Below are 55,817 nucleotides of genomic sequence, written 5' to 3'. Positions count from 1 at the left end.
GCAGCGTTTTCATGCCGCTGGCCCTGATGTTATCCGCCTGATCAGATCCCTATCACTTTAGCGCGCTCTGATGCGCAATACGGTGCCACGGGTTCTTCTGATTATGCGGTCCATTCCGCTATGTTTTGTCATCACGTCATAGTCACGCCGCCAAAGTTAGCTCCGTTACCGGAGATTCATCATCTGCTTGAGGTTATGCGGTTATTATATTGGTTGATGAGTTCGTTTTGATGTCGACTTCATAGTCCCGCTTATGGATGATAACGGCCCAGGCGATGCGGGCCATTTTATTTGCCAAAGCAACCGCAACGAGCCTGAATGGCTTCTTTGCCAGTAATTGCCTCGCCCATAGGGCAAGAGCGGACTGGCTGGTTCCCTTCCGGATACTGTAGAGCGCTGCAGTTGCCCCAACAACCAGAAGTTTTCGCAAGTGGCGGTTGCCCATTTTGGAGATGCGTCCCAGACGTGGCTTTCCGCCACTGGAATATTGTCTGGGCACAAGTCCGAGATAGGCGGCGAATTCGCGTCCGCAGGAGAACTGTTTGGCAAAAGCTGCAAGACTGGCTGTCATATAGGTTGCAGTCAGCACACCAATACCGGGGATAGTCGCTAGCCGGTTACTGGTTTCACTGTCACGGTGCATTTCCACAATTGCGCGGTCGAGTTTGGCAATCTGCCTGTCAGTCTCAATCAGCATCTCTGCCAGCGGTTGCAAGGCAGTGACAGCAATTTCTGGAACCTGCGCAGAGCTGTTCATCTTCTCCTCCCGGTGTTGCAAAAGCGCAAGCAGGCTGCGGACATTGCGTGCACCTTCAGCGACAACGATCCCCAACTCAGAAAAATGTGCGCGAATTGCGTTGATCAGGGCTGTACGCTGTGTGATCAGGAGTTCCCGTGCTGAATGGAGCATCAGGGTTGATTGCTGCTCAACGCTCTTTACCGGCGCAAAGCGCATAGTAGGACGAGAAACAGCTTCACAGATTGCAGCTGCATCCGCAGCATCATTCTTTTGACGCTTCACGTAAGGTTTTACGTAAGCGGGTGAGATAAGCCGAACGTCATGTCCCAGAGATTGCAGCGTTTGGGCCCAATAGTGTGCAGTCGCGCAGGCTTCTATGCCAATCAGGCAGGGAGACAGTGTCTTGAAAAACGTCAGCATCTGCGAGCGGCGAAGGCGTTTGCGCAACAAAACCTGTCCGTCTGCATCAACCCCATGAACCTGGAAGACATTCTTTGCAAGATCAAGTCCGATTGTCGTAATCTGTGTCATGATGGATGGCTCCTTTCTATGGTTTGTCCAATGAACCGATAATGGCACATCTGATGCACAAGCAGGGCGCCATCCATCACATCACTTTAACCTGAGCAAGTTCGTAATTTTGTCTATGGTGCTGAAATTATGCAGTTTTCATGCAAGCGATTTCACGCCACATATTTGTAGCGGTCTGACGCAGCTCGCGATGGTTTGCTGAGGTGAGAAGGTTGCGGGGAAAATGGTGCAGATTGTAAATTGGGTCGTGAATGGATGCGAAGCGTTGCACATGTCGCGCTGATTTAAAGCGCTTCATGACCCGCTCTCGTCGTCGGATTGGCTGGTGCGAATTCTCAGCGCGGTTGTTCAAGCCTTTGTGCTGACGATGCTCGCAAACGCTCATCCCCAGGTGTCGTTTGGCAGCACCATAAGATCTCAGCTTATCGCTGACCATTACACGAGCCGAACAGCCCTGGCCGCGTAGAAGTTTGCGCATAAAACGCTTGGCAGCCTTGGTATTACGGCGCTTCTGGACCAGAACATCGAGTACAAATCCATCCTGATCAACTGCGCGCCACAGAAAATGCTTCTCACCCTTGATTGTGATGACCATTTCATCCAAGTGCCATTTATCACCAAGGCGTGGTGTGCGACGACGGATCGTATTGGCGTATTCACGTCCAAACTTCTCCGCCCATTCGTGCACCGTCTTGTAGGTAACAATGATCCCACGGTAAGCCAGCATGTCTTCGACCATGCGAAAGCTGAGTGGAAAGCGATAATACAGCCATACCGCTTCGGCGATGATCTCAGCAGGGAAACGATGGCGGTGATAAAGAGAAGCGCGAGGTTCGATCATGCCGTATGTTCACAGCTCATGCTTACGTCAAATTTAAGGTAACGGTGCCCTGCCGTGAGCTCGAACGCGACGAGGGCGCGCCTTCCACGCCTCTGCTTCTTGCCATCACCTATCCGGATCAAACTGCGCTTGAGCGCGCTATGGCATGCGATGCACGTTTTCAGTCGCGCGAACAGACGCAGCATCTCCTCACCATGTTCGAGGGTAAGGTTTACCATCGTGTCACCTCCGCCGCTATCCACGAGTTAACAGCGTAGGAGTGAAAATGATGACGTTTCCGCTTTTCGATCTTACCGGTCTGCGAGGTCTCGTCACGGGTTCGTCGCAGGGGATCGGGCTATCGCTTGCGCGAGGACTCGCCGAACACGGCGCTGAAGTCGTGCTCAACGGCCGTGATCGTCGCAAGTTAGACCTGGCTGTCCGTAAACTGACTGACGCCGGCGCTCGGGTTTCGGCCAGTGATTTCGATGTGACGGACGCCGACGCGGTAACGCGCGGCGTCAATGCGATCGAAAGCGATGTTGGTCCGATCGATATCCTCATAAACAATGCAGGCATGCAGTTTCGCAGTCCACTCAAGGAGTTCCCGGTGGATCGCTGGGAGCAACTGTTGAAGACTAATGTTTCCAGCGCCTTTTACGTCGGTCAGGCGGTAGCCAGGCATATGATCAATCGCCGCCGCGGCAAGATTGTCAACATCGCCTCTGTACAGAGCGAACTCGCCCGTCCTGGGATAGCGCCTTATACTACGACCAAGGGCGCGGTGAAAAATCTGACTCGCGGCATGGCCACCGATTGGGCGAAATACGGGTTGCAGATTAACGCACTTGCACCCGGGTATTTTAAGACACCGCTCAATCAGGCTCTGGTTGACAATCCAGATTTCACGGACTGGTTGGAAAAGCGCACCCCTGCAGGTCGCTGGGGCGATGTCGAGGAACTGATCGGTGCGGCTGTCTTCCTGTCTTCCCGGGCCTCATCCTTTGTAAATGGACACACACTCTATGTCGATGGCGGTATCACAATCAGCCTCTAACCCCGCGGCAGGCATGGGGCCCGTCGTGGTCATGGGCGTCTCTGGCTGCGGCAAATCCACTGTGGGGTACGGCCTTGCCCGCCGTATCGGCGCCGATTTTATCGAAGGTGATAGCCTTCATCCCGCGATCAATGTCGAAAAGATGCGGGTAGGCACCCCTTTGACCGACAAAGATCGATGGCCATGGCTTGATGCACTTGGCCAAGCACTTGGTGGCGACACGAATATCGTAATCTCCTGCTCAGCGTTGAAGCGGACATATCGAGATCGGCTTAGAGCGCTGGCTGGTAGGCCTGTTGTCTTCGTCTATCTGGAAGGTGATCGCGGCGTTCTGGCCGCACGGATGGCAGCGCGTAGTCACGACTACATGCCATTAGTGCTTCTCGACAGCCAACTCGCGACGCTCGAGTCTCCTTATGCGGAGGAATGGGTAGTTACGATAAACATTGATCAATCGCTGGAAGCGATCCTCGAGTCGGCGCTCGAATATTTAGTATCATTAAACGGTCCTTAGACCGTGTTAAAAACGAGTGGAGGAAACTATGAGAAAGCCGAACATCCTAATGCTCGGACCCTATCCCGAATGGGATATGGTGGAGTTGGAGGCTCAGTTTGAGGTACACAAGCTTTACCAAGCGGACGACCGCGAGGCTTTTTTGGCGCTATATGGTGCCGATATCCGCGGCATTGCCACGCGTGGCGAATTGGGTGCCTCCGCGGAACTGATTAGCCAGCTGCCGAAGCTAGAAGTTATATCGATTTACGGCGTCGGTTACGATGCTGTCAATCTCGATGCGGCCCGGGCCCGCGGTATCCGCGTGACTAATACCCCGGATGTCCTGACCAACGACGTTGCCGATCTAGGCATCGGCATGATGCTTGTCCAGTCGCGCGGAATGATCAGCGCCGAAGCATGGGTCAGAGACGGAAGCTGGGCAGAAAAAGGCCTTTATCCATTAAAACGTCGTGTTTGGGGCCGCAAGGCCGGTGTTCTCGGTTTAGGCCGTATCGGCTTCGAAGTCGCTAAGCGCCTGAAGGGTTTCGATATGGACATCGCCTATAGCGATGTCTCGCCCCGTGACTTTGCTAAGGACATGACCTTCATCGCGGATCCAGCTGAACTAGCAAGACATTCCGACTTTCTGTTTGTGACGCTCGCCGCATCGGCTGTAACGCGCCACATTGTATCGAAGCCGGTAATCGAGGCACTCGGCGCGGATGGCATGCTGATCAACATTTCGAGGGCGTCTAATATCGACGAAGATGCACTTCTCGACGCGTTGGAAAGCAGGAGGCTCGGCTCGGCGGCACTAGACGTGTTCGAGGGCGAACCATTGCTCAATCCGCGTTTCCTGACGCTCGACAATGTTTTGGTTCAGCCACACCACGCGTCCGGTACGGTCGAAACGAGAAAGGCAATGGGCAAACTCGTGCGCGACAATCTGGCTGCGCATTTTGCCGGTTCAGCCCTGCTTACCCCAGTTGTTTGAGGAAAACCCATGAAAGCTATTGTCATTCACGCCGCAAAAGATTTGCGTATTGAAGAACGGGAGCCTGAAACTATGGGAACCGGACAAGTGGAAGTGAAGATTGAAGCGGGCGGCATTTGCGGCTCCGATCTTCACTATTATAACCATGGTGGGTTCGGTGCGGTTCGCGTGCGCGAACCGATGATCCTGGGACACGAAGTCGCCGGAACGATCGTTGCTCTTGGAAGTGGTGTATCCGGTCTTGCCATCGGTGATCGGGTTGCCGTCTCGCCAAGCCGGCCATGTGGTGATTGTGAATATTGCCAGAAAGGCATGCAGAACCACTGTTTCAATATGCGCTTTTATGGCAGTGCAATGCCTATGCCGCATATTCAGGGCGCATTCCGACAGCGGTTGGTGGCTGAACAGGCGCAATGCTTCAAGGTTGCGGAAGACATTTCTATCAATGAAGCAGCAATGGCTGAGCCATTTGCCGTGACCTTGCATGCGGTTGCGCGCGCTGGCAGCCTGCTGGACAAGCGCGTTCTAGTGAGTGGTTGCGGACCGATCGGTGCGCTGGCTATGGCACCGTTACCTTAAATTTGACGTAAGCATGAGCTGTGAACATACGGCATGATCGAACCTCGCGCTTCTCTTTATCACCGCCATCGTTTCCCTGCTGAGATCATCGCCGAAGCGGTATGGCTGTATTATCGCTTTCCACTCAGCTTTCGCATGGTCGAAGACATGCTGGCTTACCGTGGGATCATTGTTACCTACAAGACGGTGCACGAATGGGCGGAGAAGTTTGGACGTGAATACGCCAATACGATCCGTCGTCGCACACCACGCCTTGGTGATAAATGGCACTTGGATGAAATGGTCATCACAATCAAGGGTGAGAAGCATTTTCTGTGGCGCGCCGTTGATCAGGATGGCTTTGTACTCGATGTTCTGGTCCAGAAGCGCCGTAACACCAAGGCTGCCAAGCGTTTCATGCGTAAACTTCTACGCGGCCAGGGCTGTTCAGCCCGCGTCATGGTCCGCGATAAGCTGAGATCTTATGGTGCTGTCAAACGAGAACTGGAGATGAGCGTTTGCGAGCATCGTCAGCACAAAGGCTTGAACAACCGCGCTGAGAATTCGCACCAGCCAATCCGACGACGAGAGCGGGTCATGAAGCGCTTTAAATCAGCGCGACATGTGCAACGCTTCGCATCCATTCACGACCCAATTTACAATCTGCACCATTTTCCCCGCAACCTTCTCACCTCAGCAAACCATCGCGAGCTGCGTCAGACCGCTACAAATATGTGGCGTGAAATCGCTTGCATGAAAACTGCATAATTTCAGCACCATAGACAAAATTACGAACTTGCTCAGGTTAAAGTGATGTGATGGATGGCGCCCTGCTTGTGCATCAGATGTGCCATTATCGGTTCATTGGACAAACCATAGAAAGGAGCCATCCATCATGACACAGATTACGACAATCGGACTTGATCTTGCAAAGAATGTCTTCCAGGTTCATGGGGTTGATGCAGACGGACAGGTTTTGTTGCGCAAACGCCTTCGCCGCTCGCAGATGCTGACGTTTTTCAAGACACTTGACCTGAGACCCGACTTCCCTCCAGTTTTCGGGAGAGTCTTGAGTTTTTAATCTGGCCTTATGCGGCCTGTTTTTCCATAGCCATTTTCATTGCGAATTCGCTGGGGGTGATATTGCCCAGTGACGAGTGCGGTCTGTTCCTGTTGTAATCCTCCTTCCATGCGGTGATTGCGGCGCGGGCTTGAGCGAGCGACGAGAACAGCGTATCGTTGAGGCACTCGTCGCGGAAGCTGCCGTTGAAGCTTTCGACGAAGTCGTTTTGCATCGGCTTGCCGGGGGCGATGTAGTGCCATTCGACCTTGGTCTCCTGGCACCATTTGAGGATGGCCATGCTGGTCATCTCCGTCCCGTTATCCGAGACAATCGTCCTCGGCTTTCCCCGCCTGGCGATGAGACTATTCAGTTCCCGAGCCATCCTTGCGCCAGACAGCGATGTATCTGCCACAAGGCACAGGCATTCGCGGGTGAAGTCGTCGATGACCGCCAGCACCCGGAGCCGCCGGCCATCTGTGAAGGCGTCGCTGACGAAGTCCAGGCTCCAACGCTCGTTTGGTCGTGACGGCAAAGCCAGAGGGCGTCTCGTTCCCAAGGCCCGCTTTCTGCCACCACGCTTGCGCACTGTCAGCTTCTCCTCCCGATAGAGACGTCGAAGCTTCTTCAGGTTCATGACGATCCCCTGACGATCGAGCATCACGTGGATACGGCGATAGCCGAAGCGGCGACGCTCAGACGCCACCTTCTTCATAGCCTCCCGAATGGCCGCATCGTCAGGCCGCACACTGCGGTATCGCATGCTCGACCGATCCACCGATAGAACCTCGCACGCCCGACGCTGGCTCACACCGTGCTGCGAACAGACGTGAACCACCGCATCCCGCTTCACATCGGGCGTCACCATTTTTTTGAAGCGACATCCTTCAGGATCGCATTGTCCAGTATGGCCTCAGCCAAAAGCTTCTTCAACTTGGCGTTCTCGTCCTCAAGCGCCTTCAGCTTGCGGGCATCGGACACGTCCATCCCGCCATACTTCGCCTTGTATTTATAGAAGGTTGCATCCGAGATGCCGTGCTTGCGGCAGACATCGGCCGTCTTCGCGCCCGCCTCCTGCTCCTTCAATATCCCGATGATCTGTTCTTCCGTGAACCGTGAACGCTTCATTCGTCCGTCTCCTCATTGTGACGGACTCTACCAAAATTTGGAGGAAGTTCAGGGTCTCAGGTCACACTGTCTCCCTGCCTGATTGGCATAGAAGCCTGCGCGACTGCACACTATTGGGCCCAAACGCTGCAATCTCTAGGACATGACGTTCGGCTTATCTCACCCGCTTACGTAAAACCTTACGTGAAGCGTCAAAAGAATGATGCTGCGGATGCAGCTGCAATCTGTGAAGCTGTTTCTCGTCCTACTATGCGCTTTGCGCCGGTAAAGAGCGTTGAGCAGCAATCAACCCTGATGCTCCATTCAGCACGGGAACTCCTGATCACACAGCGTACAGCCCTGATCAACGCAATTCGCGCACATTTTTCTGAGTTGGGGATCGTTGTCGCTGAAGGTGCACGCAATGTCCGCAGCCTGCTTGCGCTTTTGCAACACCGGGAGGAGAAGATGAACAGCTCTGCGCAGGTTCCAGAAATTGCTGTCACTGCCTTGCAACCGCTGGCAGAGATGCTGATTGAGACTGACAGGCAGATTGCCAAACTCGACCGCGCAATTGTGGAAATGCACCGTGACAGTGAAACCAGTAACCGGCTAGCGACTATCCCCGGTATTGGTGTGCTGACTGCAACCTATATGACAGCCAGTCTTGCAGCTTTTGCCAAACAGTTCTCCTGCGGACGCGAATTCGCCGCCTATCTCGGACTTGTGCCCAGACAATATTCCAGTGGCGGAAAGCCACGTCTGGGACGCATCTCCAAAATGGGCAACCGCCACTTGCGAAAACTTCTGGTTGTTGGGGCAACTGCAGCGCTCTACAGTATCCGGAAGGGAACCAGCCAGTCCGCTCTTGCCCTATGGGCGAGGCAATTACTGGCAAAGAAGCCATTCAGGCTCGTTGCGGTTGCTTTGGCAAATAAAATGGCCCGCATCGCCTGGGCCGTTATCATCCATAAGCGGGACTATGAAGTCGACATCAAAACGAACTCATCAACCAATATAATAACCGCATAACCTCAAGCAGATGATGAATCTCCGGTAACGGAGCTAACTTTGGCGGCGTGACTATGACGTGATGACAAAACAGAAGTGGCTCGGTTTGTCTAAACAGTTTCGGGCGTTTTGTTAAGTGGATTTCCGCCTCGCTTATGCCGCCACCATCATTGGTGTCAGCGCGTTGAAGTAGACCTGATCCGGTGTCTGCCGGTCAAGCGATGAATGTGGGCGTCGGCTATTGTAGAAATTTAGATATCTGCCGATGGCATTGCGGGCCTCGGACACGGTCTTGTAGGCGTGAAGATAAACCTCTTCGTATTTGATTGACCGCCAGAGCCTTTCGACGAAGACATTGTCCCGCCATGCGCCCTTTCCATCCATTGAGATGGCAATCTCTGCCTTTTTCAGCACATTAGTGAAGTCGATGGACGTGAACTGTGATCCCTGGTCCGTATTGAAGATGTCAGGCTTTCCATAGCGGACCAGAGCTTCCTCAACCGCTTCGATGCAGAAGTCCGCCTCCATCGTGATCGACAGTCGCCACGACAGAACCTTGCGGCTGAACCAGTCGACGACGGCGCAGAGATAGACAAAGCCTCGCGCCATCGGAATATACGTCAGATCCATTGCCCACACCTGATTGGGTCTGGTGACCGCTAGCTTGCGCAGGAGATAGGGATAGATTTTATGCCCAGGCGTTGGCTTCGAGGTGTTTGGGCGACGGTAAATCGCCTCGATGCTCATCTTCTTCATCAGTGTTGAGACATGCAGCCGCCCAACCTCAAGCCCTTCTCCTTTCAAAAGCCCCTGCAACATCCGACTTCCCGCGAATGGATATTCCAAATGCAATTCATCGATCCGACGCATCAGTGCCAGATCGCCATCCGATACAGGGCGCGGTGAATAGTAGACACTGCTACGGCTGAACCCGAGGAGCTTTGCCTGTCGTGCGACCGAGAGCTTGTGAGCGCGGTCGATCATTTCTTTCCGCCCAGCAATCCCGCCTTGCCGAGCGCTCCTGCTAAAAAATCATTTTCTAGCGTAAGCTCCCCAATCTTGGCATGCAGCGTTTTAACGTCAACGGTTGGCTCTGCTGGTTCCGCCTTGGTCTCGTCGCCAAAAACACCTATAGCACCCTCAAGAAGCTGATCTTTCCATTGCTTTATCTGGTTCGCATGCACGTCAAACTGCTGGGATAATTCCACTAGCGTCTGCTCGCCTCTGATCGCAGCGAGCGCAACTTTTGCCTTGAAGGCTGGGCTATGGTTTCGGCGTGGTCGTCTCGTCATGCTATCTCCTGTTCCTGGCATCTAAGCCGAACTCAGGCAGAAATTCCACCTATCCTAGCTGTACAGATTTCCCGAGCCACTTCTAACATAGCGGAATGGACCGCATAATCAGAAGAACCCGTGGCACCGTATTGCGCATCAGAGCGCGCTAAAGTGATAGGGATCTGATCAGGCGGATAACATCAGGGCCAGCGGCATGAAAACGCTGCATCAAAAGGCCGGAGACATGACTGCACCCGACCCGCTCTGCTCAATCATCAAGGAATAGACACTTGCCAGACGGGCGCCATCCAGACATAACGGTGCCTCATTTCGTCCTAAGCCTGAACCCACCCCATGGAGGTCAATGGTTCTCGAACCTGAAGACCAAATTCGCGTTTTTGGACTTCTCTGTATAACCAACCACTTTACAACCGTTCTTTTCACGCACAGGTGCTTTACCGTGCAATTCAATCTTACCTTCACGATCTACGTGACCCTCAACCCAATAGGGAGCAGGCTCACACCCTTTTTTAAATGTGTATGCGATACCTTTTACAGGATTGTCGAAATAGGTCACCATGCCGCGAAATACCGTACTGAATGGCGGGATCGAAGCCGACTTAGGGTGCGGTCCATACGAAATGGCGTCCTTTCCATGCACAAGACGCATAGACTGTCCATTATGCCCGACCGTCTCACCTGAATCGCTATAATAAGTGCTTTCAGTCATCACGTTCTCGATCGGCAGCTCATTGTACGGCCGACCATAGGGACAAAGCGACATCCACTGGTTAGCCAGCACCAATCCGCCAGACGCGTTATCTGTGCCTATGCGCTTGTCAGTTTTTACATCCTTAAAAGCAAACCAGCCCTGAAAATCATCATCGGAATGCGTGCCATCGAATTTCACTTGCTGACCATGCGGATCTGTCATCTCACCAGTCTGACAGTTCGCCGTCGCTTTATAAGCATCAGGATGTTCGGAAATCAGTCCTGATACGCAGTTTTGATCGTCTGGTCTCCAGTTACCGCACCAATCTTCTGCACCAGATTGGTCGACCCGAGCTGTGAGCGTAGCGTTAGCTGTTCCAATTCCATCAGAGCTAATGATCGTTGCAACCGGAATCTGCGGATGTAGTACAAAGTCTGTCGGAAATTCTTGCGCAAAAACGAATGACGTTAAAAGACAACCGGCTACCGATACTATGCACCTATTAATCACTACTTGCCCCTTTTTTCAGAATGTAAATTACCAACCAATTACGTGGATGTTTGAATCTCTAAATAAATACCACAGTACAAGATAACCTAGAGACGTGAAGATGGGGACAATATAAGCCTTACCACCCACCTTTACTTTTTTCTTCGCTCCAGTCTGTTTAGTAACTATCCTTTGCGTATTCCATCGGATGACTCGGAAACTAACTAGAAACGGAATTATTAAATATAGCGCCATACTGCTACTATTAATACTTGGTGGCAAGGGAAAATATGTTACCCAAAGTAACCATACGAATGTTACTGCGATGAGAGGGAAAACAACCATTTTTCCACTTATATCCTTTGTGAAATCGTTTCGGCAATTCACAAAGTCGTCGTGTATTTTTTTCAGAAAATTAGTACCAAAGACGCCATGCGTCTGATTATCTGCTGCTTTAAGAACTGAATCGTCAATATCACCGTTTACTAATGAGAAAATTTCCGGCGACACTTCCTTTAATTTAGATGCAAAATCTTTAGGGGATTGGCGTGAAAGTGAGCTCGAAAGTTCGTGCAGTTCACCTTTCTCACGTTCAAGGAACTTATTAAAGCGATAAACGGGCTTTGACATCAGAATGCAGGAGCCTTTTATCTCTTCCCCTTTGTTTTTCCCAGTATAGTTTGCGCGGTAAACTTTTAGATTTAAACCCGTTGGGATCGGCAGAAGGGCTGAATCAATATTCAAATCCTTGTAGGTAATATTCTGAAAGCTATAATCAAACTGATAATCTTTATTTTTATCACACAGCCCAGCCGAGGAGATCCAATCCAATACTGCGTGATCGTCCTGATGGTAATTGTCGGATACGGACAAACCATTTGACGATGACTTAAGGGTAACATCGCTGTTTACTATTACTTTGACAGAGTAACAATCACTGTGCCAACCAGTTTTAGCACAGGTGCTACACCCAAAATTACCACGACCGTTACAGCTTAAACAGCGCGTACGGTATTGAAAGTTGCTCCAGTCACACCAATTGCAGCGCACTTTCCCTTGTGCATTACAACTGCCGCATCGGTGTTGCGAATTATCTCCTACATGATGAATTATACCTGTTCCTGAACAGGAGTAGCAGAACTTATATCCCGTAGCATCGCAGTGGTTGCACGGGCACGTTCCTTCTCCAGAACAATTATTGCAATAGAGACTGCCAGTCCCACCACATGGATCGCACCGAAATTCACGAATAGTCGCTACATAATCATCAATGGTTTCGTTGATCTTTCCTTGTCTGATCAATGCTTGAATAGCGGAATGATTGTTAAATTCTTGGCGTACCGCAATGGCCTGCTGATCAATAACTGATAAGCATTCGCCATGAGAATTAAACCGGGGCGCATTACTCTGAATACGTCCTTGATAGCGGGTCGTATACCACTCGGTCGCTATTGTGGTTTTAAATAGCCACTCAGATTCCATTAGTTCAAATGAAAACTGCTCATCAGTTATCTCAGATTTGCCACCAACAATTCTGAATAGGTCATCAATTTCTTTCTTTAAAAGGGTTTTGCCAATAACTGGCCCGACACTATCCTTCGAAGATGATTGATCAATTTCGCTCTTACTCATTTGGAACCTGCTCAGTATCTAAACGACTGCCTTGAAGGGAAGTGTATTGCTTGAAAATTGGCCATACACCGATCGCGGCAAGTGCGCTTCCCAACTGCGAGAATTCTGGTTGCAACGCGAGTGTCTGGTGTAGAACGTGGTGTTTAATTTTGGTAGGATTGGACGTAGTCAAGCTTATGGCTGATGAATAGACACGATTTCCTTGGCCCATTACATGCGCGGCGACTATACCTAGCAGAAGTGCTGCGAGACTTGCACTCACGAGTGATTTATTCAGAAAACGCAGCGGACGAATACCTGATGTTCCTACCAGCTTCAGCCCGTAATTCGTAAACTTAAACAAGTGTAAGATAGCTCCGGCCAGCGACAACAAGATTGCCATCACCGGCAACTCAACCGCTTTCAGCGATTGGACGCCTCTAAATGAATACTCACTTTTGGTTTCAAAATCTTTTGCTGATAACTTTAACATCATCAGCAAATTATCAGCTGCCCCTTTCAGAGAAGGGTTAAATACAATGTTTTGAAAGTCTTCATCGGATAGATCTGCACTAATGGCTTTAGAAGCCTTCGGCAGATATAAAACCTCTTGCAAACGCTTTTGAATTGCCTTGTGTTTTACGAATTCGCTATAGGAAAGACCCGGAGGGACATATGCGCCAACAGTGTCAAGAACACCCTTCTCATAAGAATTATTTATCTCAGAACTTATTTTCTTTGAAACTATGCTCTTGAACGTCTTTTCGTCATTAGGGTTATAGCCATTAGGGAAACTAAGACCTTCACTTTTGAGCCTCGACACAATGGCAGAACGCTCACGTGCGGAATAATTTCTTTTTCGACCAATCCTGTATTCGACCGACCTGCGAAACTCGTCCCATTTCTGTGCAGCATGTGAAGGCACTTTATCCAGAGCAGCTTTGAAATCGGCACTAGCTACTTGATATGATTGATAACTATCGCTTAGGTTTCTAAGGGCATCGTCAAATTGTGCGGCACGAAAATCAGATGGCTCGCCATAAAGGCGCTTTGCTTCATCTTTAGCCAGTTGCTCAAGAGAAACACCCGTCAACCGATACAAATTGCCGTTGTCATCGTCTACGAGGGCCGGAAGATAAGAAACGAACATTTTCCAATCACCTGTATCAGTAGCAACAAGGTCTTTTATCCCTTTCTCGCCAAGTTGCCGCTTAGACAGATTTGTTAGGAATGCGCTCTTCAGCTCCTCTCCGCTCCTCCGCATTCCCGTTTCCTCACCAACGAAATTCAGCATATCGTACGTGAATTTAACTGATGGAACGGCGACAACGGTTGCAATCAGAAATGTAGTTAGAACAGGCAAGCGCGTTGCGCATATAGGAAACACAACTGAACCGACAAGCAGGATTGCTACAGCAACTCCTGTCAGCAAACGGCCCACTTTTTCGACTTGTTCAATATCTCCCTGAGCATCAGAAGCTAAGAAATCGATCAAGAATACCGAATACGGAATTTCAATTGTCAGATAAACGCCCGTTAAAACGAGCATAAACACTGTATACCCACGCTGCACGCAAACCCCCTTTGCGCTATACCCAGTGCAGATCTTTAGACTGTACTGCTAATAAAAAGCAATCTTTATAAATAGGTATATTCTCTGTTTAAATGACAAAGCCCTGACGCAAGGGGGTATTCTTAGTTAACGAGGCTGACTAAGCTTAATCGTCTATGTGCAATGGATTGCGATCCATGCGAGACTTGAAGTCAGGCTGTGCAAAATATTTGACGATATTAACTATCGCAGTTCTGCGCAGAATGTGATCTTTTGCACGAGGAATAATTATAATATCGTCACTTGGAAGGTTAGCGATATCGTCGATGCTAAGCACTTCACGTTTTACCTCTTGATAATTCACGCCTTCATTTTTCGATTTGTTCGAGAACACATCAATCGGCACCGTTATGTCTGGATGGCGCCCGTCTGGCAAGTGTCTATTCCTTGATGATTGAGCAGAGCGGGTCGGGTGCAGTCATGTCTCCGGCCTTTTGATGCAGCGTTTTCATGCCGCTGGCCCTGATGTTATCCGCCTGATCAGATCCCTATCACTTTAGCGCGCTCTGATGCGCAATACGGTGCCACGGGTTCTTCTGATTATGCGGTCCATTCCGCTATGTTTTGTCATCACGTCATAGTCACGCCGCCAAAGTTAGCTCCGTTACCGGAGATTCATCATCTGCTTGAGGTTATGCGGTTATTATATTGGTTGATGAGTTCGTTTTGATGTCGACTTCATAGTCCCGCTTATGGATGATAACGGCCCAGGCGATGCGGGCCATTTTATTTGCCAAAGCAACCGCAACGAGCCTGAATGGCTTCTTTGCCAGTAATTGCCTCGCCCATAGGGCAAGAGCGGACTGGCTGGTTCCCTTCCGGATACTGTAGAGCGCTGCAGTTGCCCCAACAACCAGAAGTTTTCGCAAGTGGCGGTTGCCCATTTTGGAGATGCGTCCCAGACGTGGCTTTCCGCCACTGGAATATTGTCTGGGCACAAGTCCGAGATAGGCGGCGAATTCGCGTCCGCAGGAGAACTGTTTGGCAAAAGCTGCAAGACTGGCTGTCATATAGGTTGCAGTCAGCACACCAATACCGGGGATAGTCGCTAGCCGGTTACTGGTTTCACTGTCACGGTGCATTTCCACAATTGCGCGGTCGAGTTTGGCAATCTGCCTGTCAGTCTCAATCAGCATCTCTGCCAGCGGTTGCAAGGCAGTGACAGCAATTTCTGGAACCTGCGCAGAGCTGTTCATCTTCTCCTCCCGGTGTTGCAAAAGCGCAAGCAGGCTGCGGACATTGCGTGCACCTTCAGCGACAACGATCCCCAACTCAGAAAAATGTGCGCGAATTGCGTTGATCAGGGCTGTACGCTGTGTGATCAGGAGTTCCCGTGCTGAATGGAGCATCAGGGTTGATTGCTGCTCAACGCTCTTTACCGGCGCAAAGCGCATAGTAGGACGAGAAACAGCTTCACAGATTGCAGCTGCATCCGCAGCATCATTCTTTTGACGCTTCACGTAAGGTTTTACGTAAGCGGGTGAGATAAGCCGAACGTCATGTCCCAGAGATTGCAGCGTTTGGGCCCAATAGTGTGCAGTCGCGCAGGCTTCTATGCCAATCAGGCAGGGAGACAGTGTCTTGAAAAACGTCAGCATCTGCGAGCGGCGAAGGCGTTTGCGCAACAAAACCTGTCCGTCTGCATCAACCCCATGAACCTGGAAGACATTCTTTGCAAGATCAAGTCCGATTGTCGTAATCTGTGTCATGATGGATGGCTCCTTTCTATGGTTTGTCCAATGAACCGATAATGGCACATCTGATGCACAAGCAGGGCGCCATCCATCACATCACTTTAACCTGAGCAAGTTCGTAATTTTGTCTATGGTGCTGAAATTATGCAGCTTTCAGGCAAGCGATTTCACGCCACATATTTGTAGCGGTCTGACGCAGCTCGCGATGGTTTGCTGAGGAGAGAAGGTTGCGGGGAAAGTAGTAGAGATTGTAGACCGGGTCGTGAATGGATGCGAAGCGTTGCACATGTCGCGCTGATTTAAAAGCGCTTCATGACCCGCTCTCGTCGTCGGATGGGCTGGTGCGAATTCTCAGCGCGGTTGTTCAAGCCTTTGTGCTGACGATGCTCGCAAACGCTCATCCCCAGGTGTCGTTTGGCAGCACCATAAGATCTCAGCTTATCGCTGACCATTACACGAGCCGAACAGCCCTGGCCGCGTAGAAGTTTGCGCATAAAACGCTTGGCAGCCTTGGTATTACGGCGCTTCTGGACCAGAACATCGAGTACAAATCCATCCTGATCAACTGCGCGCCACAGAAAATGCTTCTCACCCTTGATTGTGATGACCATTTCATCCAAGTGCCATTTATCACCAAGGCGTGGTGTGCGACGACGGATCGTATTGGCGTATTCACGTCCAAACTTCTCCGCCCATTCGTGCACCGTCTTGTAGGTAACAATGATCCCACGGTAAGCCAGCATGTCTTCGACCATGCGAAAGCTGAGTGGAAAGCGATAATACAGCCATACCGCTTCGGCGATGATCTCAGCAGGGAAACGATGGCGGTGATAAAGAGAAGCGCGAGGTTCGATCATGCCGTATGTTCACAGCTCATGCTTACGTCAAATTTAAGGTAACGGTGCCCTTTGAACTCTTTGAGAAATTTCGGACGTTAAAAAACCCCGCCATGCGGTGGCGGGGTTTAAGACATTTAAGTTTAGCTAGCAGCCAATTAGCGGAACAGCGATAGTATGCTCTGGCTGCTTTGGTTGGCAATTGAAAGCGCCTGAACGCCGAGCTGCTGCTGAACCTGAAGTGCAGACAAACGTGCGGATTCTGCATTCATATCCGCATCAACCAATGAACCAACACCACGATCAATAGCATCAATCAACTTGCTATTGAACGATGACTGTGATTCGATTCGCGTCGAAACACCGCCAAGCGTAGCTGCTGCTTTACGCATAGCGTTGAGTGTTCCTTCTACGCCGGACGCTGTAGTTGGCGGAGTTGAAAATCCAGCTTCTAAGTCATAAGCTGCAACGTCAATGGTCGTAACTTCGCCACCGGTTCCATCAGATACACTACCCTGTGTGTAACCAGTAACAATCTTAGCGGCTTCACCGTCGCTCGCCAAGAGATTGACACCCTGGAAGGATGCTGCTTTCGCAATAGCAACAATCTGCTTGCTGAGTTCTGCGACGTCTGCGTTAACAGTCTCAGCATCAACACCACTTGCATCAAGAGTAGCGAGCTTTGCCTGAATTTTTTCGGCAATACCAATCGATTCTTCAAGTGCAGTTTTTGCAGTGTCAACAACGCCCTTACCAATGCCGAGGGCTTCCTGAGCTGCTCCGAGCGTCTTGCTCTGTGATGTCATGGAAACCGAGATCGACCAGTAAGCAGCATTATCCGCAGCAGTATTGACCTTCTTGCCTGTAGCGATGCGATCCTGCGTGGTGGCAAGATCACTATTAGTGCTCTTCAATGTTTGAAGAGCAGTCAATGCAGAGGTGTTTGTAAGAAGACTTGACATATTATGGTCCCTTTGAATTTAATTGGGACATCTCGGAATTTCACCGATAACTGAGAGCGACATCATGTCAACCTTTGAGCGCACGGCGCAGGCCTCAATTGTATTTTTTAGATAACTGACAAATGTTAACAAAATATTAACACGCGCAAAACACAATCGCTTCACTAAAATTTCTCAGTGACAATTCAATTAATTATTTTAGAGCGTTTCCCTGACTAATTGAACGGACTACTATGCAAACCAATCATATGCTCATTTAAGCAATCTAACGATGAAGTTTGCCAGTATTGATTTGCTCATGCTCAGATTAGCCAGCTTCTTGGAAGTAGGAATAAAATATTAAGGTCGTGATATTAAAAACAATATTCTATAAATGCACCATCATTAATAATAAATATTGGTGTTGTCATCTTAGTGAAAATCAAACGAATGGCGATACTTCATCACAGTACATATTGTGCCTGAGGAACCAAACCTTTTGCGGATTATCGGTGTTAAAATGCACTACTTCTTGGAAATTCCTCTTTGATTATTCAAAGAAGAAAACCCCTAATTTGGTGCGGCAAGTGTCAGTAATTAATTAGCGATATAGATTAGCCAATAAAATTCTTCTTAGAAGTCTGAGCGCTATTACGATTGTAATCAATGAGACTATACCGGCAGGGAGTAACATCCACATATCAGTGTTGAGCAATATTTTATGCGTCCCCAGCATAGTTTCGGGCTGCTGAGCCCATGAAAAATTGAGTTTCTTAATCGAAAGAAAATCAATTGGAGAATAAAAAGACCACATGCCATGTTGGAGATAATTAAATATCTGAACGACTAGTGCAACAAAGCCAATCATAACCGCGATCATGGCTACATAGCAGTAAGCCATAAACAAGAACTCAGTGATTGTTAATATGAGCTTCTTTAGTTTAGAATCTTCGCCGTATATTTTCATTTTCCAACCCAATTAAGACTTACACAGCATGTGGCTTTGCAGTTAGATCCACGCCAAGTGCACGCATAACAGCGAGAGTTGTCTTGAGCGTCGGATTGCCACGTTCGCTGAAAGATCTGTAAAGCTGCTCACGCGAGAGGCCCGTTTTCTCTGCAATTTCAGACATGCCCTTCGCTCGCGCCACGACGCCAAGCGCCTTTGCGATATAAGCTGCATCGCCGGTCTCAAATGCATCCGCCATGAAGAAAGCAATTTCTTCGTCGTCAGTCAGCGCTGCGGCTGGATCGTATGTTGTTATTTTTTCAGCCATTGTCTTCAGTCCACTCCGATGCTAGCAATTTTGCTTTAGCAATATCGCGCTTTTGTGAGCTTTTATCTCCACCACATAAAAGCACGATCAATACGTTGCCGCGCTTCTGAAAATAAATGCGATAGCCAGGGCCATGGTGAATGCGCAGTTCGCTTATGCCCTCACCTACCGGCTCCACGTCTCCCGGCAAACCTTCTGCCAAGCGCATTAAACGCGTGGCAATGATGGTTCTTGCTCGTTTGTCACGCAGCCCTGTTTCCCATTTTTGGAAAACTAGTGTTTGTTTAATCTCTATGACCATATCACACCTGTAGTTTTAAAACTACATTATTTCAAGCATCACGTTTAGCAAAGTGACCTACGTCAAATTGAATGCCTTCCTTCGCTTTTCGCTGGGTAATCGCGAGTATTTCGTCTTGTTCTTTTTTGCCGATCCCGCGCGCTGTCCTAATCTTGCGCAGACGCTCTGTTATTTCGCATTGCTCATCCATTATGGCCGCTCCTGTTTTTGGTAACTTTTCTGCACGCAGATATAAAAAACCCCGGAAAACCGGGGTTTTAATCATTTAAAACTTGGTGTCGCCTTGGTTTTGCCTGTGCTTATTCAGCTCGTTTTCGAACAATTTCTGTTTCTCATCATTATCTAATTTACTGTTAGCAACATCTCTCATTTTCAAATTAAGGAATGTTGCCTTATCGTTTTTGTTGCCTGAATGAAAATAAATATTGGAAGCGACAGCTGCATCACAATTATCTTCGGGTAGTCTAATTTCTGAGCTGCTCTTTTCCGCTTTACAATTGTTGCTGCTCCAAAATTGACCTAAGTTGTACTGACCTTCGACACTGTCTTCAACGATACCATATTTTTCAGCTGTAATTTTATTCAAGTGACTAACGTCTGGTCGCGGTTTCTCCGGGTTAAAAACTATATGCCTTTCAACATATTTTACCCTGTTTCCAAGCTTAGGTGTTGTGAAGTAAACTTTCGTGCGCCCTTCCTGATAAGTGTCAGCGGAAATCTCATCAATGAAAGGCTCTGATTGAATTTCTTGATTGCCAAAATGAACCTTTATTTCTTCTATGCTGCTCTCGGCGTAAAGTTCCTTCAATTTTTCTTTGACTTCAGCTGGTGTCATACCAATTTTGATGCCAATAATATCATAATCGACATCATGCTTTTTTGGCTCAATAACTTCACCAAAACCAAATGTCACAGATGGTGTACGTTGCGCGATTGCTCCGCTTGAGAGAAGTGAAGCACTGATAATAACTGATGCTATAATTCTGATTTTCATTCCAAACCCCTTTTTTGCCTGCATCTGATTTACACATGTTTTTACAAATAAACGACAAAAAAACCCCGGCAAAACCGGGGCTTATCTTATTTAAAGAGGGTTACTGTTCTCGCTAAGATTTCATTGACAGTGTCATCCGGAAGCTTCTCGATAAACTCGCCTCTAAATTCTTTAACATTCATAACGCGCGGCATGTCTGATCTCACAAAGCCACCCGTTATTGTATTCTCAAGCTCAACCGCGAAAGCATTCTTTTCAAACTTTTGTTGAATGACAGGAACAACAATGGCCAATCCAGCCACGCTATTATAAGCATATGGAGAAACAACAACAACCTCAGATATAGTGTGTTTGTTGTCATTATTTAAATAATGAATTAGATATACATCACCGCGTTTTACTTTTGCCACGATCAACCCCCAACAACAGTTGCATTGATGTATTTTAATTCTTCGTCTCCAAGATCATCAATTTCAGGAAACTCTGAATTTGCCATCAATTCTTCGAGTCGATACTCAGGAAGTGGATCTGCCATTATTTGAATACGGCCTTCCTTAAATTCGATGCCGCATTTTTGGCCAGGCACGATCCCGCTCTGATCCAGCACAAAAGGAGGGATCGCGACCATAACTGATCCGCCAACTTTTCTTACACTCGTTTTATACATATGGATGTCCTCGTTATGTGATTCATTTTGTTATATAAATTATATAATCTGACAATTAAAATGTGGCAATAGTATTATAATTATACAATTAATAAAGGGGTAGATTAGACTGTAATGTAATAACTTAGCTTTCTGATTTATTGATATTTAAGTGATCCGGTATCAAAATTATAGGTAAAGCCTTTGATGCAATCTCTTGAATTCTTTATTTCTTCGTTTTGCATGATTTCAACGTCTAGCTCGCCGCCGGTGTCAATGGCTTTTAATATAGTTCCGTCCGCAATGTGTGCGTTATCACCTGTAGATATGCAAACATTAGGAATTGTGTGATAAATAAAGCCTCCATTGTTCGCATTTTGATAGGTTAAGTTAGCTTGACATATTATGTGCGTATCGGACAGATTATCGCAAAGTCCATTTCCGTTGTGGACTGCAAGCGTCCATTTTTTCACCCTGTTCTGCTTCTAAAAAATACTAAAGAAGAACTGCATTGGCTCATTTTTTTTAGGATCGACTTTTATGTATGGGTAGCTATCTGTAAGTCCTTTTAAGTATGTTTGCGAATCCGTATCAATTTTGGTAAGTGGGAGAAATTTAATCTTTGTTTCTGCTTGAGCTACGTCTGTAGTTGCTAGCGTTGCGATGAGTGTAACTGCGATTTTTTTGAACATAAAAGATCTCTTTTTTTAGGGGTAATAGAAACGGTTCTGTCGCGAAATTTTCACTTCTGCTGCGCTACTGTCCCTTCGGAGCGCATAATTGAGTGAGGTGACAGGGTATGGCAATCGATTTCAAAGGGGCTCATTTTCCTAAAAGTGTCATCCTGCATGCAGTCTTCTTTTACGTGCGTTACCCGGTTTCCTATCGTGACCTTCAGGAAATTCTCGCAGAACGCGGCATTGCTGTGGATCATGCGACCTTGAACCGATGGGTTGTCCGGTACTCACCGCTGATCGCTGCCCAGGCGCAATCGCGTAAGCGGCCCACGGCCCGTTCATGGCGTGTTGACGAGACCTATATCAAGGTTCGTGGTCAATGGACCTATTTGTACCGAGCCGTTGACCGAGATGGCCAAACACTTGATTTCATGCTCGCCGAACGCCGAAATCTCGGTGCTGCACGGCGTTTCTTCAAGAAAGCCATCGCAGCCAACGGTGTTCCAGACAAAATTGTCATTGATAAAAGTGGAGCCAATCTGGCCGGAGCACAAGCTGTAAACACAATCCTGAAAATCACTGGTCACAGCAAGATGATTGAAATCCTGCAGGTTAAATATCTCAACAACATCCTTGAGCAGGATCACCGGTTTATCAAGCGAATTACCAAACACATGTTGGGCTTCAAGGCATTTCATTCGGCCTCAGCGACAATCGCGGGCATCGAAGTGGCACATATGATCCGCAAGAACCAATTTGCCAATGACAACCGCTCGCCATTCGAGGTCTTTGCGGAGCTCGCAGCATAATTGCGTCTGAAGATCAGGCTGCTTTTAACCTGATGGAAAATTTGCGACACAACCGCACAAGGTCTGGCTCATGCTGCCGTCGCAGCCGCTGCGGTAATTGATTTTCCTGCAGCCATTATTGATGGGTGGCTACCAGAAAACATCCGACATAAGATCGTTGAAGCGACGAAGCTTGAGCTTAAACGCATCGACCTGAGAGGGATTGCTGCTCCGGAGATTGTTGAAGGAACAGTCGGCATTCATGGCAAAGCGGTGGGCGCTGCAAGCTTACCACTTTCTCATCGTTATCTTTTTGATCAAAGCGTACTCTTTAAAGAATGAGCGTTCACACCAAACTATTTATCAATGTAACATCACCCTGCAGATAGCAAGCTTCCCGTTTAAGGTATTATTTTTGCTCGAAAATAGCCAAAATACCAAGTTTCAGTGATAGCTAATTTTGATGCCTTTGGTCCATTCTGTCTTCGGATAATTTCCTCATTTGAAGGGCGGGGGCAAAATTGAAACGCCATATCTGTATTTCCGTGGTTACGCGCGACAGACCGAAGATGCTCGCTAATTTGCTTACGTCGTTGAGTGAAATAACCCACCCGTCTTCTGATGATGTTTCTTTCCTGATCGTTGAGAACAACGGTCAGCCTTCATTAAACGAGGTTATTGATACATTCCGCAACGACGTTTCAGGCACCGAAGTTGCATATTTCAACGAAGGAACACCCGGCATTTCCGCAGTGAGGAATGCCGCGCTGAACTATGCTGCCGAAAAAGGCTATGACTTTCTGGTCTTTGTCGATGATGATGAATGGGTCGAAAAAGACTGGCTGGTCAAATTACTGCGGAGCGTGACCGCTTGGATCTGGATATCATTGGTTCTCCTGTGTGGCCTTTCCCATTTGAACCCGACCTCACGCTTATGCAAAAAGTGGTGTGGTCGGGGCTAAAACACAGCAGCCTGAAGTCGGAGCGGAAATGCAAATCGAAGTCAAGTTCGGGACAAGGGCATAAGATCAAGATTGCAACTGGAAGCTGGATGGGGCGTTTGAGTTTCTTCAGAGAGACTGGCCTTAGTTTCGATCAAAGGTATAATCTGTCGGGCGGAGAAGATTGGCACTTGTGGGCAAAGGCCAAGAGCCTTGGCGCTAAAACTGGCTGGGCCTGCGATGCGATCGTCTACGAAGCAGTGCCGACAACCCGGCTGACACTATCTTATCATTTCCGCCGCAACCGTGATCATAACATTACTGAATTCGCGGCGCGTTACAGAGAGAACCCACAGAAGACCCTGAGAGGGCTTCCATTGAAATTGACCAGTCGTGGGCTCAAATTTTTGGGAGCACTATGCGCCATCCTCTTCTCGGGTGGGCGTGGCCTTGTGTCATCTGCAACGGCTTTGGGTGGTTTAATCGGTCTGCTACAGGGATCTGTCGGAACAAACGCAAACCATTACGCCAAGACGACCGGATCTTGAGATAGCGCTCCGAGTTCATACTGAACCGCAACGATGCTGCAAGCGCTGTGAATTGTTGTTTGAGTGAAAGCAATGCAGTTGATCCGAAATCGTCTTGCAGCTTTCACATCATTTTTTCCTGCTCGATTTTACTTTGATATCATCAGGACGACCTTCCTTCGGTTCGCCGCGACAATCGCTATCAACACCGATTTGTTGCATCAACGAAGCAACAGCTGCTTCCAATTGCGGATCGGCATCCATACTGAACCTGTTCGGATCAAATGGAACAATAATATCAGGCGTAATAATCTCGTTCTCGTATTTGCGACCATCAACATGACGATAAGGCAGGACCGGGAAACTATATTGCAAACCCGGAAGAACATCCCTGTCAACTTTAGTGACAGATGTGCCGGTATTAAGAACGACATCACCCACAAGCTGACCGATTTTCTGATCCTGATAAGCTTGCGGGAAAATGGATCCGTCAGAGTAGCTAAAACTATCGACCAATACAGCGCTTGGCCATCCGCAAGTATCTGCGTCTCAATGGCGTTGAGCCAAAATTTCAGGTTGTCATTAAGCATGGAATAAGATGGGGTGGTTGCCGCCCTCCCCAGACGGCATCGCAATGTGCCAGAGTGTGATCGTTGGAGATCATGTAGCGGAGAGGATGGCAATGAAGTATACAATGATCGGGGTTGATCTGGCAAAAAATGTTTTCCAGCTTCACGGCGCGTCGCTGACGGGCGAAGTGCGGTTCCGCAGGAAATTGTCGCGCGGTCAGTTTCTGCGTTTTATGGGAAGCCAGCCCGCTTGCATTGTCGTCATGGAGGCATGTGGCAGCGCCCACCATTGGGCGCGGGAGATGGCGGCGCTGGGCCACGAAGTCAAGCTGATCGCGCCGCAATATGTGCGACCATTCGTGAAGCGCCAGAAGAATGACGCCGCCGACGCAGAGGCCATTGTCATCGCGGCGCGTCAGCCGGAAATGCGGTTTGTCGAACCCAAAACTCCCGATCAGCAAGCGCGCGCTATTCTGTTCCGGGCAAGAGAGCGCATTGTCCACCAACGCACGGAGTTGGTGAATGCCCTGCGCGCAATGCTCTATGAATATGGCCATGTCGTTCCTGTGGGCATCGGACATATCAAGCGGCTGGAAGCGGCGCTGAACGACGTGGCCAATAATTTGCCCGATCTGGTGCGCGAGGAAGGCCTTGATCTGCTGGCCCAGATCGGTGAAATGACCGCCAAGATCGATAGCAAGACGCAGAAATTGGCCTCACTTGCCAAGCAGACCGATGTGGCGCGGCGTCTTCAGACAATGCCTGGCATCGGGCCTATGACAGCCGTGGCTGTCGAGGCTTTTGCGCCGGCAATGGAAAGTTTCAAGTCGGGCCGTGAAATTGCAGCCTGGCTCGGCCTTGTCCCGAGGCAGTTCTCATCCGGAGGCAAGGAGCGGTTGGGCAAGGTCTCAAAGGCCGGGCAAGCGGACATTCGCAGGCTGCTGATCATCGGCGCGATGGCGCGTGTGAATTGGGCGAGCCGCAAGGAAGCATCAGCGGATCCCTGGATGATGCGTATGCTTGGGCGAAAGCCCCGAATGCTGGTGGCGATCGCGCTGGCGAACAAGATGGCACGCATGATTTGGGCGATGTTGATGCGGCAGGAAGATTATCGAAATCCGACGTTGACGACGGCGGCATGAAGGCTGCTATCACCAACGTTGGCAAGGAGGTGTGAGAAGTCGATGACCTGAATGGGCGCAAGATCGAACGATCCGGATCAAGAAAACCAGTGGGAGTCCTTCGAGCGTCATAGCTCGGGAATAAGATTTGGACCTGATCCGCTGATCACCATCCCGGCCAGCGGCTTCTGAAAGCGCCGCAAATGAAGGCCTGACAGAAGACCGCATTCGATCACACGTCCAAAGGCTCAGAAACAACTTGCACAACGGGTGGCAACCACAGAAGGACCCCATTTGAGGGGTTATCGGCATCCAAACGGGGCTCTGACGCAATCTCGATGACATCATGGCGCTCCTACAATACGTGCCTCAAGCAAATCGAGTTTCCCGCGGCCGTACATCTGACGCTTGATGAGTTTCAGTTTCGTGATCTGGCCCTCTGTCTGGCCGTTCGACCATATTGAAATTATTGCGTTTTGAACCGCTGCTCTGTCGCGGATAATGCCATTGGCGAATGATGCGACTAGACTTCTTGCCGCGCGGTCGAGCCATGCTTCCAGATCACCCCTGGACTTGCTGCGCAGCATGTTGTGAAAGCTCTCGATGATATCTCTAGCCTCGACAAGGTCCGGTAATCGCTCCTCGATTGCAGCAACCGTCATCGCTTGAGCCTTGGTCAATTTGTTGCGTTCAAGTGTCATCAGGCGGACGATGGTGCGTGCTGCCGGCGCGTGGCCGAGCCCGTTTTCGGCTTTTTCGGCTCGCCTTCGTCGTGTCGCCCATTCTGTAACGACACGAAGACCGCCACCAAACCCGGCCAAGCGAAGCTGCCGCCAGAGTTCAGCGCCGTTTCGTGATCCGGCATCCCTTTGCGCTTCAAGCCACGGCAGGTGTGGTTCGAGCGAAGTGTGCCGGACCCGGAAGATGTCGGTTCGTTGACCACGAACAACGCTGCGAACCAGCTTTCGGCTGTGTCCGGTTCTGCGTACAATTTCCTTGATAGGCACGCCTTCGTCGACGAGCCCACGAATGACAGAGTTTGCCTCTTCGCGTCGCAGATATCCCTCGTATTGTAGCCGCTCGGCAGCAGTCAGAAGCTTGGGATTTACGGTTGCTGTGCCGACTGCCATGCGGACCTGTCGCATCGACTTGCGCACGGCGTCGAGAAAGGCGTGGCTGGCATTTTCCATCAGATGCCAGCGGTCGGCGACTTGATCCGCATGTGGCAGGGCTTGTGAAGTAGCCTGCGCATAGCCGCCACCGCGATCGCGTGCGACGATCTCGATCTGCGGCTGCTGGATTAGCCAGGCCTTGGCAGTCGCCGCTTCCCGGTCGGGGAGCAAGGCGATTGTTTTTCGCCGCTCAAGGTCGCAAATGATTGTGCCATATTGGTGATTGCGACGCCACGCCCAGTCATCGATGCCGATAACACTCGGCGGTGGTGGAGGCGGCCGATCATACCGGCGAACGGTTCGAAGCAGCGTGTCGTTGCTAACCGGAAACCCGAGACGATTTGCGAACCGTGCCGCTGGGCGACCACCCAATGCCAAAGCCAGATGGTGCACCAAGTTGTCCAGGCGTGCTGTCCGGCGCGCCAGAGGTCGGACTATGTTGTCACCGAAACGTTCCGCGAAAATCTTTCGGCGGCATTGGTTGGCACTACAGACGAAGCGTCGGACGGTCAGATGCAGTTCGATCCTCCGGCCTGCACACGGCAGATCGCAAATTATCCGAAGATAGCGACTATGAACACGACGGGAGGTCGTACCGCATTCGGGGCATCGGCAATCGCGCGACTGACCATATGCCGAAACGACGATTGCATCGGATCTTTGATGTACAGCCTCCACGGTCAACTCGGCAGGGATCAGATCGGAAAGTCGAAACTGGGCTCGCATGGCACTGATTCTCCTTCAGAAACCAAGCTAATAGAACCCAAAACATCATCGAGAATGATGGTGTGGAACGGCCCTTCGCACCGGCATCGAGGATGCCTATTGTGGTGACGCCATTTGCCACAAGACAGAAGGAACCGTTCCATGGAAAAGATTACCATAATCGGACTAGATTTGGCCAAGTCGGTCTTTCAGATCCACGCCATCACTGAAGACGGGCACATAGCGGTCCGCCGTGCTTTGCGGCGATCACAGGTCCTAGAGTTTTTTCGTAACATCGAACCATGCCTTGTCGGAATGGAAGCGTGCGGGAGTGCTCACTACTGGGCCAACGCAATCAGAGAATTCGGCCATACGGTGCGGTTGATGCCACCGGCCTATGTGAAGCCTTACGTCAAACGCAACAAGACCGACGCGGCCGATGCGGAGGCAATCTGCGAGGCAGTCACGCGTCCAACAATGCGCTTCGTACCCGTAAAGTCACCGGAAGAGCAGGCTGCTGGGATGGTTTTGAAGACCCGAGAGTTACTCGTGCGGCAGCGAAGTCAGACGGCCAATGCCATGCGAGGCCACATGGCTGAGCTCGGAATCATCGCCGCGACTGGAATGACAAGCATTGCCAAGCTCACTGCGATTTTGCGCAACGATCAGGAAGGACGTCTTCCGCATTCAGCCAAGGCGGCACTTCTTGAGATGGCCGATCAGATCGAAAGGCTGACGGAAAGGGTTGAGGTGCTCGACAGTAAGATTGCCGCAGCAGTGAAAGCCGATGAAGCCGCACGTCGTTTAACAACCATCCCCGGCGTCGGCCCTATTATTGCAGCCACTGTTCGCACCGCAGTTCAGGATCATACAGCCTTTCGAACTGGGCGGGACTTGGCCGCCTGGATCGGCATCACACCAAGAGCGAACTCCAGCGGAGGCAAGGAGCGGCTTGGCAAAATCTCAAAGCGCGGCAACAAGCAGTTACGAACGCTCTTGATTGTCGGTGCGACGTCGATCCTGAAACAAGCTCGGAGAGGTTCAAAGTTGCCTGATTGGATCGTGTCAATAATGGCACGTCGCCCCTACAAGGTGGCAGCCGTGGCGCTGGCCAATAAGATGGCCCGGACAATATGGGCGCTTCTCGTCAAAGGCGGCACATACCAGACGCCGGCGATGACAAAGGCGTAGGAACAGAATTCCCGGCGTCTGTGCGTCGGGATAAAGCGGCAAGGTACGAAGCGTGATGAACCCGAGGGGCGATACCTTGATGTCGATCAGCCCGTCTGACTCAGTGCGCCTTTGAGCGCGAGAAAATGATTAGGCGATCGACATCGCGGATCTCATCGTGGCCAGCGGTCGATGACCGCGCTGATAGGCCGGACATATGACTGCGACCGTCCGATGGCGATTCACGCGAAAAAACCTTGCTAACCGGGCCGTTCCACATATGAGTCAGACCCCCGTTTAAACACGATGATGTAATTGCGGTCGGCGCGCGTGGCGCACAGACTGCGATCCCGCAATCAAACGTTTCGGAGGAGCTGTCATGAAGCAATATGTTGGGCTGGATGTCTCGCAAAGAGAGACCGCAGTGTGTGTGGTCAGTGAAACTGGGCAATTAATCTTTGAGGGAAAGGCCAAGTCAGATCCTGGCGATCTGACCAGGCTGCTGCGCAAACATGCGCCGCTGGCTGAGCGTATTGGCTTTGAGACGGGTGCGATGTCGAGCTGGCTTTGGCATGAGCTTCGTAGGGTCGAACTTCCCGTTGTTTGCATAGACGCGCGACATGCACACGCGGCACTGTCGGTGCGCATGAACAAAAGCGACCATAACGATGCGCGAGGCCTCGCTGAACTGGTACGGGTGGGCTGATATCGAGAGGTCAAAGACAAAAGCGAGGAGAGCCAGAAGATCCGAGCGATTCTCGTTGTGCGAGCTCGGCTTGTGTCCATGCGTCGGGACATCGAAAACCAGGTTCGTAGCTTGGTCAAAGAATATAGGTTGCTATTTCCTCGCGCTATCGGCCAACAGTTCCGCAACACGGTCAACGATCTTTTAGGCGAGGATCATCAGCTCCTCATCGTAGTCGCGCCACTTTTATCGATACACGAGCATATCTGCCGACAGCAGTGCGCGTTCGACGACGAGGTCCGCCGTTTGGCTAGACAGGACGAGACCACGCGTCGCCTGATGACGGTGCCCGGTGTCGGAGTAATTACGGCCCTGACATTCCGCCATAAGATCGATGACCCGTCCCGCTTCCGATCAGCCTCGCTAGTCGGCGCATATCTTGGCCTTACGCCTCGGCGCAAACAATCGGGGGAAACTGACACCAGCGGTAAGATATCTCGATGGGGCGACGGGCTTCTCCGCACTTATTTGTTCGAGGCGGCGACCGTTCTGCTTTATCGGACCAAGAAGTGGTCCTCTCTCAAGGCCTGGGGGATGAAACTTGCAAAGCGGATTGGCATGAAGAAAGCGAAGGTCGCGATCGCGCGCAAGATTGCCGTCATTCTCCATTCCATTTGGGTAGACGGTACATCGTTCGACTGGGGTCACGCCAAGTCAATCTAATCTAAAGTTCTTGGCCCGGTCCACCGGGCTGGCGATGTCCCGCTGGGACGGTGGTCGTGGTGACCTCGGTCAATCGGCTGGTGGCGGATCTTCCGCACTCCGTTGCACACGTTGAGGCACCCGATCCGGACATCATCATGAGGCGCCTAGCGACCTCGGAAAGGACCATGACCCCAGCGATGGCATCAATACGATCGCGTTGAGCTCTGGCAACCATGTTATCAACCGAGCTGGCAATCGTATGCCAGCCGCGCTCACCCCGCCTTCACTATCCCGACCAGTTTCGACTGGGCGAGCGCTACCGCATTGCCGTCGTTGAATTTAAGAGGATGCTTGACAACAATCCGCAATTAAAGGGCCGATTGACAAACAGATTGAGGAAGGGCGTCATTCAAGACGTGCTGTCTCATAATATTTCGACTTGCATTCGTCATAACCTTCTAACAGCGCAGGAAGGAGAAACAATTATGCAGAGCAAGCTTTTGTCAAATAATAATGGAGAGCGTGTTTTTATGCTGGTCGTTGATGTTGGTGAGGAAGCCTTCAAAACGATTAGAAATTTCGCGGTCAGTCACAATATTGCTGCTGCATCAGTCTCGGCCATCGGTGCGTTTGAAACAGCTACCCTTGCCTTTTTCAATCTTGCCTCAAAATCCTACTCACATATACCAGTTGGTTCGCAAACTGAGGTTTTAAGCCTGGTGGGCCACATAACTCTAGATGATGAAGAAAATCCAAGCCCACATTTGCATGCTGTCTTGGGGCTGGCGGACGGGCATACGCGTGGGGGCATTTCATTGAGGGTACTGTGAGACCAACACTCGAAGTGATCATCAGAGAAACGCCTGCGGAATTGCGACGGAGTTTTCGCACTGAGTTTGGAATTGCGCTCATCGATACTTCGACCTGAACCGGGAACCAGTACCTGAAACACGCGTTATTGCTCACATAAGCCTGGAGGCTGATCATGGTGGCAATTGCAGAAGGTACACCCGAGGCGCCAAAAGCCAGTCACTTTATCATCGGTATTGCGCGAGGTCTCGCAGGCGCACTACTCTTCGCTCTGCCGATGTTGATGACTATGGAGATGTGGTCCCTCGGCCTGTATATAAGTCATGCTCGCCTTCTATTGCTTTGCGTTCTCAATCTGCCTTTGCTTTGGATGCTGGCCAAACGCATCGGCTTCGAAAAAACAACTACTTGGATTGAGGCGTTACGTGATGCTGTAATCGCCTACGGTTTGGGTATTGCGGTAAGTGCAGCCATTTTATTGATCTTGGGCGTTATTGAAGATCAATCAAATATCAGCACCATTGTCGCAAAAGTTTCTCTGCAGTCAGTACCAGCCAGCATTGGCGCTTTACTTGGGCGCAGCCAGCTTGGATTGCACTCGGAAGCACAGGCCAATCAAGATGGAGAATATGAAGGCGAAACTGGATATCTCCACGAACTGTTTATGATGATTGTTGGAGCACTGTTTCTCAGTTTAAATGTCGCGCCAACTGATGAGATGGTTCTAATTGCTTATAAAGTAAGTCCGTTTCATACATTTTGCATCGCCCTTGTCTCCATCATTCTTATACACGGATTTGTTTACGCCTTACATTTCAAGGGATCGCACAGCCTTTTGGAAGGTATGCAATGGTGGCATTCCTTCATTCGGTTTTCAATGCCGGGATATGTCTTGGCCATTATTGTCAGCATCTACGCCCTGTGGACATTCGAACGTCTCGATCACACATCTCTCTCGCAGATATTAACAGCTGCAGTCATTCTTGGCTTACCCGCATCAATCGGCGCTGCCGCAGCACGTCTCATATTGTGAGTGACTGATGACAAAAAGCACAGGCAATAAACATACCGAGACCGCTCAACCTCATTGGTTAGAATGGGTGATAGGCGGAATATGCACATTGCTGGTTACAGCCCTTTTCGTATGGATTGGCCGGGACATTTATCGATATGAAGTCCAAGAGGCGCAATTCGATATTTCGATCCTGTCGATAAGTCCAGCAGCTGATGGTTACCGGGTATCATTCCGTATTAATAACACCTCTCTTTCAACAGCCGCTCAAGTGCATGTCAGTGGAGACATTTCCTCATTTAAAGATACGGAAAGCTCCGACATAACTTTCGATTACGTAGCATCTGAATCCTATGAAACTGGAACCCTATTTTTTAAAACCAACCCGTCGTCCGGTACGCTCACTCTACATGTGGACGGCTATACAGAGCCATAATAGTTGCACCTGAAAGAACCTCATGACGGACAAAAAACTCACCAAAGCTCGTGACTTGCGAGAATCTCGCCCGCTATGGATCGATAGTCCTCGTATCGCTGTGCGAAGCACAAGCCATATTTCTATGGATCATTATGATATTGTGATTGTCGGTTCAGGTATCAGCGGGGCTCTCGTTGCACAAGCACTGGTCAAACCGGGTAAATCCGTTCTGATCGTTGATAAGCGTACACCCGTACATGGCAGCAGTATTGCGAGTACCGCAATGATCCAGCACGAAATTGACGTACCGTTACATAAGCTTCAAGCAATGATCGGAGAAGAAAAGGCAAACAGAGCTTGGTTGCGGTCTGCAAAAGCTGTGTTAAAACTAGAAGAGATTGTGCGCTCGCTTGAAATTTCCTGCTCTATGCAACGCAAACAGGCTCTCTACGTTGCAGGGGATGAGCTTGGAGCAAGAGGTCTCAAGATTGAAATGGGAGCACGCACCAAAGCTGGTATAGAAGCGCAGTTCATCAATAAGGCTGATATGAAAAGGCTCTACGATATTGAGCGTAATGGTGCCATTTTGAGCGATATATCCGCATCTGCTAACCCAGGTCAGTTAACAGCAGGACTGCTGCGCCACGCCGCCAGACTGGGTGCTGAAATCGTCAGTGGAGTAGAAATCACTGACATAAAAAACTTCAGAGAGAATATCGTATTGGCAACTGCAGCAGGCAAACTTATTTCTGCTCAACACGTCGTCTTTTGTACCGGTTACGAATTTCTAAAAAGCCTTGCGAACAAAAAGCATGAGATCATTTCTACATGGGCTATAGCGAGTAGAGCGGGCATTACTCTCCCTGAGTGGTTGAAGAAACATATTTTGTGGGAAGCGTCTGATCCGTATCTTTATCTCAGAACAGATAATCAGGGACGTTTGATTGTTGGTGGTGAAGACGAGAATAGTGCTAGCGCTTATCAGTCAGAAGAAAAGCTCAATACAAAAGAAAAGACCATCCAGCGAAAAGTGAGTAAACTGCTTGGTGTTGATATCGGAACAGTAGAGTACCGATGGGCTGCCGCATTTGGCTCAACAGCTACGGGGCTGCCGTTGATTGGTCCTGTACCTGACATGCAAAATGTCTACTGTGTAATGGGGTTCGGCGGTAACGGCATCACTTTCAGTCAGATTGCTGCTGAGATGGTCTCCACCGCAATTAATGGAGCTCGAGATCCAGACGCGGAGTTATTCGCGCTAAAATGACAACTTATGTGTCAAATCCCATCAAATGGTGGAACGACAAAAGAAGGCGGACGTTACTTTTATAAGCATTTGAATGCTCGCTTCGGAATTGGACTTCCAGCGAGCCTTTAATTGATATTTTGAAGGAGAATTATGATGAAGGACCGTCTTACAATGCAAGATCCACGAACTCAATATCCTGCTCCCCCCTTCGATGCCCAGCCACAACCCATGCCCGGGCTAGTGGAAAATATGGTCCCTGTACCGGACCATGGCGAGAGAAGTTATGAAGGCTCCGGAAAGTTGGCAGGAAGAAAGGCTCTGATCACCGGTGGCGATTCAGGGATTGGGCGCGCAGTGGCAATTGCCTTTGCGAGAGAAGGTGCCGACGTAGCGATTTCATACCTTGAAGAAGAGGAATCCGACGCTGATACTGTAATCGATCTTATAAAGGCAGAAGGTCGGATTGGTGTAGCTCTTCCAGGTGACATATCAGACGAAGAATGGTGCCGAAATATGGTGGAAATGGCCGTCAGCGACCTTGGTGGCTTGGATATCTTGGTGATCAATGCCGCAAGGCAACAGTATCGAGATAATATCAACGAATTGTCGAGTGCGGATTTTGACAAGACAATGAAAACCAATCTTTATGCACTTCATTGGATAACACAGGCCGCAACGCCTCATCTCAATGCTGGATCTTCGGTCATCACCACTGCATCTGTCCAATCATATGACCCGTCACCTATCCTGCTCGATTACGCTACCACCAAAGCAGGTATCGTTGCTTATACGAAAGCTCTGTCCAAGCAACTCATCCAGAAAGGTGTACGCGTCAATGCAGTGGCACCCGGACCCTTCTGGACTGTTCTTCAACCAAGTGGCGGACAACCCGATGAAAAGGTACGACATTTTGGTAAAAACAGTGATTTTGGACGGCCTGGCCAGCCTGTTGAGATAGCGCCCATTTATGTTTTGCTCGCTTCACAAGAGGCGAGCTTTATCAATGGAGAGGTTTATGGTGCAACAGGCGGCCGTGGAATAGGATAACTACAGAATAAAGGCCTTAAGTCCGATATTTTAGCAGGGGATTTCATCTAATGCGCGCGTTAGTCTTATCCCTACTTTGCACTGGGCGTAAAACACGCGAGGCGTTGGAATGAGCCTTGCGAAACGACAGTCTCTCGACAGATGTACTTGAGGAAATCCTATTTAATCACATACCGATCCATCTTAGATGAGATCCAAATGATTGATCAGTCGGCCCCAAAAGTTGCTTTTATCTGCGAAAAAATGTCCCCGTACGGTATCGTAGAGGGTCATTGAAAGTCAATTTCCGCTCTTACTCGCCGAAATGAGCAGAAAGAATGCGACCACGGTAGCTCCGCGAGCGAATTGTAAAGGGTTTGCAAACTTCGGAGAAGGGCCTTGATCTGTGGTACTTATCACTACAGCATCTCTTCAAAGCGCAGAAGTTTTCGTACCCTAAACTGACTGAGCAGAAACACTGTAATGGAGATTCGTTGGGGCTATCCTGACCATGATGTGGAACACGACGAGCAGGTCAAGGGTTATGAGATAGAGGATGGTCGGTTGTGGCGTAGCGCCAGAACGAATATAATACTCCCCGGCAGCGACATGACTCTAAAAATGATGCAGTCGATCCCGTCTCAGATTGATGAAGACTATTCCAACAAATCGTGACTTGATTTACAGTGTTCGAACATCGGACCCGTGAATACGGTTTCTATACAATGGCATGAATCAGTCAGTATCGACTTTCAGCTCTCAGCTTTGAATTTCTTAGCTTCTTTGAGCAATTCGGGATGGTCGCGACCAAGTAATTTAATCAATTCCTTTGCTTGAAGAGGTGAAAGATCAGAATTTTCGGTTAGGAACTTAATGTCTTTATCGTGTGTCATTGGATCAGTTTTCATCTAATTAATCCTTTTTATCCAGATTTACGACAACTCGGAGAAGGAAAGCCGCGGTAGCGGCTTCCAATAACTTAACTTCTGATTTTACATTGAATGTTCTGATATTTTGCCCTCTGCATCGAGTGAGAGCATTACAGTTTTACCATCTTTCATCGCCGAAGCTTCCCACAGTCCTTGATCGTTAAGCTTCAGTCCAGTTAGCTCAGTGTAACCTGCTTTACCAAAAAGTTCAGTGGCCTGAGCTTCGGTAATGCTGTTCTGACCGGCATCTGGCGTCTTGTCATCGTGGGTAGGCGTGTTCGTCGCACCAGGCACGTCGGTATTAGGCGTCTTAGTAGCCTGCGCACCGGCTAATGCTGGTGCAATTACCAGTGCACTTGCAATAATTAGGGCAGAGATTTTCATAGCATTTCGTCCAATTTTGCTTCCCCTAATTATCAACCCTCCTAAACAGCTTAGGTTCCATGAGAAATTAGGTCACTGCAATCTGCCATCCCTGAATACTCTATTTCTGATAATCAGAACCGTGAGGAGACATGTCAAAAAACATGAATACAATTATCTTTCCAAAATGAATCTGAATGCTACGCCGTGTAAAAATTAATAAGGTACACACGCAATCAACCGTAATTAACTGATGATAAAACGAAAACGTCACCAACAGAAGTCTATAACTTATAACTCTTGTTTGTAGAACTGATGGTAGTTATGGCGAATTCCGAGCAGAATATTATCTCCATTATATGTGCCAGCGTTTGACTCTACGTTGTATCGGCGTATGCTGATTGCATCGTCACCAATCCGTTTATGTAGGCGGTGACGGCTGAGGGTTCATATGTGCTCTTGCCTGCTAGGAAGGAGGAGCACTATGGTTCTCCCCTGCAATACATGTGACATTGAGCAGTTCAATTTGCGACAGATGCTTTACCGAAGGGCGAGCTGCTATACTGTGAGTGAGCGCCTGCGAATGCAAATTGTTGAAATGACAATTTCGAGGCTAATTGAAAACTTCGCTCAGTTAGACATTAACGACACGGAAAATGCTATTTTTGCGGCCGTTCATCAAGTGAGCGTCAGAGCGGTTCATCGTCAAAAATTTAGTACCGACATCGAGCTGCCGACGCAAAGCAAAAGTCATTAACAATACAACTTACGAAAGCAAATTTGTTGTGACCAATTGGTTGGGAAACTGTTCACTTGGTCAGTAAGGAGCGAAACATGGCGGAACTTATGGAATTTTAGTGCATTGTTTATCTACGGGGGCTTTCTACCAAACACTAGGGAGAAACCCATGCCAACTTCAAAAGAAAAGACACTTGACGACCTGTTTTATGACACTCTCAAAGATATTTATTACGCCGAGAGAAAGATTGTTAAGTCATTGCCGAAAATGGCACGCGCTGCATCCGCTCCTGAGCTTAAGTTAGCCTTTGAAAAACACAAAGATCAAACTCAGGAACATATTGAACGCCTTCAACAGGTTTTTGAAATCTTAGGCAAGCGTGCTCAAGGCAAAACTTGTGATGCGATTGAAGGCATAATCGCTGAGGGAGAAGAAATTATTGACGAGTTCAAAGGAACTCAAGCCCTAGATGCTGGTCTCATTTCCTCAGCTCAAGCGGTAGAGCATTACGAAATAACGCGGTACGGTACGCTGAAGCGTTGGGCCTCTGAGCTTGGACATAAGGATATCGCGAAGCTGTTGGATGCTACGCTTCAGGAAGAAGGACAGACAGATAAGGATCTGACTAAACTTGCTGAAACCAAAATCAATTCAAAAGCGGCTTGATTCTTAAAGGCCCCGCGTCAGCGGGGCTTTTTAATTTTGGGAGAGAAAAATGAATTCAAAAAAGTCACCATGGTCAGATCGGGATTTACATCGACCTGATCAGTCTGCTGATCCGTCAGTTTTTGAGCCGAAGGATCGACAAATGAAACCAACGCACGAGCAAACGAATTCTCCTGGTAAATCAAGAAACCAAATCCCAATCGAACCCTACAAAGATCGATCAAAAGATTAAGTTCCAGTTCGTAGATTCAATAAGGAAGTGTAAAATGGAAAGCCCCAAATCAGCTGGAGATTATCCGGGTCGTCAAAGCGATTGTAAAAAGGCAGTAACTCATGGAATAGCGAGCCTTATTAAACAGGCAACGCTTTCTGGACGCTCTGAGGAAGATGCCGATGCAGTCGTTTTGGGAACAAGTGTACCGGGTGTTCGGGATTTGGTAGCTCAGGCAGTCAACGCGGGATGGTCAGCAGCCGAAACTTTGACTGCTATCCAACTGGTAGCAGACGAGATTCAGCGTGGGTTCGTAGGCAAAGAACTTAACAGCTGACTGTTAAAAGAAATCCAGATATTCAAACTCCTTTGGTCCCCCTCGGCGACTGAACTAAAACCAAAGGCTGAAACCAGAATGGAACTCAAAGGCGCTTAAAGCGTTTCATTAAAACTGATGAAATCAGTCTAAGAATTGGGAGAAATATTATGAAAATCATAACGTTAGCCGTTGCTAGCGCAATGGCCTTTGCACCCACATTAGCCTTTGCTCAAGATACCAAAAATCCAAAAACGCCGGCCATAGCGACCCCAGATAATAATAACCCAACGGCCCCAGTTGCTGGCAAGAATAGCTTCACAGAAGAGCAAGCGAAAGAACGCTTTGAAGAAGCAGGATATTCGCACGTTACCGAATTGAAGCTGACAGATGCTGGTATTTGGGAAGCTGCTGCGATGAAGGGGGCCGAAAAGATATCGGTTCAGCTCGATTATCAAGGCAACGTATCGACGAAACCAAAATAAGCATTCTTTAGAAACCAGTTTAACTAAGGGAGAGTAAAATGCGAACCGTTACAGGTCTTTTTGATGTTTATTCGTCGGCCAAGGTAGCTGTTGCCAATTTGGAAAAAGCCGGCATTCCGTCCTCCGACATTAGCATTGTGTCTCGTCACAGTGAAAAGGAATCCAATGCAACGGAGGGCGCAGGCGTAGGAGCAGGCATTGGTGCAGCTGTTGGGGGTGCTGGTGGTTTGCTTGCTGGTCTTGGTATCATGGCTATACCAGGCGTCGGGCCTGTTGTTGCTGCAGGCTGGTTGGCCGCTACTCTTACGGGTGCGGTCGGCGGTGCTGTTGTTGGTGGCGCTACCGGTGGACTGATAGGTGCCCTCACTGAAGCCGGAGTGCCGGAAGAAGATGCTAATCTTTACGCAGAAGGGGTGAGGCGAGGCGGCACTGTAGTCACAGCGAAGGTTCCTGACGAACGATATGCGGAAGCAGACGCAATTCTTTCAGGCGCCACACCGGTCAATCTCGTTGAACGCCGCCGTGCTTATAATGAAGATGGTTGGCAGAGCTTTGATCCTAAAGCTTTGCCCTACACCGAAGACGAAGTTGAACGTGAACGTCGTCGTTATCTATAGTTTTCGAGCGTTTCCCTTATTGATTGAATTGGATGGCTCTGCAAATCAGCGACTTTCCAATTCAAATTATCTGCCGATGGAGATCGGCAGATATGTCACGAGGCATTTCCGTTGATCTTCGCGGTTGTGTCGTTGCTGCCGTTGATGGCGGCGCATCGCATCGAGAGGCTGCTGAGCCTTTCGGTGTAAGTGCAGCCAGCGTCAGCCGTTGGCGTGATCTTAAACTCCAGAAGGGAAATGTTCGACCCAGTCCGCTGGGCAGCGACCGCAATTCCTACAAGACAGAAGTTTATGCCGGCCAGATCACGACCTGGCTCGGGGAACACAAAGGCGGCATCCTGTTCGAACTTCGCAATGGTTCGGCCGCCCTAGGCATCGTAAACAGCAAGTCGGCATTGCATCGCTTTCAAGTCCGGCACGAACACACGCAAAAAAACTGGCCATGCGGTAGAGCAAAGGCGTCCAGACGTTTTGGAAAATCGGCTGTGTTGGTTCGAGGCGTATGTCGCTCAGGATTTGGTTGCTATATTGAAACCAGGCGACGTTATTATCCTCGACAATCTGTCCAGCATGAACGGTCTGCAGCAAGGGAGTCGATAGAGGCGGTCGGCGCGCCATTGATGTTTCGTCCGTCCTACAGCCCAGACTTCAACCCAATCGAAAAGGCCTTCTCTAAGCCGAAGGCGCTCTTACGAAAGCCTGCTGAGCGAACACTCACTGGGTTTTGGGATCGCATCGGCAAGTTGATTGGTCTGGTCGAACCGCAAGAGGCTCAAAATTACTTCAACTCGTGCGGTTGCGATTCAACTTGCAAGGGCAAACGCTCTAATAGAAATTCGAACCCCGCTTCATCAGGGTTCTATTTGGTGAGCGACCAACCTCCCCATACTTACGGCCTTCCTGCTTTATGGAATTCACCGAATTATGCCTCAAACAAGGCATCAAGCGGAACTAGTTTGCCGACGCTGGCGGCACCTGTTCGGACGAAGCTGGCGGTACGGATTGCTCGCTATTCGCTGGAACGTCTGGTTCAATGAAGTTGCCGAATATTTCCATGCCTATCCATACGACAGCGACCACAGCCAGACTAATCAGTAAAACTACGAGGACCGGCTTGCCTTCCTTGCCCTGTCGCGCTTCGGTGGGGGTTAACTTTTTCACGAGAAACTCCTCCTGTGCGAATAAAGTCAATATTAGGCCAACTGTCATAGGACAAATAAGTTCCGTGGGCGGGATTCGTCAAAATTTGAGATCGCCGCACTCCTGGATCGTCTGGCCTACCCTTTGCAACCCAGGCCAGCGCCGGGCGGGCCAGGTGCTAATCAGGAGCGGACGGGTCAAAATTGGATAAGTAAAAAGGGGGATGCGGACGAAAACTTGGACCACTAGGAGGTAGTTCATGTATTCCTACGCAGACAGATTTCGAGCCGTTGAACTTTACATCAGGCTTGGCAAGCGGGTTAAGGCGACCATTCGCCAGTTAGGTTATCCCACCAAGAATGCTCTAAAAAGCTAGTACCGCGAGTACGAGCAGCGTCGTGATCTGTGTGTTCGCTGAGCGGCTCAAAGAGCAAGGCGCTCACAGCCTGGACGGCTGGCGCAGGTGTTGATTATGCAGCAACTGACAACGTCATCGTGCGTCTTGAATATCGTTACACTGATTAAAGTCGTAGGGATTTCAGCGCAGGTCTTGACGGACTTGAGCTTGGAGCAAGTAACAAGTTCAAGACAAACGAAATTCGTCTGGGCGTTGCATACAAGTTCTAAAGGCAGATTATCTCCAGTCGAACTGAACCGCTCGGAGCAATCTGAGCGGTTTTTTTGCTGTTTCAAGGCGTCGAATTAAAAAAAATGTATGTTTGCTGCCCCCCTATCAATTCGTACGCAGAGTTCTATATTGCTAATTAAATTAGCAGCAAATTGTTTTATTTTCTCGTGCTGACTAGTAATTTTTGGTGGTAAAATGGACGAGAAATTCTTCTTTCTGCATGCAGACGGTAAGTCCGTTCATGAATTAAAAGCGGTTGATTGGAGCAATAATCCGCTGGGTGAGCCTGATCAGTGGCCCGTGACGCTCAAGACTGCGATACAAATGATGCTCGCTTCTCAGTTCCCAAAGGCAATCTGTTGGGGACCTGATCTCATAACGGTTTTCAATGATGCGTTTCGTCCCATCCTTGGCGAAAAAAAGGATTGCATGGGAAAGCCATTCAGTCATATTTGGGCTGAGGCTTGGAACGATATCGGCTCTATAGCTGACAAGGCATTTAATGGGGAAGCGACTTTTATAGAAGACTTTCCGTTGGTCATAGATCGCTATGGTTATCCGGAGGAGTGCTATTTTACCTTCTGTTACAGTCCGATCAGAAATCAAGACGGGACTGTCGGTGGATTTATAGACACGGTTATTGAAACAACCGGCAAAGTCGAAGCTGAAAAGAATTCAGCCGTGTTCAACGCAGAGCTAGCCCATCGAATTAAAAACAACTTTAGCATTATCAATGCTATAGCGAGCCAGACATTCTCAAATATTGACGCGCAAACCTTACGGGTGTTTTCGGAGCGCCTGCGTGCGCTTAGCAGTGCGCATGACGTGTTGCGTCTGGGCAAGTACTCAAATGGCTCAATTAATCAGATAATTGAGGGCGTCTTATCGGCACTCGCTGTTGAAGAGCGGGTGGATGTTGAAGGTCCCGATATACTAATAGGCCCTAAAGGGGGGGCATCTCTATCCTTGTTAGTTCATGAACTGGCGACGAATGCCATCAAGTATGGCTCGCTTTCGAATGATACAGGTCGAGTGGCTATCGAGATTGATATTGCTAATCGAGATGGCGTCGAAAAACTGATTTTTAATTGGGTTGAAACAAATGGTCCTCTGGTCTCAAAACCTGAGCGCATTGGGTTTGGATCAAAACTAATACAAATGGGATTGAACGGCGGCGATGTTAAAATAGAATTTTTGCCGACTGGTTTGAGGGGGGAGTTCTCTGCCCCATTGCATTCGTTGTCAGAAGAAGCACGTCATTTACATGACATGTATGATGCGCGTATGTCCGACATCAGCGCCTTTGAGACAAAACTGGTTTAATTAAGAAGAGAGGATTTTCGGCGGGGGTGCGGACGAAAACTTGGACTATCAGGGAGGTAGTTCATGTATTCCTACGAAGACCGGATGCGAGCCGTTACGCTTTATATCAAGCTGGGCAAACGCCCGAAAGCGACTATTCGCCAGTTGGGCTATCCAAGCAAGAATGCTTTGAAAGGCTGGTACCTGGAATATGAGCACCATCTTGATCTGCGTTTAGGATTTGCGCCCCGAGCCCCTAAGTTCACACAGGCGCAGAAGGAAGTGGCTGTTGAGCACTACCGCACGCATGGTCGTTGTGTTTCTGCAACCATGCGCGCCTTGGGCTATCCCGGCCGTGCAACGTTGACAGCATGGGTTCGTGAGGCGTTTCCCGAAACTAGCGAAGCTGTCACTGGAAGAACTGGACGTCCACGATACCCTGACGCATTGAAGAAGGCTGGCGTCGTCGGACTTTATAATCGGCAAGAAAGCGCGCAGGCCCTGGCCGAAAAGCTCGGCGTATGCAGACCGACACTGTATAACTGGAAAAACCAGTTACTTGGTCCGGAGGCTCCCGCAATCATGAAACGCAAGAACAACTCACCGCCAGTGCCAGAGCGAAAAGAATTAGAGCGCCAGCTCGAAACACTGCAGCACGATATTCAGAAACTGCAGCTTGAGCACGACCTTTTGAAGAAAGCGACCGAACTCATAAAAAAAGACCTGGGCGTCGATCTGCAACTCCTGAGTAATCGGGAGAAAACGCTGTTGGTTGACGCCCTAAAAGATCTTTATCAACTCTCCGATCTGCTTGCTCAGTTGCGACTGGCGCGCAGTTCATATTTTTATCATCGAGCCCGTATGAGGGTGACCGACAAGTACCTCACTATACGTCAGAACATCACCGAAATCTTCGAAGCCAACCGTCGATGCTATGGCTACCGCAGGCTACAGGCGTCATTGGCCAAACAATGCGTTACAATCTCAGAGAAGGTTGTGCAGCGCTTGATGAAGCAGGAGAACCTGATCGTTGCCACGCCAAAGCGGCGGCGATATCGCTCTTATCTCGGAGAAATCAGTCCGGCGCCTGAGAACCTTATTAATCGCGACTTCCAGGCCTCAGCCCCAAACGAGAAATGGCTGACCGATATCACGGAGTTCCATATCCCGGCTGGCAAAGTGTATCTCTCACCCATCATCGACTGTTTCGATGGTTTGGTTATCAGCTGGTCTATCGGAACGAGACCAGATGCGGAATTGGTCAATATGATGCTTGATGCCGCCATAGAAACTGTCACAGGTAGAGATGAACGACCAATAGTACATTCTGATCGGGGTGCACATTATCGCTGGCCGGGTTGGCTATCGCGGATCAGGGATGCGAAGCTGGTGCGTTCAATGTCCCGCAAGGCTTGCTCCCCAGATAACGCTGCATGCGAAGGTTTCTTTGGCAGGCTAAAAACGGAGTTCTTTTATCCCAGCGATTGGAGGAACACCACACTCGAGCATTTTATCAATGAAGTTGATGGCTACATTCGGTGGTACAACGAGAAACGGATCAAGATATCGCTTGGCGCACGAAGCCCAATCGAATATCGAAACTGTCTTGGCATTGTGACGTAAAAACAGTCCAAGTTTTTATCCGCACCCCCACCGGGTCAATTCTCAGCGGCAATCAACAGAATACATATGTAAAGAAGAATTATTGTAGCCGGTGAGAGACAGGGCTTTAAAATTTGCTCATTCTATAGGTCGGGGAGACTATGAAGATGCGGTTCTCGGTTGAAGATCGATCAAAAACAATCCTGCTGATTTTTGCCTTGTGCGGACTTGTGATGGGGCTCAGCGTGCACTTTTCCGGCTACTCCTCGGGAGCACGGATAATCTGGGCAATTGCCACTTTGCCTGTGCTGGTGTCTTTGCTCGTCGAGATTCTCCGGAGTTTATGCCGAAAGGAGTTTGGGCTAGATATCGTCGCCGCGATGTCTATGTCGGCCGCACTGGCATTTGGGGAAATGCTGGCGGCTGCGATTGTCGCCCTCATGTATACTGGCGGGGCCTTTCTTGAGAGCTTTGCCGAGGGACGAGCACGCCGTGAGATGCACGCTTTGCTGTCCCGCGCACCGCGAACAACAATGCGATATGTCGGTGACCATCTCGAAGAGATTGCGGTTGAAACTATTCGCCCGGGTGACCGCCTTCTGATCCGTCAGGGAGACGTCATCCCCGTTGACGGAAGTATAACTTCCGTAAAAGCTTTTGTGAACATGTCTGCATTGACGGGAGAGGCACTTCCGGTTTCGCTTGCGTCGCGAGCAGATGTGCTAAGCGGTTCAATGAATGCTGGCGATGCTTTCGATATCGTTGCCAAGCACGAAGCAAAAGATAGCACCTACGCTGGCATTGTTCGGCTCGTGGAAGAGGCCCAGCATTCGAAAGCCCCGATATCTAGGCTAGCAGACCAATGGTCTATCGGCTTTCTGATAGTAACCGTCTTAATCGCCTTCGGCGCGTGGTTTTTCACGGGAGACCCGATTAGGTCGGTCGCCGTTCTCGTCGTGGCGACACCATGTCCTCTCATCTTGGCGGTGCCCGTCGCTCTTGTTGCGGGACTATCGCGCGCCGCTCATTTCGGCGTGCTGGTAAAGGGTGCACGTCCATTAGAGAACATGGCTCGTATCAACACGTTGGTGCTGGACAAGACTGGAACACTGACAGATGGCCGCCCACAAATTAGTTCAATCAACGCGCAGCCAGGATTGAGTGAAAATGATCTACTGTGTTTCGCAGCCTCCCTTGACCAAGTGTCCAAACATCCGATGGCGCAGGCTCTTGTACTGGCCGCTCAGGGGCGTGGTATAAACCTTGTATTACCGACCGATGTAAGCGAACTGGCAGGAGATGGCGTGGCGGGCTGGGTCGATGGCAAAAGCGTCGTTGTCGGCGGACGCATCTTCGTTGAGAGGCAGGTCAATGCAAAACTGAGTGAAATCCCCGATACAGAAGCTGGGGCGGCCCTGGTTGCAGTGGCGATAGATGGTGGCATCGCGGGTTATATCATTCTGGCCGATCGCTTGCGCGACGAAGTGGTCGATACGTTACACGGCTTACGCAAAGACGGCGTAAAACGAATAGTGCTGGCGACAGGTGATCGTGCGGCAGTGGCCAAACGCATCACTAAGGGTTTGCGATTTGATGCGATCTACTCCGAGCTTTCACCCGATCAAAAGGTGCTGACCGTACTCAGCGAGCGTAAGAACGGCCCTGTGATGATGGTCGGAGATGGTGTCAATGACGCGCCCGCACTTGCAGCGGCTGATATTGGCGTTGCCATGGGTGCGAGGGGAGCGGCAGCCTCGGCAGAGGCGGCCGATGTCGTTCTTCTCGTAGATAGAATAGACACACTTCGCGCCGGGATAGAAATTGCCAAGCGATCAAGGCGCATTGCAATCGAAAGTGTTGTGATGGGTATCGGACTTTCGGTGCTTGCTATGGTCGCAGCGGCGTTAGGTTTTCTGTTACCTGTCCAAGGCGCATTGCTCCAGGAAGCGATTGATGTCACCGTCATTGTCAATGCACTGCGAGTGTTGAGAATCTCACCAACCGTCAGATGATGGCTACATTCGATGGTACAACGAGAAACGGATCAAAATGTCACTTGGCGCAAGAAGCCCAATCGAATATCGAAACAGTCTTGCCATTGTGCCGTAAAACCAGTCCAGGTTTTTATCCGCCCCCCCCGCAGGTTAGCCGCCATCATTATCGACAATTTCAATGCGGAAGAATTGCATTAATTTGGCCGACCATATCATTCAGCTGCATACGTATTGCTGCATCTTCTTGTTCTCGTTCATGATCTGGCTGTTCGGAGCGAGCATGAATCTTAGTTTTAATTTCTTGAATCTTAGCTTTGATGTGTTCGAGTTCGGTTCTGATAATATCAGACATAGCCTACCCCATTATTTGTCCCGTGATGTTGATCAACCTACACCTTAGATCGCCGTTAGCATGCTATACACGACGGCAAATTTACTGATAAACCCGACTTCTCAAGCTCCCCATAAGCATCTCGATCACCCAAAAGCCCCCTTCCCTCGCCTTGATGACTCGAGACCTCAAATATCCACCCGCACACGCGATCTCAGAACCTTTCTGCGGGATGCCAGCAATAAGAGCTAAAGCGCTCTCAAGACCTTAAATACGGATAGCGTCACGATAAGCAGCTTGGGAAAGCCCTAAGAAGATCGAAACCAATCTCGAAACTGCCGCAAAACACGCAACATACAAATAACGTCTTCAATATTGGAGGTCGGTTTTATTTTATGCTAGACTGAAACCTGTCAGTGGGTTTGCCATCCCTTTATGGTAGTTAGCAGGATGAAAAGCTAAAACGACCACTAACAGCAAATTTTCGGCTCCCCGATCGTTATGCATGGCGCGCTTAACAGTCCAACAACTTCCGCCCCCTTCCCAGCCGTTCCGAAGCCATTTGCGGTTTCTCGAAATCTGCCATTGCTGGCACTCGCAACCTTGGGGTTGATCGGACCCGTGGCTATGGCTTTAGGCGCACGCACAGGGAATATGGCAAGAAACTAGACGTAAGAAAATTCGTAAATCTGTATCCGGACGGGCACCACACGATGACATCGGAACTTCTGCTCCCTTTTCTATCACCAACGCCAAAGCACGGGTTATTCGCCCCACTTTCCAACAATTCTAATTTACACAATGCTTTGCAAACGTTAGTCTTAAGCTTCATTTAAGGGCCGTTTGAAGCTGAAGTATTCCTAAGGAAGCAATGCGTTTAACAAAGCAATCAAATTATGCAGTCCGTCTTCTTATGTATTGCGCAACCAATGAGGGGCAGATTTCCCGCGTCTCAGAGATCGCACGCGTATATGGAATCTCCGATCTGTTTCTCTTCAAAATTCTTCAACCCCTCGTGCAGGCTGGCTTAGTTGAAACCATCAGGGGGCGGAGTGGAGGCATCAGGCTGGCTAAATCTTCAGACGAGATAACTCTTTTTCAGGTAGTCAGAATCACAGAAGAAAATTTCGTTTTGTCGGATCATCTTGAAGGAGATGGCGACTGCCCTTCCAGCGACAAATATGGAGTCTCCACGGTATTCCGCGAGGCGCTGAGTGCATTTTTCCGAGTGCTGTCAAAATATAGCATAGCCGATTTGGTCGCAGCCCAGCCCAATATTCTTACCCTCCTAGATCTTGAGCCTAAACCCTGCACTGAAGCTTAGTATCTTTAGAATTCGCATGCATAACCTGGCTTGGTCTCCCGATATGCTTTCCGTCAGAGAGCGGAGCTCTATGCCGCGTGTCCCGAGGCTATTGACGAGTTCAACAAGATTGATGAAATATACATCAAAGTCAAAGTCGAGTGGCTATGACACGACATGCGAGGCCACGATCGGCATAATAAGGCAGAGGTATTTCAATCTATGACGCGACTGAGGCGCCAGTTAGTCGGAGACCCGCGAGTACCGCAACGTAACCCAAAATAATGCTGATTGTCAGATAAATTACAGCTGAAAACATTCCCTCCACTGATCCTGACATCAAGACAAAGGCTCCAAAGACAAAGCTGGAGAAAGTCGATAATCCGCCCATTACGCCGGTCGATATTAATAAGTTTACATCCGCACTGAGGATACCTTTTTGAAACAATCCACTTGCTAGCCCTAATAAGAAAGAGGCAACAATGTTAGCAAGTAGAATAGACAATGGGATACCATCCCCGAGATTGGGAACGCCGAGCATCAGCAGCTCGCGCAGAACTGCGCCAACTGCTCCACCCAGAAAAACAAGAATAATTGTGTTTATCATTTTGGCCCCCTAAACAATTGCATGGGCTAGTTTTGCGCCCAGTCCTGCTGCCAACAGACCGATAACAACAGATCCAAGCAGATAAATAATTGCAGCGCCTCGATACCTGTTTTTTGCCAGTTTAACCGCATCCAGCTGCATGGAACTGAAAGTGGTGTAGCCGCCAAGCACCCCAGTTAATATGCCCGCAGTGAGGAAATCGCCGAAACGGTCGTGCCACTCAACACCAAAAGATATGGACAAAAAACCAATTACGAAAGCACCTGAGATATTAATTAAAAACGTCGCTAGGGGAAAATTTCCTGAATACTTCTCTCCCACTAACCGTCCTATCCACCATCGAAGTAGAGAACCCGCTCCACCGCCCATTCCTACCCAGAAAACATCTAACGCCTGCATGTTTTTCCTTTCAGGTCACTAATCAGACAGTGAGTTATTTCAAATCCAACGATATTAAGTATTATCCAAAACATAGCTTCACATGTGCACTACAGTCCACCAAAAGATAATTTAGATATGCAAGTCTCGTGTTGAAAACTCGGTTATGCAAATGGCTGCTTCTTATTTTGAGCACATATGAATTTGATTCACAGGATCCTTGCTCGATCTCATTTTGCACCGAGACGCCTTCTTTCTTAATAGGGCCAACTGTTTTCAGTTCCCTCTATCCACGACCATTGACAAGCCCTTTATATCCGTTATTCTGGATATATGGAAAACGAAGCTGCAATTACGGCGTTGGCCGCCCTCGCTCAATCGACACGGCTCGATACATTCCGTCTGCTGGTGACGCATGAACCTGACGGTGTTCCGGCAGGCGAACTGGCGCGCATTCTGGATGTTCCGCAAAACACAATGTCCGCGCATCTGGCGACATTGTCTCGTGCCGGACTTGTGAAGGGCGAACGTCAGAGCCGCTCGATCATCTATCGCGCTGATCTCGACCGATTTAGAGAACTGACCCTTTTCATGATCAAGGACTGCTGTGGCGGCAGTGCCGAGCTCTGCGCCCCTCTTATGAAAAGCCTGACACCCTGTTGCGAATCGAAGACGGTCGCCCAGTAACAAAGGGCCGCTGAATTCGGCCTTACACAAACGGACTGATAAAATGACGGATCGAGTCTACAACGTGCTCTTCCTGTGCACGGGCAATTCCGCACGCTCAATTTTGGGCGAAGCAATTCTGAACAAGGACGGCGAAGGTCGTTTTCACGCCTATTCGGCTGGTAGTCGGCCCAAAGGCGGCGTTCATTCTCTCGCAATCAAGGAACTGGACGCTCTCGGCTATTCCACCGAGAACCTGAGCTCAAAAAGCTGGGACGTGTTTTCAGTTAGCGACGCCCCTCAGATGGATTTCATTTTCACGGTTTGCGACAACGCTGCGGGAGAAGCCTGCCCCGTCTGGATTGGCCATCCTATGACAGCCCATTGGGGCATCGAGGACCCTGCCGCCGTCGAAGGAAATGAAGCAGAAAAACAGCGCGCCTTTGCGCAGGCGGCCCGTTTTCTGAAGAACCGAATATCAGCATTCCTGAGCCTTCCCCACGCCACGATAGACCGTATGGCGCTTCAAAATCATCTGAAAGAAATCGGCACCATGGAAGGTAGCACACAGACAAATGTGGAGAATAACTGATGTCCACATTCGAACGATATCTGACTGTCTGGGTGGCTCTTTGCATTGTCGCAGGCGTAGCTCTGGGCCACTTCTTTCCGACAGTATTCCATGCAATCGGATCTGCTGAAGTCGCCAGGGTCAACATTCCAGTCGCCATTCTCATTTGGCTCATGATCATCCCTATGTTGCTGAAAATCGATTTCAGCGCATTGAGACAGGTCACTGAGCACTGGCGCGGCATTGGCGTCACGCTCTTTATCAATTGGGCCGTCAAACCATTCTCGATGGCGCTTCTCGGTTGGCTATTTATCGGCTGGTTGTTTCGCCCTTATCTACCTGCAGACCAGATCGATTCCTACATTGCGGGGCTGATTATTCTGGCGGCCGCCCCTTGCACGGCAATGGTGTTTGTCTGGTCCAACCTGACCAAGGGCGAGCCGCATTTCACGCTGTCGCAGGTCGCACTGAACGATGCGATCATGGTTGTGGCATTTGCCCCTATCGTCGGGCTACTGCTTGGACTGTCGGCAATTACTGTCCCGTGGGCCACGCTCGTTTTGTCGGTTGTCCTCTATATCGTCATTCCAGTGATTATCGCGCAAATCCTGCGCAGAAGCATTCTCGCCAGCGGTGGAGAACGAGCTTTCGATGCAATGCTCAGAACGCTACAGCCGCTGTCCCTGATTGCGCTTTTGGCAACACTCGTTCTGCTATTCGGGTTTCAAGGAGAGCAGATCATCGCACAGCCCATGATCATTGCGATGCTGGCCGTCCCGATCCTCATCCAGGTCTATTTCAACTCTGGCCTGGCTTATCTGTTGAATCGCATTACTGGCGAGCAACATTGCGTCGCCGGTCCCTCGGCGTTGATTGGCGCATCCAACTTCTTCGAGCTGGCAGTAGCAGCCGCAATCAGCCTTTTCGGCTTCTCATCTGGTGCGGCGCTCGCAACAGTGGTTGGCGTTCTTGTTGAAGTGCCCGTCATGCTCTCTGTCGTCTGGATCGTGAACCGCTCAAAGGATTGGTACGAACGCGGTGCCAATCAAAAGCCAGTCACCGAAACAGGAAAACTCTGATGTCAGTTACGATCTATCACAATCCGAACTGTGGCACCTCTCGCAACACATTGGCCTTGATCCGTGCCAGCGGCGAAGAGCCTGTCGTCATTGAATATGTACAAAATCCGCCGCCGCGAGAACGACTGGTCGAACTGCTCACTGCAATGCAGATGACGCCTCGCCAACTCCTTCGCGAGAAAGGCACACCATATGCCGAATTGGGATTGTCCGATCCCAAATGGACCGATGATGAACTGGTCGACTTCATGAAGGCGCATCCTATCCTGATTAATCGTCCAATCGTGGAAACGTCGCTTGGCACCAAACTGTGCCGTCCGTCAGAACTGGTTCTCGACATTCTGGAAAATCCGGCGTCGTCATTCACCAAAGAGGACGGAGAAGTCATCACCTATGAAAGAAAGTCGCGCTGACATGGACCTGCCGAACCTCGATCAGAATTCCTTCGCATTGCCTGATCTGGATGCATTACGCGCCGACTTTCCAAAGCATAAGCCTCGTATCCTTTTGCTCTATGGCTCACTTCGTGACCGTTCCTATAGTCGGTTTTTGACGCTGGAAGCGCAGCGCCTTCTGGATGCGATGGGCGCTGAAACGCGTATCTTTCATGCCAATGGTCTTCCTTTGCCAGACGACGGTTCAGCAGAGCATCCGAAGGTTCAGGAATTGCGCGAGGCAATGCTTTGGTCAGAAGGGCAAGTCTGGACCAGTCCAGAACGTCATGGAGCCATGAGCGCTGTCATGAAATCGCAGATCGACTGGATCCCATTGCCGGGTGGAGCAATTCGTCCGACGCAAGGCCGAACTTTGGCTTTGATGCAAGTTTCAGGCGGATCGCAGAGCTTCAACGCCGTCAATCAGATGCGCATTCTTGGGCGCTGGATGCGAATGATCACCATTCCAAACCAGTCATCCGTCGCAAAGGCATGGCAGGAATTTGACGACACTGGACGGATGAAACCCTCATCATTTTATGATCGCGTGGTCGATGTGATGGAAGAACTAATGAAGTTTACCCTTCTGACGCGTGGCATCTCGGATCATCTCACAGACCGTTATAGCGAGCGCAAGGAAGAAGCCGCCAAACTCGAAAAGCGTGTTTCGTTGAAATCAATATGAGCGCTGAACGGCTTCCCATTGCGGAAGCCAAGGTGATCCAAAAGCTTTCCATGTCGGGTGCGCTGGGCCTCGCAAGTTGCGCTACTTTTATTGGCGCGAATTGGAGCCGTTTTGTCTCTTTCTGCCGGACTGTCCAGCGCGTGAGTGTTTACAATCAACACGAATGGGAATCGGACAATGGAAACTCACGCAGGAGATTATTGACTATACGTCAAGAGCAGAGGGTTGAAACAACAGGCCAAGGCGACTTCGGACCAGATTTTACCAGCATGTGAACAAGGCGACATACCAGCGATTACATTGATGTTGACCATGGCCAACTTTTCTACGTTCGCTCGAAAGCCAGAGTTGGCCATGGCCAACTCTGGGTCTTTTTCTTCGTAAGCGATTGAAAATCATACGATTTGCCATGGTTTACGAATCGTGTAATTTTAGATACGGATTTTTCACATTTTCTGCTTATAAAGCGCATCGACAGGAGTTATTCGATGCTACAAGACAAAAGCGCTTTTGCGCAACTTTCGTCAGATGCGCGTATTCAGCGGCATGCCAAACAGCTTTCTAAGCAGCTACAATTGCTGCGGGAAAAATTGTTCCCGCCGACAGCAGAAAAGCTACTCAGGACTTTCACATCCGGAGAAGCAGCGCAGCTTGTCGGCGTATCAGATGGCTTTCTTCGCACATTATCAAATGAAGGACGAGGGCCGGCTCCTGACCAATCCGCTTCTGGACGCAGATCATACACGCTCGCGCAGGTAAATGAATTACGTGAGTATATGGCGAATGCCAAACCGAAGGACGCTTTGAATTATCTTCCTCGGCGACGACCGGGCGAGAAATTGCAAACGATAGCGGTTTCAAACTTCAAAGGCGGCAGCGCCAAGACCACAACTACCATTTACCTAGCACAGTATTTGGCTTTGCAGGGGTATCGCGTCTTGGCAGTCGATCTGGCACAGTTACCTTAACTCTGGCGCAAGCATAAGCTGCGAAAATAGGCCATGATCGAAACTCGTTCCTCACTTTATCACCGCCATCGTTTCCCTGCTGAGATTATCGCGGAGGCGGTATGGCTGTATTATCGCTTTCCTCTTAGCTTTCGCATGGTCGAAGATATGCTGGCTTACCGTGGGATCATCGTCACCCACAAGACGGCGCATGAATGGGCGGAGAAGTTTGGACGTGAATATGCCAATACGATCCGTCGCCGTACCCCACGTCTTGATGATAAATGGCACCTTGATGAAATGGTCATCACGATCAAGGGTGAGAAGCATTTTCTGTGGCGCGCCGTTGATCAGGATGGCTTTGTACTCGATGTTCTTGTTCAGAAGCGCCGTAACACCAAGGCCGCCAAGCGTTTCATGCGTAAACTTCTACGCGGCCAGGGCTGTTCAGCCCGCGTCATGGTCAGCGATAAGCTGAGATCTTATGGTGCTGCCAAACGAGAACTGGGGATGAGCGTTTGCGAGCATCGTCAGCACAAAGGCTTGAACAACCGCGCTGAGAATTCGCACCAGCCCATCCCACGACGAGAGCGGGTCATGAAGCGCTTTAAATCAGCGCGACACGTGCAACGCTTCACATCCATTCACGACCCGGTCTACAATCTCCACTACTTTCCCCGCAACCTTCTCTCCTCAGCAGACCATCGCGAGCTGCGTCAGACCGCCACAAACATGTGGCGTGAAATCGCATGCCTGAAAGCTGCATAATTTCAGCGTCATAGACAAAATTGCGGACTTGCTCAGGTTAACGTAACAGTGCCCTTCGTAACCATCGAGTATCCTTTGTCCGCCAGACGCTAGTTTGGTACCTCAAACAAAAAGACCCCACGCTCTACAATTCGCCCATTTGACGTAAAAAACGCCTCGAAACAGTTCAACTAAATCCATTGCGCACAAGGATGCGCTATCTCCAGCGTGTGCATTCGCTTATTCTAAAAACTTATGGTCGTTTTGCTAAAAGTCAATCTAAAGAACCATAAAGCCATCAAATAGAAATAATTTTCCTTCATTTTTTCCAAATGCAAAATTTAAGTTGACGAGATGCGCAATATTGAAATATCAATGATTCATAATAATAATAAGGGGCAACAAAATGCGTGCACTTTTAGATAAAATTGATCGGAAGCTTGTTAAGCTTCTGTCAGATGATGCACGCGATGGCGCCAATCAGATTGCTGAACGTCTGGAGCTTAGCCCGCCAACCATCCGTGCGCGCCTCAAAAACCTGATCGAAAATAAACTATTCCGGATAGCGGGCGTTGTTAATGTCTCGGAGCGACCTGAGCTTATCGTTGCGATTTTAGGCATTCATGCCAATGGGCATGGACGCCTGAATGAAATTGCCCGAAAAATGTCCGAACTGCCATTTGTGACATCGGTCAGCATTGTAACTGGCCGGTACGACCTTCTGTGCGAAGTGCTGTTTGAAGGCGACATGGAAGAACTATACCGGGTGACGAGCGAACTGCTCCCCGGCCTGGCTGAACCCGGTGTCATTCAGGGCAGCGAAACTTTTGTTGTCATGAAAGCCCATAACAAATGGCTGAGTTTGCCACGCGGCGTATGGGAAGATGAAGAGAGCGACAAACCCGCTCCTTAACCTAACAACAAAATGACCATTCTAATTGGCCGCCTTGCGCGGACACGGACTACTGTTGCTCAAATGAGGGAGAACTCAAGAAATGATGAAAAAAATCAATGCGCTTATGACGTCAGCTATGTTTATTGCACTGGTGGGGGCTGCGGCGCAGACCACACCTGCCTATGCGGGAACGCTTGACGATATTATTGCCCGCGGCGAGTTGCGCGTCGCTGTTCAAACGCAGGGCCCTCCTTATTCCTTTATGGACAAGAATGGCACCCGTGCAGGCAGCGCGATCGCCCTGACCGAGCTTATGGCCAAGGAAATGGGCGTCAAGGTTACATATCTTGATTTCGATTGGGATGGCCTTATTCCGGCGCTGCTTTCAGGCAAAGCTGACATTCTGGCAGCCGATATGACAGCCACCATGAGCCGCGCAACGAAGGTAGCTTTTACCCAGCCATGGATTCACGTCGGTTCAGTCGCTTTCACTGCTGCTGGTGGTGACTTCAAGAGCGTTGAAGACTGCAAAAAGCCAGGAACGACTATTGCGGTCATCCTCGGATCAACTGCCGAAAAGAACATGCCTAAGTTTTTCCCTGAAGCCACCGTCAAGGCGTTCAAGGGTGGTGGAACAGTGGTGCTTGATGCGGTTGCATCCGGTCAGGCCCAGTGCGGCGTGAATGATAACACAGCTGTTGCTGCACAGGTTCAGAACTACCCAGAAGGTACGTTTGAAGTATTTTCTGAAATGCTCAGCTCAGAACCTCTTGCCTATGCCGTCAGATACGACTCGCAGGATCTGATGATCTGGACAAACCTGTTCCTTGACAACATCAAGCTCGATGGTCGCTTAAAAGAAAACCTCGATTACTGGGTCAATTCGAACAAGTGGCAGGCTGATCACTAATATCAATGAAGGTGCAGGCCCCATTCATCCTGCACTTTCGATCAAAATCCGAATGTTACCGGTGAACCATGTTTGGCAATCTGAACATAAGAGTCATATCGGAATATCTGCCTGAACTCTGGCAGGGTTTTCTGAATACATTGATGTTGTCCGCCGCAGGGTTTACCGGCGCGTTGATCATCGGCATCGTCGCTTGTGCTTTAAGCATTCAGCCTGTGCGCTGGCTGCGCAGGATCAGCATTGCCTATATCGATCTTATCCGCGCGACACCTCTGCTTGCACAGCTCTACTTCCTGTATTTTGGCCTGCCGCGTCTTGGCATACTCCTTCCCGAAATGGTGATTGGCATTATAGCTCTTTCACTGAACTCGGGAGCATATGTGGCTGAGATTATTCGCTCGGGCATTCTCTCTATACCGCGTGGACAGTTTGAAGCTGCTCTAAGCTCCGGCTTTACCTATCTGCAACGGATGAGACTCGTTGTCCTTCCTCAGGCGGTCCGGCCAACGATTTCACCGATGATCGGTCAGGCAATCGTGCTGGTGAAAGACTCCTCGCTTCTCTCGCTGATTTCTGTTGTTGAGCTCACCCGTGTCGGTCAGCAAATCGCGCTTGATCGCTTCATGCCTGTCGAGGGTTTTGCTGCAACCGCCGCCGGATTTCTGCTGATTTATTATCTCCTTAAAGCACTTGCCGGAACATGGTCGCGCTTCAACCGCATGCCGGAAAGATAACAGGGGACGCATATGTTTTGGTTTCAAGTCGAACGCTTGTGGAATTTCTGGCCCATTCTTTTGAAGGGCCTCGGAATGACCGTTTCGCTATCTTTGCTCTCTCTGATCATTGGGGTCATTGTCGGCCTAATTTTTGGCGTGCTTCGCGCGAGCGGCAATCGATGGCTTTCGGGCATAACAGGGCTCTATATTGATCTGTTTCG

Annotated in this window: 57 protein-coding genes and 14 pseudogenes (1 of these 71 only partly in view); 42 read left to right on the top strand and 29 right to left on the bottom strand. The window is 49.7% G+C overall.

Annotation, left to right across the window (positions count from 1 at the left end):
• Positions 1-193 precede the first annotated feature (193 nt).
• Positions 194-1,270, bottom strand: a complete 1,077-nt coding sequence (locus RI570_RS20315) for an IS110 family transposase (protein ID WP_313830638.1) — start codon at positions 1,268-1,270, stop codon at positions 194-196.
• A gap of 127 nt (positions 1,271-1,397) precedes the next feature.
• Positions 1,398-2,111, bottom strand: a complete 714-nt coding sequence (locus tag RI570_RS20310; protein ID WP_313830652.1) for an IS6 family transposase — start codon at positions 2,109-2,111, stop codon at positions 1,398-1,400.
• A gap of 5 nt (positions 2,112-2,116) precedes the next feature.
• Between RI570_RS20310 and RI570_RS20305 the strand changes: the two genes are divergently transcribed.
• From RI570_RS20305 to RI570_RS20275, 7 genes and pseudogenes are all read left to right on the top strand, one after another.
• Positions 2,117-2,368, top strand: coding sequence for a hypothetical protein (locus tag RI570_RS20305; RefSeq protein ID WP_313830650.1), 252 nt, complete (start codon positions 2,117-2,119; stop codon positions 2,366-2,368).
• 11 nt (positions 2,369-2,379) lie between these two features.
• Entirely contained in the window at positions 2,380-3,147 is a 768-nt protein-coding gene (locus RI570_RS20300) for an SDR family oxidoreductase (protein WP_313830685.1), read from the top strand.
• Positions 3,122-3,661 (top strand): gluconokinase, encoded by a 540-nt coding sequence (locus RI570_RS20295; protein WP_313830684.1) that lies wholly within the window; start codon positions 3,122-3,124, stop codon positions 3,659-3,661. The genes RI570_RS20300 and RI570_RS20295 overlap by 26 nt, the downstream gene beginning before the upstream one ends.
• Positions 3,662-3,689: 28 nt before the next feature.
• A complete protein-coding gene (locus tag RI570_RS20290) occupies positions 3,690-4,637 on the top strand; it encodes a 2-hydroxyacid dehydrogenase (protein WP_313830648.1) in 948 nt (315 codons plus the stop codon).
• A gap of 9 nt (positions 4,638-4,646) precedes the next feature.
• Positions 4,647-5,201 (top strand): annotated as a pseudogene (locus RI570_RS20285) (alcohol dehydrogenase catalytic domain-containing protein); the annotation flags it as partial.
• 48 nt (positions 5,202-5,249) lie between these two features.
• Positions 5,250-5,963 (top strand): IS6 family transposase, encoded by a 714-nt coding sequence (locus RI570_RS20280; protein ID WP_313830647.1) that lies wholly within the window; start codon positions 5,250-5,252, stop codon positions 5,961-5,963.
• Positions 5,964-6,090: 127 nt separating this feature from the next.
• Positions 6,091-6,225: pseudogene (locus RI570_RS20275) on the top strand (IS110 family transposase); the annotation flags it as partial.
• Between the two features lie 58 nt (positions 6,226-6,283).
• Here RI570_RS20275 and RI570_RS20270 read toward each other — a convergent pair.
• A protein-coding gene (locus RI570_RS20270) for an IS3 family transposase (protein ID WP_409558712.1) occupies positions 6,284-7,383 on the bottom strand; the annotation gives its coding sequence in 2 pieces (ribosomal slippage) (positions 6,284-7,131 and positions 7,131-7,383; 1,101 coding nt in all).
• Positions 7,384-7,449: 66 nt separating this feature from the next.
• On the opposite strand from RI570_RS20270, the pseudogene RI570_RS20265 reads away from it, so the two are divergent.
• Positions 7,450-8,394: pseudogene (locus RI570_RS20265) on the top strand (IS110 family transposase); the annotation flags it as partial.
• A 132-nt stretch (positions 8,395-8,526) separates the two neighbouring features.
• Here the strand turns inward: RI570_RS20265 and RI570_RS20260 are convergent.
• From RI570_RS20260 to RI570_RS20185, 16 genes and pseudogenes are all read right to left on the bottom strand, one after another.
• A protein-coding gene (locus tag RI570_RS20260) for an IS3 family transposase (protein WP_313828919.1) occupies positions 8,527-9,665 on the bottom strand; the annotation gives its coding sequence in 2 pieces (ribosomal slippage) (positions 8,527-9,398 and positions 9,398-9,665; 1,140 coding nt in all).
• A 343-nt stretch (positions 9,666-10,008) separates the two neighbouring features.
• Positions 10,009-10,581, bottom strand: coding sequence for a hypothetical protein (locus tag RI570_RS20255; protein WP_313830645.1), 573 nt, complete (start codon positions 10,579-10,581; stop codon positions 10,009-10,011).
• 315 nt (positions 10,582-10,896) lie between these two features.
• Positions 10,897-12,480: a hypothetical protein gene (locus tag RI570_RS20250; protein ID WP_313830644.1), complete on the bottom strand. Its 1,584-nt coding sequence runs from the start codon at positions 12,478-12,480 to the stop codon at positions 10,897-10,899.
• Positions 12,473-14,014: a hypothetical protein gene (locus RI570_RS20245; RefSeq protein WP_313830642.1), complete on the bottom strand. Its 1,542-nt coding sequence runs from the start codon at positions 14,012-14,014 to the stop codon at positions 12,473-12,475. The genes RI570_RS20250 and RI570_RS20245 overlap by 8 nt, the downstream gene beginning before the upstream one ends.
• 163 nt (positions 14,015-14,177) lie before the next feature.
• Positions 14,178-14,447 (bottom strand): hypothetical protein, encoded by a 270-nt coding sequence (locus tag RI570_RS20240; RefSeq protein ID WP_313830640.1) that lies wholly within the window; start codon positions 14,445-14,447, stop codon positions 14,178-14,180.
• Between the two features lie 256 nt (positions 14,448-14,703).
• Positions 14,704-15,780, bottom strand: coding sequence for an IS110 family transposase (locus tag RI570_RS20235; protein ID WP_313830638.1), 1,077 nt, complete (start codon positions 15,778-15,780; stop codon positions 14,704-14,706).
• Positions 15,781-15,907: 127 nt separating this feature from the next.
• A pseudogene (locus RI570_RS20230) lies at positions 15,908-16,622 on the bottom strand (IS6 family transposase).
• A gap of 137 nt (positions 16,623-16,759) precedes the next feature.
• Positions 16,760-17,563 carry a flagellin gene (locus RI570_RS20225; RefSeq protein WP_313830636.1) on the bottom strand — a complete coding sequence of 268 codons (804 nt, stop codon included), beginning with the start codon at positions 17,561-17,563 and terminating at the stop codon, positions 16,760-16,762.
• Between the two features lie 965 nt (positions 17,564-18,528).
• A complete protein-coding gene (locus tag RI570_RS20220) occupies positions 18,529-18,819 on the bottom strand; it encodes an addiction module antidote protein (protein ID WP_313830634.1) in 291 nt (96 codons plus the stop codon).
• Positions 18,812-19,120: a type II toxin-antitoxin system RelE/ParE family toxin gene (locus tag RI570_RS20215; RefSeq protein ID WP_313830632.1), complete on the bottom strand. Its 309-nt coding sequence runs from the start codon at positions 19,118-19,120 to the stop codon at positions 18,812-18,814. The genes RI570_RS20220 and RI570_RS20215 overlap by 8 nt, the downstream gene beginning before the upstream one ends.
• A gap of 31 nt (positions 19,121-19,151) precedes the next feature.
• Entirely contained in the window at positions 19,152-19,385 is a 234-nt protein-coding gene (locus tag RI570_RS20210; RefSeq protein WP_313830630.1) for a hypothetical protein, read from the bottom strand.
• Positions 19,386-20,114, bottom strand: a complete 729-nt coding sequence (locus RI570_RS20205) for a hypothetical protein (protein ID WP_313830628.1) — start codon at positions 20,112-20,114, stop codon at positions 19,386-19,388.
• 86 nt (positions 20,115-20,200) lie between these two features.
• A complete protein-coding gene (locus RI570_RS20200) occupies positions 20,201-20,524 on the bottom strand; it encodes a type II toxin-antitoxin system PemK/MazF family toxin (RefSeq protein WP_313830626.1) in 324 nt (107 codons plus the stop codon).
• A gap of 2 nt (positions 20,525-20,526) precedes the next feature.
• The gene (locus RI570_RS20195) at positions 20,527-20,781 is read right to left on the bottom strand and encodes an antitoxin (RefSeq protein WP_313830624.1); all 255 of its coding nucleotides are present in this window, start codon (positions 20,779-20,781) and stop codon (positions 20,527-20,529) included.
• A gap of 137 nt (positions 20,782-20,918) precedes the next feature.
• On the bottom strand, positions 20,919-21,233 hold the full coding sequence (locus tag RI570_RS20190; RefSeq protein ID WP_313830622.1) for a hypothetical protein: 315 nt from the start codon (positions 21,231-21,233) through the stop codon (positions 20,919-20,921).
• Between the two features lie 12 nt (positions 21,234-21,245).
• Entirely contained in the window at positions 21,246-21,452 is a 207-nt protein-coding gene (locus RI570_RS20185; RefSeq protein ID WP_313830620.1) for a hypothetical protein, read from the bottom strand.
• A gap of 107 nt (positions 21,453-21,559) precedes the next feature.
• Here RI570_RS20185 and RI570_RS20180 point away from each other — a divergent pair, with 107 nt between their 5' ends.
• Positions 21,560-22,246: an IS6 family transposase gene (locus RI570_RS20180; RefSeq protein WP_313830619.1), complete on the top strand. Its 687-nt coding sequence runs from the start codon at positions 21,560-21,562 to the stop codon at positions 22,244-22,246.
• A gap of 548 nt (positions 22,247-22,794) precedes the next feature.
• Positions 22,795-23,714, top strand: a pseudogene (locus RI570_RS20175) (glycosyltransferase family 2 protein).
• A gap of 34 nt (positions 23,715-23,748) precedes the next feature.
• On the opposite strand, the pseudogene RI570_RS20170 reads toward RI570_RS20175, so the two are convergent.
• Together RI570_RS20170 and RI570_RS20165 are read right to left on the bottom strand one after the other, a co-directional pair.
• Positions 23,749-23,817: pseudogene (locus RI570_RS20170) on the bottom strand (IS6 family transposase); the annotation flags it as partial.
• Positions 23,818-23,822: 5 nt separating this feature from the next.
• The gene (locus tag RI570_RS20165) at positions 23,823-24,209 is read right to left on the bottom strand and encodes a S41 family peptidase (protein WP_313830617.1); all 387 of its coding nucleotides are present in this window, start codon (positions 24,207-24,209) and stop codon (positions 23,823-23,825) included.
• Positions 24,210-24,375: 166 nt separating this feature from the next.
• Here RI570_RS20165 and RI570_RS20160 point away from each other — a divergent pair, with 166 nt between their 5' ends.
• A complete protein-coding gene (locus RI570_RS20160; RefSeq protein ID WP_313830615.1) occupies positions 24,376-25,404 on the top strand; it encodes an IS110 family transposase in 1,029 nt (342 codons plus the stop codon).
• Positions 25,405-25,727: 323 nt separating this feature from the next.
• On the opposite strand, the gene RI570_RS20155 is transcribed toward RI570_RS20160, so the two are convergent.
• A complete protein-coding gene (locus RI570_RS20155; RefSeq protein ID WP_313829774.1) occupies positions 25,728-27,281 on the bottom strand; it encodes an ISL3 family transposase in 1,554 nt (517 codons plus the stop codon).
• A gap of 141 nt (positions 27,282-27,422) precedes the next feature.
• Between RI570_RS20155 and RI570_RS20150 the strand changes: the two genes are divergently transcribed.
• The 8 genes and pseudogenes from RI570_RS20150 to RI570_RS20115 all read left to right on the top strand — a co-directional run bounded on the left by RI570_RS20150 (position 27,423) and on the right by RI570_RS20115 (position 35,010).
• Positions 27,423-28,451: an IS110 family transposase gene (locus RI570_RS20150; protein ID WP_313830614.1), complete on the top strand. Its 1,029-nt coding sequence runs from the start codon at positions 27,423-27,425 to the stop codon at positions 28,449-28,451.
• Between the two features lie 358 nt (positions 28,452-28,809).
• A pseudogene (locus RI570_RS20145) lies at positions 28,810-29,838 on the top strand (IS110 family transposase).
• 467 nt (positions 29,839-30,305) lie between these two features.
• A pseudogene (locus RI570_RS20140) lies at positions 30,306-30,748 on the top strand (PPC domain-containing DNA-binding protein).
• A 57-nt stretch (positions 30,749-30,805) separates the two neighbouring features.
• Positions 30,806-31,663 carry a TIGR02587 family membrane protein gene (locus RI570_RS20135; protein ID WP_313830612.1) on the top strand — a complete coding sequence of 286 codons (858 nt, stop codon included), beginning with the start codon at positions 30,806-30,808 and terminating at the stop codon, positions 31,661-31,663.
• Positions 31,664-31,670: 7 nt separating this feature from the next.
• The gene (locus tag RI570_RS20130) at positions 31,671-32,078 is read left to right on the top strand and encodes a TIGR02588 family protein (RefSeq protein ID WP_313830610.1); all 408 of its coding nucleotides are present in this window, start codon (positions 31,671-31,673) and stop codon (positions 32,076-32,078) included.
• 22 nt (positions 32,079-32,100) lie between these two features.
• A complete protein-coding gene (locus RI570_RS20125) occupies positions 32,101-33,327 on the top strand; it encodes an FAD-dependent oxidoreductase (RefSeq protein WP_313830608.1) in 1,227 nt (408 codons plus the stop codon).
• Positions 33,328-33,462: 135 nt separating this feature from the next.
• Positions 33,463-34,356: an SDR family oxidoreductase gene (locus RI570_RS20120; RefSeq protein WP_313830607.1), complete on the top strand. Its 894-nt coding sequence runs from the start codon at positions 33,463-33,465 to the stop codon at positions 34,354-34,356.
• A gap of 462 nt (positions 34,357-34,818) precedes the next feature.
• Positions 34,819-35,010: a hypothetical protein gene (locus RI570_RS20115; RefSeq protein WP_313830605.1), complete on the top strand. Its 192-nt coding sequence runs from the start codon at positions 34,819-34,821 to the stop codon at positions 35,008-35,010.
• Positions 35,011-35,087: 77 nt separating this feature from the next.
• On the opposite strand, the gene RI570_RS20110 is transcribed toward RI570_RS20115, so the two are convergent.
• Positions 35,088-35,243 (bottom strand): hypothetical protein, encoded by a 156-nt coding sequence (locus RI570_RS20110; RefSeq protein ID WP_313830603.1) that lies wholly within the window; start codon positions 35,241-35,243, stop codon positions 35,088-35,090.
• 84 nt (positions 35,244-35,327) lie between these two features.
• Positions 35,328-35,648 carry a hypothetical protein gene (locus tag RI570_RS20105; RefSeq protein WP_313830602.1) on the bottom strand — a complete coding sequence of 107 codons (321 nt, stop codon included), beginning with the start codon at positions 35,646-35,648 and terminating at the stop codon, positions 35,328-35,330.
• Between the two features lie 886 nt (positions 35,649-36,534).
• Here RI570_RS20105 and RI570_RS20100 point away from each other — a divergent pair.
• Positions 36,535-37,032 carry a ferritin-like domain-containing protein gene (locus RI570_RS20100; protein WP_313830601.1) on the top strand — a complete coding sequence of 166 codons (498 nt, stop codon included), beginning with the start codon at positions 36,535-36,537 and terminating at the stop codon, positions 37,030-37,032.
• Positions 37,033-37,049: 17 nt separating this feature from the next.
• Here RI570_RS20100 and RI570_RS20095 read toward each other — a convergent pair whose 3' ends face one another.
• Positions 37,050-37,256: a hypothetical protein gene (locus tag RI570_RS20095; RefSeq protein WP_313830600.1), complete on the bottom strand. Its 207-nt coding sequence runs from the start codon at positions 37,254-37,256 to the stop codon at positions 37,050-37,052.
• A gap of 42 nt (positions 37,257-37,298) precedes the next feature.
• Between RI570_RS20095 and RI570_RS20090 the strand changes: the two genes are divergently transcribed.
• The 10 genes and pseudogenes from RI570_RS20090 to RI570_RS21740 all read left to right on the top strand — a co-directional run.
• The gene (locus RI570_RS20090; protein ID WP_313830599.1) at positions 37,299-37,580 is read left to right on the top strand and encodes a hypothetical protein; all 282 of its coding nucleotides are present in this window, start codon (positions 37,299-37,301) and stop codon (positions 37,578-37,580) included.
• Between the two features lie 149 nt (positions 37,581-37,729).
• Positions 37,730-38,044: a PepSY domain-containing protein gene (locus RI570_RS20085; protein ID WP_313830598.1), complete on the top strand. Its 315-nt coding sequence runs from the start codon at positions 37,730-37,732 to the stop codon at positions 38,042-38,044.
• 38 nt (positions 38,045-38,082) lie between these two features.
• Positions 38,083-38,661: a hypothetical protein gene (locus RI570_RS20080; RefSeq protein WP_313830596.1), complete on the top strand. Its 579-nt coding sequence runs from the start codon at positions 38,083-38,085 to the stop codon at positions 38,659-38,661.
• 92 nt (positions 38,662-38,753) lie between these two features.
• Positions 38,754-39,470, top strand: a pseudogene (locus tag RI570_RS20075) (transposase); the annotation flags it as partial.
• A 590-nt stretch (positions 39,471-40,060) separates the two neighbouring features.
• A pseudogene (locus RI570_RS20070) lies at positions 40,061-40,174 on the top strand (integrase); the annotation flags it as partial.
• A gap of 38 nt (positions 40,175-40,212) precedes the next feature.
• A pseudogene (locus tag RI570_RS20065) lies at positions 40,213-40,428 on the top strand (outer membrane protein); the annotation flags it as partial.
• 196 nt (positions 40,429-40,624) lie between these two features.
• Positions 40,625-41,752 (top strand): PAS domain-containing sensor histidine kinase, encoded by a 1,128-nt coding sequence (locus RI570_RS20060; protein WP_313830594.1) that lies wholly within the window; start codon positions 40,625-40,627, stop codon positions 41,750-41,752.
• Between the two features lie 63 nt (positions 41,753-41,815).
• Positions 41,816-43,354 carry an IS3 family transposase gene (locus tag RI570_RS20055; RefSeq protein WP_313830592.1) on the top strand — a complete coding sequence of 513 codons (1,539 nt, stop codon included), beginning with the start codon at positions 41,816-41,818 and terminating at the stop codon, positions 43,352-43,354.
• Positions 43,355-43,500: 146 nt separating this feature from the next.
• On the top strand, positions 43,501-45,345 hold the full coding sequence (locus RI570_RS20050) for a heavy metal translocating P-type ATPase (protein WP_313830683.1): 1,845 nt from the start codon (positions 43,501-43,503) through the stop codon (positions 45,343-45,345).
• Positions 45,344-45,442 (top strand): annotated as a pseudogene (locus RI570_RS21740) (IS3 family transposase); the annotation flags it as partial. The gene RI570_RS20050 and the pseudogene RI570_RS21740, both read left to right, overlap by 2 nt.
• A 60-nt stretch (positions 45,443-45,502) precedes the next feature.
• On the opposite strand, the gene RI570_RS20045 reads toward RI570_RS21740, so the two are convergent.
• Together RI570_RS20045 and RI570_RS21735 are read right to left on the bottom strand one after the other, a co-directional pair.
• Positions 45,503-45,679 carry a hypothetical protein gene (locus RI570_RS20045; RefSeq protein ID WP_250043625.1) on the bottom strand — a complete coding sequence of 59 codons (177 nt, stop codon included), beginning with the start codon at positions 45,677-45,679 and terminating at the stop codon, positions 45,503-45,505.
• A gap of 81 nt (positions 45,680-45,760) precedes the next feature.
• Positions 45,761-45,913 (bottom strand): annotated as a pseudogene (locus RI570_RS21735) (replication initiation protein RepC); the annotation flags it as partial.
• A gap of 616 nt (positions 45,914-46,529) precedes the next feature.
• Here RI570_RS21735 and rirA point away from each other — a divergent pair.
• Positions 46,530-46,982 (top strand): iron-responsive transcriptional regulator RirA, encoded by a 453-nt coding sequence (gene rirA, locus RI570_RS20040; RefSeq protein WP_250043623.1) that lies wholly within the window; start codon positions 46,530-46,532, stop codon positions 46,980-46,982.
• Positions 46,983-47,181: 199 nt separating this feature from the next.
• Here the strand turns inward: rirA and RI570_RS20035 are convergent, their stop codons facing one another.
• A complete protein-coding gene (locus RI570_RS20035; RefSeq protein ID WP_250043621.1) occupies positions 47,182-47,568 on the bottom strand; it encodes a CrcB family protein in 387 nt (128 codons plus the stop codon).
• Between the two features lie 9 nt (positions 47,569-47,577).
• Complete coding sequence (gene crcB / locus RI570_RS20030; protein ID WP_250043619.1) at positions 47,578-47,967, bottom strand: fluoride efflux transporter CrcB; 390 nt, start codon at positions 47,965-47,967, stop codon at positions 47,578-47,580.
• A 312-nt stretch (positions 47,968-48,279) separates the two neighbouring features.
• Between crcB and RI570_RS20025 the strand changes: the two genes are divergently transcribed.
• From RI570_RS20025 to RI570_RS19975, 11 genes and pseudogenes are all read left to right on the top strand, one after another.
• A complete protein-coding gene (locus RI570_RS20025; protein ID WP_313830590.1) occupies positions 48,280-48,633 on the top strand; it encodes a metalloregulator ArsR/SmtB family transcription factor in 354 nt (117 codons plus the stop codon).
• A gap of 43 nt (positions 48,634-48,676) precedes the next feature.
• Complete coding sequence (locus RI570_RS20020; protein WP_313830588.1) at positions 48,677-49,204, top strand: arsenate reductase ArsC; 528 nt, start codon at positions 48,677-48,679, stop codon at positions 49,202-49,204.
• Positions 49,204-50,262, top strand: a complete 1,059-nt coding sequence (gene arsB / locus RI570_RS20015; protein WP_313830586.1) for an ACR3 family arsenite efflux transporter — start codon at positions 49,204-49,206, stop codon at positions 50,260-50,262. The genes RI570_RS20020 and arsB overlap by 1 nt, the downstream gene beginning before the upstream one ends.
• Positions 50,262-50,675: an arsenate reductase (glutaredoxin) gene (gene arsC, locus RI570_RS20010; RefSeq protein ID WP_313830584.1), complete on the top strand. Its 414-nt coding sequence runs from the start codon at positions 50,262-50,264 to the stop codon at positions 50,673-50,675. The genes arsB and arsC overlap by 1 nt, the downstream gene beginning before the upstream one ends.
• Positions 50,656-51,381: an arsenical resistance protein ArsH gene (gene arsH, locus RI570_RS20005; RefSeq protein WP_313830582.1), complete on the top strand. Its 726-nt coding sequence runs from the start codon at positions 50,656-50,658 to the stop codon at positions 51,379-51,381. Before arsC ends, arsH begins: the two co-directional genes overlap by 20 nt.
• A gap of 488 nt (positions 51,382-51,869) precedes the next feature.
• Positions 51,870-52,334: pseudogene (locus RI570_RS20000) on the top strand (AAA family ATPase); the annotation flags it as partial.
• Between the two features lie 48 nt (positions 52,335-52,382).
• A complete protein-coding gene (locus RI570_RS19995) occupies positions 52,383-53,096 on the top strand; it encodes an IS6 family transposase (RefSeq protein WP_313830580.1) in 714 nt (237 codons plus the stop codon).
• A 385-nt stretch (positions 53,097-53,481) separates the two neighbouring features.
• Positions 53,482-53,988, top strand: a complete 507-nt coding sequence (locus RI570_RS19990; protein WP_313830578.1) for an Lrp/AsnC family transcriptional regulator — start codon at positions 53,482-53,484, stop codon at positions 53,986-53,988.
• Between the two features lie 82 nt (positions 53,989-54,070).
• On the top strand, positions 54,071-54,880 hold the full coding sequence (locus tag RI570_RS19985) for an ABC transporter substrate-binding protein (protein WP_313830576.1): 810 nt from the start codon (positions 54,071-54,073) through the stop codon (positions 54,878-54,880).
• Between the two features lie 68 nt (positions 54,881-54,948).
• On the top strand, positions 54,949-55,614 hold the full coding sequence (locus tag RI570_RS19980; protein ID WP_313830574.1) for an amino acid ABC transporter permease: 666 nt from the start codon (positions 54,949-54,951) through the stop codon (positions 55,612-55,614).
• A gap of 12 nt (positions 55,615-55,626) precedes the next feature.
• Positions 55,627-55,817: the 5' end (the start) of an amino acid ABC transporter permease gene (locus RI570_RS19975; RefSeq protein ID WP_094574829.1), read on the top strand. 472 nt of this gene lie beyond the right edge of the window; 191 of the gene's 663 nt are visible here — the first part of the coding sequence; its start codon is at positions 55,627-55,629; its stop codon lies beyond the right edge, outside the window.

Source organism: Brucella pseudogrignonensis (assembly GCF_032190615.1).
In the GTDB taxonomy this organism is placed as follows: Bacteria; Pseudomonadota; Alphaproteobacteria; order Rhizobiales; family Rhizobiaceae; genus Brucella; species Brucella pseudogrignonensis_B.
This window is presented reverse-complemented; position numbering and strand designations above follow the sequence as displayed.

What these genes read in the sequence shown, in the direction of transcription:
- RI570_RS20315 (WP_313830638.1), bottom strand. Translation starts at nt 1,270, where the DNA reads ATGACACAGATTACGACAATCGGACTTGATCTTGCAAAGAATGTCTTC.
- RI570_RS20310 (WP_313830652.1), bottom strand. Translation starts at nt 2,111, where the DNA reads ATGATCGAACCTCGCGCTTCTCTTTATCACCGCCATCGTTTCCCTGCT.
- RI570_RS20305 (WP_313830650.1), top strand. Translation starts at nt 2,117, where the DNA reads ATGTTCACAGCTCATGCTTACGTCAAATTTAAGGTAACGGTGCCCTGC.
- RI570_RS20300 (WP_313830685.1), top strand. Translation starts at nt 2,380, where the DNA reads ATGACGTTTCCGCTTTTCGATCTTACCGGTCTGCGAGGTCTCGTCACG.
- RI570_RS20295 (WP_313830684.1), top strand. Translation starts at nt 3,122, where the DNA reads ATGGCGGTATCACAATCAGCCTCTAACCCCGCGGCAGGCATGGGGCCC.
- RI570_RS20290 (WP_313830648.1), top strand. Translation starts at nt 3,690, where the DNA reads ATGAGAAAGCCGAACATCCTAATGCTCGGACCCTATCCCGAATGGGAT.
- RI570_RS20280 (WP_313830647.1), top strand. Translation starts at nt 5,250, where the DNA reads ATGATCGAACCTCGCGCTTCTCTTTATCACCGCCATCGTTTCCCTGCT.
- RI570_RS20255 (WP_313830645.1), bottom strand. Translation starts at nt 10,581, where the DNA reads ATGACAGATCCGCATGGTCAGCAAGTGAAATTCGATGGCACGCATTCC.
- RI570_RS20250 (WP_313830644.1), bottom strand. Translation starts at nt 12,480, where the DNA reads ATGAGTAAGAGCGAAATTGATCAATCATCTTCGAAGGATAGTGTCGGG.
- RI570_RS20235 (WP_313830638.1), bottom strand. Translation starts at nt 15,780, where the DNA reads ATGACACAGATTACGACAATCGGACTTGATCTTGCAAAGAATGTCTTC.
- RI570_RS20225 (WP_313830636.1), bottom strand. Translation starts at nt 17,563, where the DNA reads ATGTCAAGTCTTCTTACAAACACCTCTGCATTGACTGCTCTTCAAACA.
- RI570_RS20220 (WP_313830634.1), bottom strand. Translation starts at nt 18,819, where the DNA reads ATGGCTGAAAAAATAACAACATACGATCCAGCCGCAGCGCTGACTGAC.
- RI570_RS20215 (WP_313830632.1), bottom strand. Translation starts at nt 19,120, where the DNA reads ATGGTCATAGAGATTAAACAAACACTAGTTTTCCAAAAATGGGAAACA.
- RI570_RS20210 (WP_313830630.1), bottom strand. Translation starts at nt 19,385, where the DNA reads ATGATTAAAACCCCGGTTTTCCGGGGTTTTTTATATCTGCGTGCAGAA.
- RI570_RS20205 (WP_313830628.1), bottom strand. Translation starts at nt 20,114, where the DNA reads ATGAAAATCAGAATTATAGCATCAGTTATTATCAGTGCTTCACTTCTC.
- RI570_RS20195 (WP_313830624.1), bottom strand. Translation starts at nt 20,781, where the DNA reads ATGTATAAAACGAGTGTAAGAAAAGTTGGCGGATCAGTTATGGTCGCG.
- RI570_RS20185 (WP_313830620.1), bottom strand. Translation starts at nt 21,452, where the DNA reads ATGTTCAAAAAAATCGCAGTTACACTCATCGCAACGCTAGCAACTACA.
- RI570_RS20180 (WP_313830619.1), top strand. Translation starts at nt 21,560, where the DNA reads ATGGCAATCGATTTCAAAGGGGCTCATTTTCCTAAAAGTGTCATCCTG.
- RI570_RS20160 (WP_313830615.1), top strand. Translation starts at nt 24,376, where the DNA reads ATGAAGTATACAATGATCGGGGTTGATCTGGCAAAAAATGTTTTCCAG.
- RI570_RS20155 (WP_313829774.1), bottom strand. Translation starts at nt 27,281, where the DNA reads ATGCGAGCCCAGTTTCGACTTTCCGATCTGATCCCTGCCGAGTTGACC.
- RI570_RS20150 (WP_313830614.1), top strand. Translation starts at nt 27,423, where the DNA reads ATGGAAAAGATTACCATAATCGGACTAGATTTGGCCAAGTCGGTCTTT.
- RI570_RS20135 (WP_313830612.1), top strand. Translation starts at nt 30,806, where the DNA reads ATGGTGGCAATTGCAGAAGGTACACCCGAGGCGCCAAAAGCCAGTCAC.
- RI570_RS20130 (WP_313830610.1), top strand. Translation starts at nt 31,671, where the DNA reads ATGACAAAAAGCACAGGCAATAAACATACCGAGACCGCTCAACCTCAT.
- RI570_RS20125 (WP_313830608.1), top strand. Translation starts at nt 32,101, where the DNA reads ATGACGGACAAAAAACTCACCAAAGCTCGTGACTTGCGAGAATCTCGC.
- RI570_RS20120 (WP_313830607.1), top strand. Translation starts at nt 33,463, where the DNA reads ATGAAGGACCGTCTTACAATGCAAGATCCACGAACTCAATATCCTGCT.
- RI570_RS20115 (WP_313830605.1), top strand. Translation starts at nt 34,819, where the DNA reads ATGGAGATTCGTTGGGGCTATCCTGACCATGATGTGGAACACGACGAG.
- RI570_RS20110 (WP_313830603.1), bottom strand. Translation starts at nt 35,243, where the DNA reads ATGAAAACTGATCCAATGACACACGATAAAGACATTAAGTTCCTAACC.
- RI570_RS20105 (WP_313830602.1), bottom strand. Translation starts at nt 35,648, where the DNA reads ATGAAAATCTCTGCCCTAATTATTGCAAGTGCACTGGTAATTGCACCA.
- RI570_RS20100 (WP_313830601.1), top strand. Translation starts at nt 36,535, where the DNA reads ATGCCAACTTCAAAAGAAAAGACACTTGACGACCTGTTTTATGACACT.
- RI570_RS20090 (WP_313830599.1), top strand. Translation starts at nt 37,299, where the DNA reads ATGGAAAGCCCCAAATCAGCTGGAGATTATCCGGGTCGTCAAAGCGAT.
- RI570_RS20085 (WP_313830598.1), top strand. Translation starts at nt 37,730, where the DNA reads ATGAAAATCATAACGTTAGCCGTTGCTAGCGCAATGGCCTTTGCACCC.
- RI570_RS20080 (WP_313830596.1), top strand. Translation starts at nt 38,083, where the DNA reads ATGCGAACCGTTACAGGTCTTTTTGATGTTTATTCGTCGGCCAAGGTA.
- RI570_RS20060 (WP_313830594.1), top strand. Translation starts at nt 40,625, where the DNA reads ATGGACGAGAAATTCTTCTTTCTGCATGCAGACGGTAAGTCCGTTCAT.
- RI570_RS20055 (WP_313830592.1), top strand. Translation starts at nt 41,816, where the DNA reads ATGTATTCCTACGAAGACCGGATGCGAGCCGTTACGCTTTATATCAAG.
- RI570_RS20050 (WP_313830683.1), top strand. Translation starts at nt 43,501, where the DNA reads ATGCGGTTCTCGGTTGAAGATCGATCAAAAACAATCCTGCTGATTTTT.
- RI570_RS20045 (WP_250043625.1), bottom strand. Translation starts at nt 45,679, where the DNA reads ATGTCTGATATTATCAGAACCGAACTCGAACACATCAAAGCTAAGATT.
- rirA (WP_250043623.1), top strand. Translation starts at nt 46,530, where the DNA reads ATGCGTTTAACAAAGCAATCAAATTATGCAGTCCGTCTTCTTATGTAT.
- RI570_RS20035 (WP_250043621.1), bottom strand. Translation starts at nt 47,568, where the DNA reads ATGATAAACACAATTATTCTTGTTTTTCTGGGTGGAGCAGTTGGCGCA.
- crcB (WP_250043619.1), bottom strand. Translation starts at nt 47,967, where the DNA reads ATGCAGGCGTTAGATGTTTTCTGGGTAGGAATGGGCGGTGGAGCGGGT.
- RI570_RS20025 (WP_313830590.1), top strand. Translation starts at nt 48,280, where the DNA reads ATGGAAAACGAAGCTGCAATTACGGCGTTGGCCGCCCTCGCTCAATCG.
- RI570_RS20020 (WP_313830588.1), top strand. Translation starts at nt 48,677, where the DNA reads ATGACGGATCGAGTCTACAACGTGCTCTTCCTGTGCACGGGCAATTCC.
- arsB (WP_313830586.1), top strand. Translation starts at nt 49,204, where the DNA reads ATGTCCACATTCGAACGATATCTGACTGTCTGGGTGGCTCTTTGCATT.
- arsC (WP_313830584.1), top strand. Translation starts at nt 50,262, where the DNA reads ATGTCAGTTACGATCTATCACAATCCGAACTGTGGCACCTCTCGCAAC.
- arsH (WP_313830582.1), top strand. Translation starts at nt 50,656, where the DNA reads ATGAAAGAAAGTCGCGCTGACATGGACCTGCCGAACCTCGATCAGAAT.
- RI570_RS19995 (WP_313830580.1), top strand. Translation starts at nt 52,383, where the DNA reads ATGATCGAAACTCGTTCCTCACTTTATCACCGCCATCGTTTCCCTGCT.
- RI570_RS19990 (WP_313830578.1), top strand. Translation starts at nt 53,482, where the DNA reads ATGCGTGCACTTTTAGATAAAATTGATCGGAAGCTTGTTAAGCTTCTG.
- RI570_RS19985 (WP_313830576.1), top strand. Translation starts at nt 54,071, where the DNA reads ATGATGAAAAAAATCAATGCGCTTATGACGTCAGCTATGTTTATTGCA.
- RI570_RS19980 (WP_313830574.1), top strand. Translation starts at nt 54,949, where the DNA reads ATGTTTGGCAATCTGAACATAAGAGTCATATCGGAATATCTGCCTGAA.